Source organism: Neisseria perflava (assembly GCF_024170405.1).
GTDB lineage: Bacteria > Pseudomonadota > Gammaproteobacteria > Burkholderiales > Neisseriaceae > Neisseria > Neisseria perflava_B.
In genome coordinates, this window is the sequence record NZ_JALJYC010000008.1 from 1 (window position 1) to 56,467 (window position 56,467).

53 protein-coding genes and 5 tRNA genes are annotated in these 56,467 nt (G+C 51.3%); 20 read left to right on the forward strand and 38 right to left on the reverse strand.

The genetic code is table 11. The annotated features are described in order from the left end of the window. The first annotated feature begins 151 nt into the window (after positions 1 to 151). On the forward strand, positions 152 to 442 hold the full coding sequence (locus J2T37_RS04090; RefSeq protein WP_253353945.1) for a ComEA family DNA-binding protein: 291 nt from the start codon (positions 152 to 154) through the stop codon (positions 440 to 442). Positions 443 to 549: 107 nt separating this feature from the next. On the opposite strand, the gene J2T37_RS04095 is transcribed toward J2T37_RS04090, so the two are convergent. Continuing rightward, positions 550 to 1,425, reverse strand: coding sequence for an RnfABCDGE type electron transport complex subunit B (locus J2T37_RS04095; RefSeq protein WP_253353947.1), 876 nt, complete (start codon positions 1,423 to 1,425; stop codon positions 550 to 552). Positions 1,426 to 1,515: 90 nt separating this feature from the next. On the opposite strand from J2T37_RS04095, the gene J2T37_RS04100 reads away from it, so the two are divergent. Beyond that, positions 1,516 to 2,007, forward strand: a complete 492-nt coding sequence (locus J2T37_RS04100) for a YchJ family protein (RefSeq protein ID WP_253353949.1) — start codon at positions 1,516 to 1,518, stop codon at positions 2,005 to 2,007. Positions 2,008 to 2,284: 277 nt separating this feature from the next. Here the strand turns inward: J2T37_RS04100 and J2T37_RS04105 are convergent, their stop codons facing one another. Beyond that, on the reverse strand, positions 2,285 to 3,073 hold the full coding sequence (locus J2T37_RS04105) for an inositol monophosphatase family protein (protein WP_253353951.1): 789 nt from the start codon (positions 3,071 to 3,073) through the stop codon (positions 2,285 to 2,287). A 76-nt stretch (positions 3,074 to 3,149) separates the two neighbouring features. On the opposite strand from J2T37_RS04105, the gene J2T37_RS04110 reads away from it, so the two are divergent. Next, a complete protein-coding gene (locus tag J2T37_RS04110; protein WP_253353952.1) occupies positions 3,150 to 3,875 on the forward strand; it encodes a 16S rRNA (uracil(1498)-N(3))-methyltransferase in 726 nt (241 codons plus the stop codon). Between the two features lie 107 nt (positions 3,876 to 3,982). Here J2T37_RS04110 and glyS read toward each other — a convergent pair whose 3' ends face one another. From glyS to glyQ, 6 genes are all read right to left on the reverse strand, one after another. Then, entirely contained in the window at positions 3,983 to 6,043 is a 2,061-nt protein-coding gene (glyS, locus tag J2T37_RS04115; RefSeq protein ID WP_253353954.1) for a glycine--tRNA ligase subunit beta, read from the reverse strand. 57 nt (positions 6,044 to 6,100) lie between these two features. Continuing rightward, on the reverse strand, positions 6,101 to 6,487 hold the full coding sequence (locus tag J2T37_RS04120) for a type II toxin-antitoxin system VapC family toxin (protein WP_253353956.1): 387 nt from the start codon (positions 6,485 to 6,487) through the stop codon (positions 6,101 to 6,103). Beyond that, positions 6,484 to 6,726, reverse strand: coding sequence for a type II toxin-antitoxin system Phd/YefM family antitoxin (locus tag J2T37_RS04125; RefSeq protein ID WP_253353958.1), 243 nt, complete (start codon positions 6,724 to 6,726; stop codon positions 6,484 to 6,486). The genes J2T37_RS04120 and J2T37_RS04125 overlap by 4 nt, the downstream gene beginning before the upstream one ends. Positions 6,727 to 6,838: 112 nt before the next feature. Beyond that, entirely contained in the window at positions 6,839 to 10,006 is a 3,168-nt protein-coding gene (locus J2T37_RS04130; RefSeq protein ID WP_253353960.1) for a glycosyltransferase, read from the reverse strand. 52 nt (positions 10,007 to 10,058) lie between these two features. Further along, the gene (gene msbA / locus J2T37_RS04135) at positions 10,059 to 11,909 is read right to left on the reverse strand and encodes a lipid A export permease/ATP-binding protein MsbA (RefSeq protein WP_253353962.1); all 1,851 of its coding nucleotides are present in this window, start codon (positions 11,907 to 11,909) and stop codon (positions 10,059 to 10,061) included. Between the two features lie 115 nt (positions 11,910 to 12,024). Beyond that, complete coding sequence (gene glyQ / locus J2T37_RS04140) at positions 12,025 to 12,930, reverse strand: glycine--tRNA ligase subunit alpha (RefSeq protein ID WP_253353964.1); 906 nt, start codon at positions 12,928 to 12,930, stop codon at positions 12,025 to 12,027. A 144-nt stretch (positions 12,931 to 13,074) separates the two neighbouring features. Between glyQ and J2T37_RS04145 the strand changes: the two genes are divergently transcribed. Next, on the forward strand, positions 13,075 to 13,686 hold the full coding sequence (locus J2T37_RS04145; protein ID WP_253353966.1) for an OmpA family protein: 612 nt from the start codon (positions 13,075 to 13,077) through the stop codon (positions 13,684 to 13,686). Between the two features lie 182 nt (positions 13,687 to 13,868). On the opposite strand, the gene J2T37_RS04150 is transcribed toward J2T37_RS04145, so the two are convergent. From J2T37_RS04150 to J2T37_RS04230, 17 genes are all read right to left on the reverse strand, one after another. Beyond that, positions 13,869 to 13,944: transfer RNA gene (locus J2T37_RS04150), tRNA-Val, on the reverse strand. A 50-nt stretch (positions 13,945 to 13,994) separates the two neighbouring features. After that, a tRNA-Asp gene (locus tag J2T37_RS04155) sits at positions 13,995 to 14,071 on the reverse strand. 37 nt (positions 14,072 to 14,108) lie between these two features. Then, positions 14,109 to 14,184 (reverse strand) — tRNA-Val (locus J2T37_RS04160). Between the two features lie 146 nt (positions 14,185 to 14,330). Next, positions 14,331 to 14,407: transfer RNA gene (locus tag J2T37_RS04165), tRNA-Asp, on the reverse strand. A 36-nt stretch (positions 14,408 to 14,443) separates the two neighbouring features. Then, positions 14,444 to 14,519 (reverse strand) — tRNA-Val (locus J2T37_RS04170). 70 nt (positions 14,520 to 14,589) lie between these two features. Beyond that, entirely contained in the window at positions 14,590 to 16,569 is a 1,980-nt protein-coding gene (locus J2T37_RS04175) for a monovalent cation:proton antiporter family protein (RefSeq protein WP_253353967.1), read from the reverse strand. Between the two features lie 190 nt (positions 16,570 to 16,759). After that, positions 16,760 to 17,506: a 3-oxoacyl-ACP reductase FabG gene (fabG, locus tag J2T37_RS04180; protein WP_253353968.1), complete on the reverse strand. Its 747-nt coding sequence runs from the start codon at positions 17,504 to 17,506 to the stop codon at positions 16,760 to 16,762. Between the two features lie 62 nt (positions 17,507 to 17,568). Continuing rightward, the gene (locus J2T37_RS04185; RefSeq protein ID WP_253353969.1) at positions 17,569 to 18,615 is read right to left on the reverse strand and encodes a hypothetical protein; all 1,047 of its coding nucleotides are present in this window, start codon (positions 18,613 to 18,615) and stop codon (positions 17,569 to 17,571) included. 12 nt (positions 18,616 to 18,627) lie between these two features. Beyond that, a complete protein-coding gene (locus tag J2T37_RS04190) occupies positions 18,628 to 19,674 on the reverse strand; it encodes a hypothetical protein (protein ID WP_253353970.1) in 1,047 nt (348 codons plus the stop codon). A gap of 38 nt (positions 19,675 to 19,712) precedes the next feature. Then, positions 19,713 to 20,720, reverse strand: coding sequence for a hypothetical protein (locus tag J2T37_RS04195; protein ID WP_253353971.1), 1,008 nt, complete (start codon positions 20,718 to 20,720; stop codon positions 19,713 to 19,715). Between the two features lie 100 nt (positions 20,721 to 20,820). Further along, on the reverse strand, positions 20,821 to 21,747 hold the full coding sequence (gene fabD / locus J2T37_RS04200) for an ACP S-malonyltransferase (protein WP_253353972.1): 927 nt from the start codon (positions 21,745 to 21,747) through the stop codon (positions 20,821 to 20,823). A 9-nt stretch (positions 21,748 to 21,756) separates the two neighbouring features. Further along, complete coding sequence (locus J2T37_RS04205; RefSeq protein ID WP_253353974.1) at positions 21,757 to 22,965, reverse strand: DUF1294 domain-containing protein; 1,209 nt, start codon at positions 22,963 to 22,965, stop codon at positions 21,757 to 21,759. Between the two features lie 181 nt (positions 22,966 to 23,146). Beyond that, a complete protein-coding gene (locus tag J2T37_RS04210) occupies positions 23,147 to 24,109 on the reverse strand; it encodes a beta-ketoacyl-ACP synthase III (RefSeq protein WP_253353976.1) in 963 nt (320 codons plus the stop codon). A 157-nt stretch (positions 24,110 to 24,266) separates the two neighbouring features. Beyond that, positions 24,267 to 25,340 (reverse strand): phosphate acyltransferase PlsX, encoded by a 1,074-nt coding sequence (gene plsX / locus J2T37_RS04215; protein ID WP_253353978.1) that lies wholly within the window; start codon positions 25,338 to 25,340, stop codon positions 24,267 to 24,269. A 75-nt stretch (positions 25,341 to 25,415) separates the two neighbouring features. Then, positions 25,416 to 25,940: a phosphoribosyltransferase gene (locus J2T37_RS04220; protein WP_253353980.1), complete on the reverse strand. Its 525-nt coding sequence runs from the start codon at positions 25,938 to 25,940 to the stop codon at positions 25,416 to 25,418. A 146-nt stretch (positions 25,941 to 26,086) separates the two neighbouring features. Next, a complete protein-coding gene (gene rpmF, locus J2T37_RS04225; RefSeq protein ID WP_253353982.1) occupies positions 26,087 to 26,266 on the reverse strand; it encodes a 50S ribosomal protein L32 in 180 nt (59 codons plus the stop codon). Positions 26,267 to 26,309: 43 nt separating this feature from the next. Then, positions 26,310 to 26,813, reverse strand: a complete 504-nt coding sequence (locus tag J2T37_RS04230) for a YceD family protein (RefSeq protein WP_253353984.1) — start codon at positions 26,811 to 26,813, stop codon at positions 26,310 to 26,312. Between the two features lie 53 nt (positions 26,814 to 26,866). On the opposite strand from J2T37_RS04230, the gene J2T37_RS04235 reads away from it, so the two are divergent. The 3 genes from J2T37_RS04235 (at position 26,867) to J2T37_RS04245 (ending at position 29,056) form a co-directional block, all read left to right on the forward strand. Then, positions 26,867 to 27,457 carry a Maf family protein gene (locus J2T37_RS04235; RefSeq protein ID WP_253353986.1) on the forward strand — a complete coding sequence of 197 codons (591 nt, stop codon included), beginning with the start codon at positions 26,867 to 26,869 and terminating at the stop codon, positions 27,455 to 27,457. An 80-nt stretch (positions 27,458 to 27,537) separates the two neighbouring features. After that, entirely contained in the window at positions 27,538 to 28,248 is a 711-nt protein-coding gene (locus J2T37_RS04240) for an SAM-dependent methyltransferase (protein ID WP_253353988.1), read from the forward strand. A gap of 40 nt (positions 28,249 to 28,288) precedes the next feature. After that, positions 28,289 to 29,056, forward strand: coding sequence for a glutamine amidotransferase-related protein (locus J2T37_RS04245; RefSeq protein WP_253353991.1), 768 nt, complete (start codon positions 28,289 to 28,291; stop codon positions 29,054 to 29,056). A gap of 75 nt (positions 29,057 to 29,131) precedes the next feature. Here J2T37_RS04245 and yidC read toward each other — a convergent pair whose 3' ends face one another. From yidC to rpmH, 4 genes are all read right to left on the reverse strand, one after another. Further along, positions 29,132 to 30,775, reverse strand: a complete 1,644-nt coding sequence (gene yidC, locus J2T37_RS04250) for a membrane protein insertase YidC (RefSeq protein WP_253353993.1) — start codon at positions 30,773 to 30,775, stop codon at positions 29,132 to 29,134. A gap of 121 nt (positions 30,776 to 30,896) precedes the next feature. Continuing rightward, on the reverse strand, positions 30,897 to 31,118 hold the full coding sequence (gene yidD / locus J2T37_RS04255; protein WP_253353995.1) for a membrane protein insertion efficiency factor YidD: 222 nt from the start codon (positions 31,116 to 31,118) through the stop codon (positions 30,897 to 30,899). After that, the gene (gene rnpA, locus J2T37_RS04260) at positions 31,118 to 31,465 is read right to left on the reverse strand and encodes a ribonuclease P protein component (protein WP_253354089.1); all 348 of its coding nucleotides are present in this window, start codon (positions 31,463 to 31,465) and stop codon (positions 31,118 to 31,120) included. Before rnpA ends, yidD begins: the two co-directional genes overlap by 1 nt. A 1-nt stretch (position 31,466) precedes the next feature. Next, positions 31,467 to 31,601 carry a 50S ribosomal protein L34 gene (gene rpmH, locus J2T37_RS04265; protein WP_002214728.1) on the reverse strand — a complete coding sequence of 45 codons (135 nt, stop codon included), beginning with the start codon at positions 31,599 to 31,601 and terminating at the stop codon, positions 31,467 to 31,469. Between the two features lie 316 nt (positions 31,602 to 31,917). Here rpmH and dnaA point away from each other — a divergent pair, with 316 nt between their 5' ends. Both dnaA and dnaN read left to right on the forward strand, forming a co-directional pair. Then, positions 31,918 to 33,504 (forward strand): chromosomal replication initiator protein DnaA, encoded by a 1,587-nt coding sequence (gene dnaA / locus J2T37_RS04270; RefSeq protein ID WP_253353997.1) that lies wholly within the window; start codon positions 31,918 to 31,920, stop codon positions 33,502 to 33,504. A gap of 181 nt (positions 33,505 to 33,685) precedes the next feature. Further along, the gene (gene dnaN, locus J2T37_RS04275; protein WP_253353999.1) at positions 33,686 to 34,789 is read left to right on the forward strand and encodes a DNA polymerase III subunit beta; all 1,104 of its coding nucleotides are present in this window, start codon (positions 33,686 to 33,688) and stop codon (positions 34,787 to 34,789) included. Between the two features lie 86 nt (positions 34,790 to 34,875). Here dnaN and dtd read toward each other — a convergent pair whose 3' ends face one another. The 6 genes from dtd to J2T37_RS04305 form a co-directional block, all read right to left on the reverse strand. Beyond that, a complete protein-coding gene (gene dtd / locus J2T37_RS04280; RefSeq protein WP_253354001.1) occupies positions 34,876 to 35,337 on the reverse strand; it encodes a D-aminoacyl-tRNA deacylase in 462 nt (153 codons plus the stop codon). A gap of 95 nt (positions 35,338 to 35,432) precedes the next feature. After that, complete coding sequence (locus J2T37_RS04285) at positions 35,433 to 36,203, reverse strand: peptidyl-prolyl cis-trans isomerase (protein ID WP_253354003.1); 771 nt, start codon at positions 36,201 to 36,203, stop codon at positions 35,433 to 35,435. Between the two features lie 15 nt (positions 36,204 to 36,218). Further along, on the reverse strand, positions 36,219 to 37,091 hold the full coding sequence (locus tag J2T37_RS04290; RefSeq protein ID WP_253354005.1) for a peptidylprolyl isomerase: 873 nt from the start codon (positions 37,089 to 37,091) through the stop codon (positions 36,219 to 36,221). Positions 37,092 to 37,131: 40 nt separating this feature from the next. Then, a complete protein-coding gene (locus tag J2T37_RS04295) occupies positions 37,132 to 37,401 on the reverse strand; it encodes a BolA family protein (RefSeq protein WP_253354008.1) in 270 nt (89 codons plus the stop codon). Positions 37,402 to 37,404: 3 nt separating this feature from the next. Then, on the reverse strand, positions 37,405 to 37,692 hold the full coding sequence (locus tag J2T37_RS04300) for a YciI family protein (protein WP_253354010.1): 288 nt from the start codon (positions 37,690 to 37,692) through the stop codon (positions 37,405 to 37,407). Positions 37,693 to 37,695: 3 nt separating this feature from the next. Next, positions 37,696 to 38,229, reverse strand: a complete 534-nt coding sequence (locus J2T37_RS04305) for a septation protein A (protein ID WP_253354090.1) — start codon at positions 38,227 to 38,229, stop codon at positions 37,696 to 37,698. Between the two features lie 384 nt (positions 38,230 to 38,613). Between J2T37_RS04305 and J2T37_RS04310 the strand changes: the two genes are divergently transcribed. The 4 genes from J2T37_RS04310 to porB (J2T37_RS04325) all read left to right on the forward strand — a co-directional run bounded on the left by J2T37_RS04310 (position 38,614) and on the right by porB (J2T37_RS04325) (position 44,826). Next, a complete protein-coding gene (locus J2T37_RS04310) occupies positions 38,614 to 40,791 on the forward strand; it encodes a FimV/HubP family polar landmark protein (RefSeq protein ID WP_253354012.1) in 2,178 nt (725 codons plus the stop codon). Between the two features lie 175 nt (positions 40,792 to 40,966). Further along, positions 40,967 to 41,782, forward strand: coding sequence for a tRNA pseudouridine(38-40) synthase TruA (gene truA, locus J2T37_RS04315; protein WP_253354014.1), 816 nt, complete (start codon positions 40,967 to 40,969; stop codon positions 41,780 to 41,782). Positions 41,783 to 42,145: 363 nt separating this feature from the next. After that, positions 42,146 to 43,243, forward strand: coding sequence for a trimeric porin PorB (gene porB / locus J2T37_RS04320; RefSeq protein WP_253354016.1), 1,098 nt, complete (start codon positions 42,146 to 42,148; stop codon positions 43,241 to 43,243). A 425-nt stretch (positions 43,244 to 43,668) separates the two neighbouring features. Continuing rightward, on the forward strand, positions 43,669 to 44,826 hold the full coding sequence (gene porB, locus J2T37_RS04325; protein WP_253354018.1) for a trimeric porin PorB: 1,158 nt from the start codon (positions 43,669 to 43,671) through the stop codon (positions 44,824 to 44,826). Between the two features lie 435 nt (positions 44,827 to 45,261). Here the strand turns inward: porB (J2T37_RS04325) and dusA are convergent, their stop codons facing one another. Then, complete coding sequence (gene dusA, locus J2T37_RS04330; RefSeq protein WP_253354020.1) at positions 45,262 to 46,281, reverse strand: tRNA dihydrouridine(20/20a) synthase DusA; 1,020 nt, start codon at positions 46,279 to 46,281, stop codon at positions 45,262 to 45,264. A 315-nt stretch (positions 46,282 to 46,596) separates the two neighbouring features. Between dusA and J2T37_RS04335 the strand changes: the two genes are divergently transcribed. The 4 genes from J2T37_RS04335 to J2T37_RS04350 all read left to right on the forward strand — a co-directional run bounded on the left by J2T37_RS04335 (position 46,597) and on the right by J2T37_RS04350 (position 51,502). Then, a complete protein-coding gene (locus J2T37_RS04335; RefSeq protein WP_253354023.1) occupies positions 46,597 to 48,675 on the forward strand; it encodes a carbon starvation CstA family protein in 2,079 nt (692 codons plus the stop codon). After that, complete coding sequence (locus J2T37_RS04340; RefSeq protein ID WP_253354025.1) at positions 48,659 to 48,871, forward strand: CstA-like transporter-associated (seleno)protein; 213 nt, start codon at positions 48,659 to 48,661, stop codon at positions 48,869 to 48,871. The genes J2T37_RS04335 and J2T37_RS04340 overlap by 17 nt, the downstream gene beginning before the upstream one ends. A gap of 365 nt (positions 48,872 to 49,236) precedes the next feature. After that, a complete protein-coding gene (locus tag J2T37_RS04345; RefSeq protein ID WP_253354027.1) occupies positions 49,237 to 51,312 on the forward strand; it encodes a carbon starvation CstA family protein in 2,076 nt (691 codons plus the stop codon). After that, positions 51,299 to 51,502, forward strand: coding sequence for a YbdD/YjiX family protein (locus J2T37_RS04350; protein ID WP_253354029.1), 204 nt, complete (start codon positions 51,299 to 51,301; stop codon positions 51,500 to 51,502). The genes J2T37_RS04345 and J2T37_RS04350 overlap by 14 nt, the downstream gene beginning before the upstream one ends. Positions 51,503 to 51,666: 164 nt before the next feature. Here the strand turns inward: J2T37_RS04350 and J2T37_RS04355 are convergent, their stop codons facing one another. Both J2T37_RS04355 and glnA read right to left on the reverse strand, forming a co-directional pair. Beyond that, positions 51,667 to 52,335, reverse strand: a complete 669-nt coding sequence (locus J2T37_RS04355) for a hypothetical protein (RefSeq protein WP_253354031.1) — start codon at positions 52,333 to 52,335, stop codon at positions 51,667 to 51,669. A 189-nt stretch (positions 52,336 to 52,524) separates the two neighbouring features. After that, complete coding sequence (glnA, locus tag J2T37_RS04360) at positions 52,525 to 53,943, reverse strand: type I glutamate--ammonia ligase (protein WP_253354033.1); 1,419 nt, start codon at positions 53,941 to 53,943, stop codon at positions 52,525 to 52,527. A gap of 252 nt (positions 53,944 to 54,195) precedes the next feature. Between glnA and aroE the strand changes: the two genes are divergently transcribed. From aroE to J2T37_RS04375, 3 genes are all read left to right on the forward strand, one after another. Next, a complete protein-coding gene (gene aroE, locus J2T37_RS04365) occupies positions 54,196 to 55,008 on the forward strand; it encodes a shikimate dehydrogenase (protein WP_253354034.1) in 813 nt (270 codons plus the stop codon). Between the two features lie 2 nt (positions 55,009 to 55,010). After that, a complete protein-coding gene (mtgA, locus tag J2T37_RS04370; RefSeq protein ID WP_253354036.1) occupies positions 55,011 to 55,712 on the forward strand; it encodes a monofunctional biosynthetic peptidoglycan transglycosylase in 702 nt (233 codons plus the stop codon). A 111-nt stretch (positions 55,713 to 55,823) separates the two neighbouring features. Beyond that, entirely contained in the window at positions 55,824 to 56,237 is a 414-nt protein-coding gene (locus J2T37_RS04375; protein ID WP_253354038.1) for a GlcG/HbpS family heme-binding protein, read from the forward strand. The last annotated feature ends 230 nt before the right edge of the window (positions 56,238 to 56,467 follow it).

Genomic DNA, 56,467 nt, shown 5'->3' on the forward strand with positions numbered 1-56,467 from the left:
TAGAGTGTGTGCAGTAGGAAGGGGTGTTGCGGATAGGATACGGTTAGTGATGGTAAATAAGGAAACTGTCAGGATTATGATGAAAACCGTTGTGCCTCTCCAATACGCTGCGGTATGATGATAGCTGGGTCAAACACATTACGGAGACAATATGAAAAAAATCCTGTTAGGCGCATTAGCGGTGCTGTGCTCGGCGTTCAGTTTGGCGGCGGTGAACATCAATACCGCCAGTCAGAGCGAATTGGAAGCGCTGCCGGGCATCGGCCCGGCCAAAGCGAAGGCGATTGTGGCATACCGTCAGCAGCACGGTCAGTTCAAGAGTGTGGACGAGCTGAAAAACGTGAAGGGAATTGGCGAGGGTATTTACGGCAAGCTCAAAGGTGAGGCGACCGTATCGGGTCAGCCGGTGAAGAAGGCGGCCGTTCCTGCCGTGAAAAAATAGGGGGCGAATCCTGCCGAATGCTAAACCCGAAGGCCGTCTGAAACTCAGACGGCCTTCGGGTTTTTATTTTGCATTAATTTATCGCACTTTAGAACTTACTGTTCGTTTTAAGTATGCTTACGTTTGATTTTTATTGCTTCCTGTTCAGCTTTGTATTGGCGAAGATAGACTAGTGCAGCTTCTTTTTCTTCTTCGTTTCCATATTTTGCATCTCGCTGTGCTCGGCGGTGAATGGCTCGTTGCTTAGCTTCTTCTATTTGTTTATTACGGAAGTTCTCCCGATTAGCTGCTGTTACAAGGTTAGTCTGTTGAGATTGTGCTTTAGCCATGGCTTTGGAAATCAAATCCATTGGGTTAAAGGGTGTACTGCTTTCTGTTGGTTGTGACGAGATGGCTTTTTGCGTGGCTGATAGTTTATTCTTAGTGGCGTTTTCCCGTTTGGCTAATTCCTCTTTTTTTTCTTTTACATCTCGAATATTGCGATAATTATGCCACTCGTAACGTTGCTTTGCGTGTGTTGCGGCAGCGAAGCGCGGATGATTTTTTTTGTTTTCATCAGAAATAGAATAGGTTAGGGGTAAAAATTCTGCCTGAATTGGTTGCATATGGATGCAGTCTATTGGACAAGGGGCTACGCATAAACCGCAGCCAGTACATTCAGAGCGAATGACTGTGTGCATGAGTTTATGGGCACCAAAAATGGCATCGACTGGGCAGGCACGTATGCAAGCTGTACAGCCGATACAAACGCTTTCATCTATCCATGCCAACGCTTTTTCTATTATTTTTGCGGGAGGAACGGGCACTTTGCCTAGTATGCTTGCGATGTCCTTAATGACTGTTTCTCCTCCCGGTGCGCAGAGATTGATATCCGCTTCGCCCCCAGACAAAGCTTCAGCATATGGGAGACAGCCTTCATATCCGCACTCACGGCATTGTGTTTGCGGCAGTAAATCATTCAGGCATTCGGCGGTAATCGGCATGATAAAAACTCAGAGTCAGCAAAATCGAAAGCCGCTATTTTAACAGATTTTCTCTACCTATTGATTTGGTTATATAATCTGCCATAAATCATGATTTTCGAGAATATGATGTCTGATACTGTGCTTTGTCCTTGTGGCTCTACAAAATTGTATGCTGAATGTTGCGAATTATTTCACCTTAGCCGGAGAAAGCCTCAAACCGCAGAAGAGTTGATGAGGTCGCGTTATTCGGCGTATGCCTTGCAACGAATTCATTATATTGTTTCGACTACGGTACCGGCTCAACAAGGGCTATTAAATGTCGAAGACATAGCTGCATGGAGCCGTGAAACTGAATGGTTGGGATTGGAAATTTTAAAGAATATTCCTAAAATCGGTCGAAATCACGCACAAGTAGCATTTATTGCGCGTTTTAAAGAAAATGGCTCTGCGCAGGAACATCAGGAATTATCGGCTTTTGTGAAGATTGAGGAATGCTGGTATTTCATTGATCCCACAGTACCGTTACCGACCATGAAACAACCGTGTATTTGCGGTTCTGGCAAAAAATTTAAAGCATGCTGCGGACAGTTTTTCGTCTGACCGGATCGCCTTGTTTGGATGCAAAAAAACCATTCATACCAAGGGAGAAGTATGAATGGCCAATACATTGCGGGAAAACGTCTTACTTGCTGAACCGCCCAAAAGGGATAAAAGAGCGGTGTGTTTCAGCACTACATATTCTAATAGCTTTAGTATTAAATGACGTTAAGAAGTGAAATTGTTTGAGTAAATTGCGCGATAATACGGCTGTATTGCCAGATAAACGGTATTTTTCAACATTATCTGCAAATATTATGTAAGACACTTTCGCGGGGAACTACTGATTTTCCCGTATCCAAGCTACCCATCGTTCAAATAAAGCAGGCTCCAGAGCCGCGATAACCGAGCGCTTGAAGACGTGTTCTCCGCTCCAAAAATCATCTCCTTCTAATGTTGTTAGGCAACCGCCAGCTTCCTCAAAAATCAAAGCACCTGCTGCGTAATCCCATAATTTCTGACCGCCGTGAACATAAACATCATAGCGACCGCTGGCCAGATAGCACCAGTCTAATGTGCTGCACCCCATGCTGCGTATAGTGCCAAACGGCGCTAGCGTATTCAGACGGCTGGAGAGCTTGCCGGATCGGAGGTATTTGATTTCCACACCGGCGATGGCTTCTTTAAGTTTTTTACTGACTAAGCGTAAAGGTAATTTTGTCCCATTGAGAAACGCGCCTTTGCCGCGCTCCGCGTAAAAACATTCGCCGCTGACAGGATTGTAAATCACGCCGAATTGCGAGCGGCCGTTTTGAACATAAGCCACGGAAATAGCAAAATGTGGCAAGCCGTTGACAAAATTATTGGTGCCGTCAATCGGATCGACGACCCACAGGCCGTCTGAATGTTGCAGCCATAAAGCCTGTTGCTCTTGGGCTGTCATCTCTTCGCCGAGCATGGGGCTGTCGGCCAGTAGCGGCAGTGCGGCGGCAAATGCAGTTTGCGCGGCCAAATCCGCATCGCTGAGCATGCTGCCATCGTCTTTGCGGTAAGAGGGCGTATTTAAAAAGCGCGGCATCACTTCGGTTTGTGCGATATGGCGCACGACGTTTTGCAGTTGGTGTAACACTTTTATCCTTAAAGCTTGCTATTTCGGCGTAAATATACTGATAATGTGCGCATTATACGCTAATCAACCTGTTTTTATGCCCCGTTTTTATCTGAATACTCCCCTGAATGCCGGACAGCGGATTGAGTTGCCCGATAATGTCGTCCGCCATTTGAATGTACTGCGTGTCAGAGCGGAGAAAGAAATCGTTTTGTTTAATGGTGACGGTAAGGCTTATCCGGCTCGTCTGACTACCTTGGAAAAGCGCCGTGCCGAGGCTGAAATTTTGCGGGCAGACATTGCCAATAACGAATCGCCGTTAAACATTACCCTGATACAATCCGTTTCCAGCGGCGAGCGCATGGATTTTACGTTACAAAAGAGCGTAGAACTGGGTGTGACCGCGATTCAGCCGGTGATCAGTGAACGCTGCGTGGTGCGCTTAAACGGAGAGCGCGCGGATAAGCGGGTGGTACGCTGGCAGGAAATTGTGATTGCTGCCTGCGAGCAGAGCGGGCGCAATATTGTGCCGCAGGTGTTGCCGTTGATTTCGTATCAGCAGGCTTTGCAGCAAATGCCGTCTGAAAAAACAAAATTACTGATGAACCTGAATCGGGCGCAGAAGCTGAATCAAATTACCCCCTCTTCAGACGGCCTGATTTTTATGGTCGGGCCGGAAGGCGGTTGGACGGCTCAGGAAGAGCAGCAGGCTTTCGCTGCCGGATTCCAAGCGGTAACGCTGGGTAAACGGGTTTTACGCACGGAAACAGCCGCTTTAGCAGCAATCGCCGCCATGCAGACTTTATGGGGTGATTTTGTCTGACGGGATTCTTGCAAGTATCTTGAAACCAAAGGCCGTCTGAAACATCAGCAATCATTCAAGCTGATGTTTCAGACGGCCTTTCATGTTTAGCGATTCAAATATAAAGTTTATTCACTTAACAAGGAAATATCCGCCACCGCATTCATCTGTTGCGCCAGTTGGTTCAGCAGATTCAGGCGGTTTTGTTTTACCGCCGGATCTTCTGCCATCACCATCACGCCGTCGAAGAAAGCGTCTACCTGCGGTTTGATGGCTGCCAGCTCGGTCAAGGCCGTCTGAAAATCGTTGTTTGCCACGGCTGCGGCGATTTTCGGTTGCAGCGCTTGCGCAGCGGCATAGAGGGCTTTTTCTTCATCTTGTTGCAACAGGCTTTCGTCAACCTTGCCCAAATCCGCGTCGGCTTTTTTCAGCAGGTTTTGCACGCGTTTGTTGGCGGCGGCAAGGGCGGCGGCTTCGGGCAGCTGTTTGAACGCGGCCACGGCATCGAGCTTGGCGGTCAGGTCGTTCAAACGGTCGGGGCGTTGCGCCAATACCGCTGCAACGATGTCGTGCGGATAATCATTTTGCAGCAACACAGCCAAACGTGCCTGCATAAAGTCGGCGACTTCGGCGACGGTATTGTCCGCCAATTTACTGGCAGGGAAAGTCGCATAAGCGGTTTGCAACACATCGCTGATACTCAAATCGCTATTCATCAGCATACGCAGAATGCCCAAAGCCGAGCGGCGCAGCGCGTAAGGGTCTTTGTCGCCGGTCGGAATCAGGCCTATGCCCCAAATGCCGACCAGCGTTTCCAATTTATCGGCCAGCGCCGCAGCGGTAGCGATTTTGCCTTCGGGCAAATCATCACCGGCAAAGCGCGGGCGGTAATGCTGCTCGATGGCGTTGGCGACTTCTTCGCTTTCGCCGTCCAGACGCGCATAATATTTGCCCATCGTGCCTTGCAGCTCGGGGAACTCGCCCACCATTTCGGTCACTAAGTCGGCCTTAGAGAGGCGGGTAGCACGTTCGGCAACGGCAGCGTCTGCACCTAATGCGCGGGCAATGTGGCCGCTAATGCTCATCAGGCGGTCGAGACGTTCGGCCTGACTGCCCAGTTTGTTGTGGTACACCACCTGCGCCAATTTCGGTAAACGGCTCTCCAATGTGGCTTTTTGGTCTTGCTTGTAGAAAAACTCCGCGTCAGACAGGCGCGCGCGCAACACGCGCTCGTTGCCGCGAATGATATGCGACGGGTCGTCCGCTTCCAAGTTGGAAACCAGCAAAAAACGGTTCATCAGCTTGCCGGTGCCATCGAGCAGCGGGAAATATTTTTGGTTTTGCTGCATGGTCAGAATCAGACACTCCTGCGGCACCGCCAAGAAATGCGCTTCAAAGCCGCCTTCCAATACCACCGGCCATTCCACCAGCGCGGTCACTTCGTCCAGCAGCGCTTCGTCGGCGGCAACGGTCGCATTCAGACGGCCTGCCTGCGCGTTTAAGGCCGTCTGAATCGCAATTTTGCGCTCGGCAAACGAAGCAATGACTTTGCCTTCGTTTTTCAGTTGTTCGGCATAGCTGTCGGCGTTGCGGATGGTAATTTCGCCTTCGGAAAGGAAGCGGTGTCCCAAAGTGGTGTTGCCGCTTTGCAGACCCAATACGTTGGCATTGACGATTTTATCGCCGTGCAACACGGTCAGCGCGTGCACCGGACGCACAAAGGTAAAACTACTGCTGCCCCAGCGCATTACTTTCGGAATCGGCAGTTTTTTCACCGCCTGATTGATGATGTCTTCCAGTAATTCGTCCAGCGGCTTGCCGGTTTGGGTGTATGCGTAGGCATATACGTCTTGTTTGCCGTCGTGAATCATGGTCAAATCTTCGATTTTCGCACCCGCGCCACGGGCAAAACCTTCCAAAGCCTTGGTCGGCACGCCATCCTTCATGGCATTGGCAACGGCCGGGCCTTTTTTCACAATCTGCTGGTCGGCCTGCACCGCTTTAACATTTTTCACCTGTACGGCCAAACGGCGCGGCGAGGCATAAGCGGTGTATTCGGCTGCGCCGTCAAGCAGCTGCGCTTTTTCCAAGCCTTCGGCAATGGCGGCGGCAAAGGCATTGCCCAAGTTGTTGAGGGCTTTTGGGGGTAGTTCTTCGGTTAGGAGTTCGATTAACAGGGTTTGGGTCATGTTTTACTTTCGGTTTTCAAAATGCGGCAAGCCGCTGTTTTCATGTATGTTTTAAATTCAGACGGCCAATACTGTCTGCCCGTAAGCAGCTACTTTGCTGTTAGCGCTGAGTAAGATAATCCCTTCCGTTTGGGATTGCGCAACCAACATGCGGTCAAAAGGGTCTTTATGGATATCCGGCAGATTGGCGGTTGCTGCTGCGTGTTGGCCTGTAATGGGTAGCTCCAAATAACCGTTATCCGCTAAAGCGCGGCGGAATTGTCCGGCATTGACCGAAAAGTCGGCACGCCTCTGCGCTGATTTAATGGAAATTTCCCAAATACTGGCTGCGCTAAACATCAACTCGTTGTCGGGATTACTGATGATGTCGCGTGCGGTCCGGCTTAGTTTCGGATGGTCGGCTGCCGCCCACAACAGAATATGCGTATCCAGCAGATATTTCATTCGTCAGCCCCGGTAAACAGCGCCTCAACGTCGGTAGCGCTCAAATCGTCAAAATCATCGGGAATTTGCAATGCAGGCATAAACCCAATTCGTTTGATTTGCGGCTTTTGCGCTAGATACGGTACCACACGCACCATCGGCTTACCCGCCTTGGCAATAATAAACGGCTCGCCGTGCACCGCGCCATCCAGCAGGCGGGACAGGTTGGTTTTGGCTTCATGGATATTGACGGTTTGCATAAGAGATATCAGCCTTGTTTTATCGGACTAAGTTTTGTTAGTTTAGTTTTTATTAACGTAGCGTGCAATAGCTGTTTTCAGACGGCCTTGGGCTATCTTAGGCCGTCTGAAATTAGCGCTTTACCCGTGATATTACTGGAATAGAAAAGTCTTCATGCCTGATGGTTAAGTTTGGATTGTAATACGGGTCTTGTAAGTTGTCGGTATGCCAAGTACGGATCATGTAGTCAATTTCCCGTTTAAAGCGGGCTTGCTTCTCTGGATTATCTTCATGGCCGCGACTGATAGATTCGTGGTGGTACAGCTCTGCATATGGTGTCCATAAGTTGCGGTAGCCAGCAGCATGGACTTTCAAGCAGAAATCGACATCATTGAAAGCAACAGTTAAATCTTGTTCGTTTAAGCCACCGACTTCGTCGAAAACTTCTTTGCGTACCAGCAGGCAAGCAGCGGTTACGGCCAGCAAATCTTGAGCGACATACAAACGGGAGAAATAACCTGGATGTTTTTTAATATAGTGTTTATGTGAATGAGCTGCAACGCCGTTGATACCGATAAATACACCTGCATGCTGGATTGTATCGTTTGGATAATACAGCATAGCGCCGACGCAGCCGATAGACGGTCGTTGCACCTGTGATACCATCTCTGTTAGCCATTCAGGATTAATCACTTCGATGTCATTGTTAATCAAGCCAATAATGCTGCCATTGGCATGTTTAGCGGCAAAATTGTTAATGGCGGAGTAGTTAAACGGTTGCGGATAGCGTAGCAGCGTTACTTTCGGATGTTTGGCAATTTCATCGAAATAGGCCAGCGTTTGAGGGTCGTCTGAATTATTGTCTACCAGCAGGATTTCGTAATTCTGATATTCTGTTTTATCCAAAATCGAATCGATGGCTTGCTTGGTAATGGCATAACCGTTGCGGGTCGGGATAATCAGGCTAACCAACGGTTGCTCCGACCAATGCCATTGCACGCGGTAGAGGTTGTCAGCCTTGCCGCGTGTAACGGTAACATCTTGCTCAAGTTGAGAAAAATAATGTTGCAGCGCTTTGATACCCGCTTCGGTCGTATAGGATTTCTCACCTGAGGCTAATGCAGTCGAGCCTTCAATCGCGCGCCAATGGTAAAGGATTTTCGGAATATGTACCACATTGTTGCCACCCATTTCCAACAGATAGCGCAATAGAAAATCATAGTCTTGGCTGCCTTCCAAGCCTTTGCGGAAACCGCCGATTGCTTTGGCAACATCTGTTTTATACACACCCAAATGGGAAATATAGTTTTGCCCATAGAGCAAATCAAGGTTGAAATCGGATTTGAAGTGCGGCATAAAACGCACGCCGTTTTCGTCGATTTTGTCTTCGTCTGTATAAATCATTGAAGCGTCTGGATGGCTTTGCAGAGCTTTGACGATTTCAAACAAGGCATGTGCGGGCAATACGTCGTCGTGATCCATTAATGCCAGCCATTCACCCTCTGCCAGCGCTAGTGCGCTGTTGGAATTTTCTGAGATGTGACCGTTTTTTTCGCGAAAGACGACTTTAATCCGTGCGTCGATTTTCATATATTGTTCAAGCAGCGGGCGGATGTCGGCATTAGGAGACGCATCATCGGCAATACATAATTCCCAGTTTTCATAAACTTGTTCGCGTACTGAATCAATGGCTAATTTAAGCCATTTAGTGTCAACATTATAGACTGGCATCAGGACGGAAATCTTAGGACGGTAAGCAAAACTGCTGACTTGCTTATCCATCTGAGCCAAATCATCTGCGGTATAGACATCATTATGGGCAATCCAAGTTTGATAGGCTGCTTTATTGCCAATGTCAAAGTGGTCGGACGAATGCTGCGGTATGCCAGTTAAATGACTGTATGCGTTAGAGCGCAGGAACTGCTTGACGGTGCGCAAGTCGTTATCCAAGTACATATGGCGGATATGCTGGTAGGCCTTGCCGATACTGCCTTTTTCACGTACCAGCTGGCGGAAACCTTTGCGGCAGCGGTTGGCGGATCTGAGGCCTTGTTCGATTTTAACAAACGGTTTGAAGGTTTTAACAGTCATCAGGGATTTATAGTCAGTCAGGCGTTGTTGCAACGCATTATGGTTTAGATATAGATTGTGCGCGGTATGCGCATGGTGTTCTTTTTCTTGGGTCAGCACTTGGATTTGCGCTTGCAATGCTTGGATGGTTTGCTGCGCTTCGGCAAGCTGGTGTTGGGCATTGTTGTTTTGCGTTATCCGTTGATTAATGGCGTCAATTTGCTGTTGGAGTGATTCGGTCTGCTTGGCTGAATGTTCCGATTGTTGCAGCAGCTTAGACAATACGTCTTGCAATGCTTGATTCTGTTGTTCAAACGACATGATGTTTTCTCGTAGTAAGTGAATTTTAGAAGTTAATTCTTGGTTTTGTTGTTGTAATGAGCTGTTATCTTGCAGGATATTATTGTGGTTTTGGGTCAAATTCAGGTTGATTTGCTCAAGGTTATTGGCATGTTGTTGTAGTAAATCCATGTGCAGCAGGGCAGTAACGCAATCTAGATACCCCAAGTTGTGTTGCAGGAAAATGGTACGATTTTTCTCATAGACACGCTGCCAGTCGCGTTGAGCAATTTGGCGGTTCTGGGTAAATTGGTCGCTCAAGGAGGATTGGTCTTCACGCTTACGGTAGCGGAACAATACTTCTGGAATCTGGTAGGCTTCACCACCGTTTTGCAGCATCCGAATCCAATAATCCCAATCTTCGTGAGTATTTAGGTTTTCATCAAATCCACCGATTGCCTGATAAGAAGCAGCACGGTGCATAGAAATAGAGGAAGGAAATTTATTGCCCATTAGCAGGCTTTTAAAGCCTTCATAAGGGGGAATTTCCCAAAGGCCGCTTTGTGCGCCGAATAATTCCGCCTGCGGGTAGGTTAATACGTAGTTTGGATTAGCTTCTAAAACGGCCACTCCTTTGGCAACATAATCGGGCAGAATAATATCGTCAGCGTCTAAAAACAGAAAATAGCTGCCTTGCGCTAGCCGTGCGGCATGGTTGCGGGCGGCTGATACGCCCTGATTATTTTGCACGGCATAACGGATATGCGGTTTATTGGCTAGATATTGGCGCAGGTAATCAGCATGTTCTGGCGCAGAACCGTCGTCCACGATGATGATTTCGATGGGGGCATAGGTTTGCTGCTCAACCGATTCAACGGCTTCGGCGATGTAGTCCTTACAGTTGTAGTAAGGAATCATGACGGAAACAAGTGGGTTGGCGGTAGTATTCATTGTCTGTTTCAGGCTTGGTTTTCAGACGGCCTTAATGCCGTCTGAAAATGAATTATTCGGCCAGCTTCGGCATATTTTGCAAGGCAGCATAGTAGCCGTTTTTGGCTAGAAGTTCGGCGTGCGTGCCTTCTTCGATGATTTTGCCGCCGTCCATCACGATAATGCGGTCGGCTTCTTCGATGGTGCTTAAGCGGTGGGCGACGATGATGCTGGTGCGGCCGTGCATTAGGCGCTCAAGGGCTTGTTGTACAAGGCGTTCGGATTCGTTGTCGAGTGCGCTGGTGGCTTCGTCAAGGAGCAGAATAGGCGCGTCTTTGAGGATGGCTCGGGCGATGGATACGCGTTGGCGCTGGCCGCCGGAGAGGTGGCTGCCGTTGGCACCGATGGGCATATCCCAGCCTTGCGGTTGTTCTTGCACAAAATCCCAAAGATTGGCGGCGCGCAAGGCGTTTTCGATTTCTTCGGGTGTAGCTTCGGGGCGGCTGTATAAGACGTTGTTGTACAGGCTGTCGTCAAACAGGAAAACGTCTTGGGAAACGAGGGCAAACTGTTGGCGCAGGCTTTTCAGGGTTAAGTCGTTGATGTCGGTGTCGTCCAGATAGATGTGGCCGGAAGTAGCGGTTACGAAGCGTGGCAACAGGTTGACGGCGGTGGTTTTACCGCTGCCGGAGCGTCCGACCAGGGCGATTTTTTCGCCAGGACGGATAGACAAATTAAAATCATCCAGGGCTTTGTGGCTTTGGCCTTCATACAAAACGTCGATGTATTCAAATTTCAGACGGCCTTGGGCTCGGTCTATGGTTTGTGTGCCGGTATCGGCCTCTTTGGGCAGATCAAGGAAATAGCAGATATCGTCAGACGCCAAAAACATACCCTGCATGGGAATGCTGATGTTGGAGAGGTTTTTAATCGGGCTGACAATTTGCAACATGGCAACGATAAAAGCCATAAATTCGCCGATGGTGGTGACTCCGCTTTGGCTTTGCCAGAGGGCAACGAAAATCACCACCGCCAGCGCGATGGAGGCAATCAACTCGCTGATGGGGGAGCGGGCGGATGTGGCTTGGGTGATTTTTTTGCTGACGCGCACCAGTTGGTTGTCGATAAAGCGGTATTTTTTATCGGCAGCTTTGTAACCGCCGAACATTTGCACCACGCGGTGACCGGCGTGGGTTTCGTTAACCATGTTGTTGATTTCGGCAATACCGGCTTGAGAGCTGCGCAAGACTTCTTTCAGACGGTCTCGGTAATAGCGGGACAGCCAGGAAAGGGCGGGGAACATCAGCAAAACCACCAGGCACAGCTGCCAGTTAAGATACAGCAAAACGCATACCAAACCGATAACGGTCAGGGTGTCGCGGGTCAGGGTAATAAATACATTGGCCGCGTTGCTGATGGCGGCGTTGGCTTGGGTAATGAAACGGTTGGTAATCGCGCCGGCGGTTTCGTGTTGCAGCGTTTGCGATGAGAGCGACAGCATTTTGTTGAAGAGGTCGATACGCAAATGGCTGGTGGCGACCACGCTGGCCCAAGTCATCAGGTAGGTGCTGGCAAAACGGCAGAGCCCGCGGAAGATAATCAGCGAAATGAAAAACAGGGGAACCGCCCAGATTTTGTTTTCTGTACCCCAGATAAGGTAGTTCATCTGCTCTTTCAGGTGCAGCAGGGGTTCATACCAAGCGCCGGTATTGGATAACACGGGTGCGGCAACAGGCGCGGCAAAGCCTTGGTTGACCAGCGGGGCGATAAAGGCGGCCAGATAGCTTTCGGTAGCGGCAACGCCGGCGGTGGCCACCAATGCCCAGATAATGCGGGCTTTGTAGGGCTTAACGTAATTCATCAGCCGCATAAAGCTGCGGGTGTCGTCTTTGGTAAATAGGCCGAACGTGAGTTTTTCTATCATGGTGTCGCTATCTTGGTGGTGGGCGGTTTTCAGACGGCCTTATGACGCGGCTAGGAATAAGATGGTTACAGATATATCTTAAATCCATGAAATTGCGTTTAGGCCGTCTGAAATATCAGGCGTTGGTTTCTTTAATCAGCGGGAAGCCTAATTTCTCGCGGCTTTCCACAAATCTTTGCGCCACTACGCGGCTGAGGGTGCGGATACGGCCGATGTAGGCGGCACGTTCGGTTACGGAAATCGCACCGCGCGCGTCCAACAGGTTGAACATATGGCCGGCTTTCAATACCAGTTCATAAGCGGGCAAGGCGAGGCTGGTGTCTTCTACCGCCAACAGGCGTTTCGCTTGCGCTTCGTAGCCGTTGAACTGATCCAGCAACCAAGCGGCGTCGCTGTATTCAAAGTTGTAGGTAGATTGCTCCACTTCGTTTTGATGGTACACATCGCCATAGGTCACTACCTGGCCGTCGGGACGGCGCGACCACACCAAATCGTAAACGTTTTCCACGCCTTGCAGATACATGGCCAGGCGCTCGATACCGTAGGTAATTTCGCCGAGTACGGGCGAGCAGTCGATGCCGCCGACCTGTTGGAAATAGGTAAATTGGGTGACTTCCATGCCGTTGAGCCAGACTTCCCAGCCCAAGCCCCATGCGCCGAGGGTGGGGTTTTCCCAGTCGTCTTCGACAAAGCGGATGTCGTGCACTTTCGGATCGATACCCAATTCGCGCAAGGAACCCAGATACAAATCCTGAATATCGGCAGGAGCGGGTTTGAGCGCGACTTGGAATTGGTAGTAGTGTTGCAGGCGGTTGGGGTTGTCACCGTAGCGGCCGTCTTTCGGGCGGCGGCTGGGTTGCACATAAGCGGCAAACCACGGCTCCGGGCCGAGCGTACGCAGGCAGGTGGCGGGGTGGGATGTACCCGCGCCGACTTCCATATCGAAAGGTTGGAGGATAGTGCAGCCTTTGTCGGCCCAGAAGGTTTGCAGTTTGAAAATAATTTGTTGGAAAGTCAGCATGGCTTGGTTCGGAATCGGAAATAAAATAAAGGCTTCATTTTACTGTTTTGGTCGTGGTTTGAATAGTTTTGTTGTGGGGTATTCGGCGATTTCGGTATAATGGCGGCAGTTTGTTACCTTTAATCCGATGGAGAGGAATGGAAGATGTCTGATAACGATGATAACAAAGAGCAACGCGCCGGTTTATGGTTGGCCGGTGGTGCGGCGGGTCTGGCTGCGGCTGCGGTTTTGTTCTTTTCAATCTGGGGCTGGGAAACCGGTAAAATCGAGGGTTCGCCTGCATACGGTCAAGCGGCTTCTGCCGAAGTGAGTGAAACGGCTGCGGAAGAGGCGGCGGTTTCGGCTGTTGAAGGCAATGGTTTGGAAACAGCTGCGCCTGCCGATGTAGCGCCGTCGGAAGCGGTTGTCGCTGACGCGCCCGCAGATGACGCGGCAGCCGTGGTAGTGGAAAACGGCATTGTGAAATTCTATTTTGCCAGCGGTAAGGCTGATTTGGCCGAAGGTGCGCAAGAAGCTTTGCAGGATGTGCTGGCCGGTGTGAAAGAAGGCAAAAAAGCCATCGTTTCCGGTTATCATGATGAAACCGGCAATCAGGCGCAAAATGAAGAGTTGTCCAAACAGCGTGCGCTGGCGGTAAAAAATGCGCTGATGGGGTTTGGTGTGGCTGAAGAGCAAATCGAGCTGCGCAAACCTGCCGACAGCGAAGGCAGCGGCGATAATGCCGAAGCCCGCCGCGTGGAAGTGGTGCTGGAATAGTATTGAGCCATTAAAAAAGCCCGAAGATGTTTCGGGCTTTTTTAATGGGACAGTTATCTCTGTTAGTGTGAGACGGTGTTGCTGCCTCCAATTGTCTATTAGCATGGCTTTCAGACGGCCTATGCCGTCTGAAAGCCAATGAAAAAACAGCCTGATGTATCCAAACATCAGGCTGTTGTATGTGGTGGGTGATGACGGAGTCGAACCGCCGACATTCTGCTTGTAAGGCAGACGCTCTACCAACTGAGCTAATCACCCGTTTACTTTAGCTTATTGAAAAAGCACCGCCAAACGGTGCTTTTAAACTTTGGCGCGGCGGACGGGGCTCGAACCCGCGACCCCCGGCGTGACAGGCCGGTACTCTAACCAACTGAGCTACCACCGCGCATTGCCGTCTGAAAAAAATCAAACTGCAAAAAACTTGGTGGGTGATGACGGAGTCGAACCGCCGACATTCTGCTTGTAAGGCAGACGCTCTACCAACTGAGCTAATCACCCTTTATTGCTTGTTCAAAAAACAACCTAACTGCGTTGGCTCGTCTTGTCGTACTTGATGTACGATCCGCGACTTGCCGCCTTGTTATCTTGCTTTTTTGAACAAGCAATTGAAAATCAAATATCGTGTCAAAGATATTTTTAAATTTTGGCGCGGCGGACGGGGCTCGAACCCGCGACCCCCGGCGTGACAGGCCGGTACTCTAACCAACTGAGCTACCACCGCGCATTGCCGCCTGAAAAAATCAGACTGCAAAAAACTTGGTGGGTGATGACGGAGTCGAACCGCCGACATTCTGCTTGTAAGGCAGACGCTCTACCAACTGAGCTAATCACCCGTGTCGCAAAACTGCGAAGACGTAATTAAATCAAAAAAACGGAGGTGCTGCAAGTGATATTTGCATTTAATCAGATATTTCCTTGCAAACTCCAGTTTTCAAAAGAAATAATTTCTTCTTTTTTGCCGGCGACGACCAAGATGTCGCCGGATGCCAAAGTGAAATCGGGCGGCAGGTTTTCCAAACGGCTGGTGTTACGTCGGATAAACAGTAGCTTGATGTGGTCGCGCTCCAGCGGTAGTTCCGCCACGGTTTTGCCGATGGCGTAGGCTTCTGCAGCCAAGGGGAAGGCGTGGCGGCAGAAATTGCTTTCCGAATCAAAAGTGGTTTCGTCATCGCTGCCGACAAACAAGCCTTCCAGCGAAACATAACGGCTGCGGCGGATGCCCATCAGGGTTTGCGATACGGTGCTGTAAGGCTGGCCGTTGGCCAACATCGCGTAACCGGCCAACGCCAGGCTGGTTTCTTTGGTGTCGGAAACGGCTTCTTCCGCGCCCATTTCGGTAAAGATTTTTACATAATCATCGTTGGTGGCGCGTGCATACACCGGCATGGAAGGGTGTAGGGTCATGATGTTGTTCAATACATGTTGGGTTTCGTGCATATTATTGAGCGTAATCACAACGGTTTTGGCGCGGTTCAAGCCGGCGGCTTCCAGAATTTCTTTGCGCTTAGCATCGCCGAATGAGACCGGTTCGCCTGCATTGCGGGCGATTTGCACGCGCTCGACGTCCAAGTCCAGCGCGTAGTAGGGGATGTTTTCCTGTGCCAGAATGCGGCCGATGCTTTGGCCGCCGCGCCCGAAACCGATAATCAAGACGTGGTCGGATTTGTTCATGGTTTCCACCAGCATGGTATGCAAATCAACGGCTTTCATGTCCCAGCTGGATTTGACAAAGCGGCTGACGATTTTATCGCTGGCTTCCAAAATAAACGGTGCGGCAATCATGGAGAGCAAAATAGCGGCGGTGGCGGCCTGCTCCAATTCGGGCGATACCATATTGATTTTGCTGGAAATGGCCAGCATAACAAAGCCGAATTCGCCGCCTTGCGCCAGATACAGCGCGGCTTTCAGGCTGTCGGCTACGGGGTGTTTCATGCGGAAGGCAATCAGGAATACCACTAGGGCTTTCAGGAATAACAGCAGGACGAGCAGCACCAAAATCATCTGCCAGTTGCTGATTAAGGATTGGATGTCCAGCTTCATGCCGACGGTGATGAAGAAAAAGCCCAGTAGAATATCGCGGAACGGGCGAATGTCGTCTTCCACTTGAAAGCGGTATTCGGTTTCCGACAGCAGCATACCGGCAACAAATGCGCCCAGCGCCATCGACAAGCCTTCCAGCTCGGTCAGGTAGGCGACGCCCAGCGTGACCAGCAGCACGTTAATCATAAACAGTTCGGACGATTTGCGCTTGGCGACTTTGCGGAACCACGGCGAAATCACTTTGCTGCCGATAAAAAACAGCAGCCCCAGCGTAACCAACAGTTTGACGCCCGCCCAACCGAGTTCCGCCCACAGGTTGCCGCTGCTGCCGCCGGCCAGCGCCGGAATCAAAATCATCAGCGGCACCACGGCGATGTCTTGCATGAGCAATACGCCCATCGCCATCATGCCGTGCGGTTGGTTGAGTTCGGTTTTTTCCGCCAGAATGCGGCTGACGATGGCGGTGGACGACATGGCCAACGCGCCCGCCATCGCAAATGCCCAGTTAAACGGCGTGCCCATTACCATCAAAATGCCCATCACCGCCAGCATGGTGATGACGACCTGTAAGCCGCCCAAGCCGAATACCAAGCGGCGCAGGGCTTTGAGCTTGGGTAGGGAAAATTCCAAACCGATACTGAACATCAGAAAGACAATGCCGATTTCGCCCAAATAATCGGTGGCGTCGCTTTTCGGAATCAGGCTGAACATGCCCGGCCCGGCCAAAAAGCCGACCAGCAGATAACCGAGCATGGAGGGAATATTGAATTTGCGGCAATAGATAACGGTAATAACCGAAACAAGCAGAACGACAACGATGGGGGCAAGGGAAAATTCGTGCATGGGCGGGTTGGGCGTGGTGTGTGGATGGGTGGGTAGGCGTGCTGTTGATTACCTTTGAAGAGTATTGGCCGTGCGTTACCCGAATATGATTTGCATTATAGCAAACTCGGCAAGTGTTTCATATTTATAACAATGCCGTCTGAAAAGAAATATTTTCAGACGGCATTGGGAAGCAATACAAACAACAGGCTTACGGCATCAACATACCGCCGTTGACATGCAGCGTTTGGCCGGTAATGTATTTGGCCTGCTCCGAGGCGAGGAACAACACTGCGTCGGCGATGTCTTGCGCTTCACCGAATTTGCCCAGCGCGGTTTGCGCTTCAAAGGTTTTGCGCGTTTCTTCCGGCAGGGCGCGGGTCATGTCGGTGTCGATAAAGCCCGGTGCCACGCAGTTGACGGTAATACCCCGGCTGCCGACCTCGCGCGCCATGGATTTGGAGAAACCGATTAAGCCGGCTTTGGCGGCTGCGTAGTTGGTCTGACCCGCATTGCCCATTACGCCGACAACCGATGTGATGTTGATGATACGGCCGCTGCGTTGCTTCATCATGCCGCGCAATACGGCTTTAGAGGCGCGGAACACGGATTTGAGGTTGACCTGCATGATGTCGTCCCACTCTTCCTCTTTCATGCGCATCAACAGGTTATCGCGGGTAATGCCGGCATTGTTGACCAAAATATCCAGTTTGCCGAAGGTTTTTTCCACTTCGGCAATCAGGTTTTCGATGGTTTCCGGCTCGGCCGAATTCAAAGCGCGGCCTTCGCCGCCCCATTGCGCCAAACGCTCGCTGATGGCGGCCGCACCGCTTTCGCTGGTGGCCGTGCCGATGACTTTTGCACCCGCCGCCGCCAAAGTATCGGCGATTGCCGCGCCGATACCGCGTGAAGCGCCGGTAACGAGGGCGACTTTGCCGGTCAAATCTTGGTTGCTCATGCTTTTTCCTTTTCGGTTGGTTTTTCAGACGGCTTCTTTATAGCATAAATAGGGTATTTAATCTAATTATGCGATATGTCGGGCAAGCTAATGGCCTGATACGGCGGCATATCGAAAACGTAGCGTATCCAGTTGCCGAAGCTGTATTTCTGGTGCACGTTTTCGGGCAGTGCGCGACATGGTGTGTTTAGGAAATCGGCCAGTTTATCGGAAGCGGTTTCGTTCCAAACCAGGATGTTTTCCGGTCGGTAAAAATCGTAATATTGCACGGCGGTATTGCTGGTAATCAGTTTTTTGCCAAACCGTAAGGCATCGAAAATGCGGAACGACAGCCCTTGATGATCGCCGCTGACAAAATCAACCACGGCTGAGGCCGTCTGAATTTTTTGCAGATTTTGATCGAATGTCAGCACGCTGCTGCGGTCTAGATAGCTTATGCCGTCGCTGCCGAAGGCTTGGCAGGCGCGGTCGTCTTTGCTGTAAATGTGAAAGTCCAACGGCAGTTTCAGACGGCGTGCGCTGTCGAGAAAGCGGCGGGTGTCGGCTTCGCGGGTCGGGTCGTAACCGCCGAGAAAATAGATACCTCCTTTTGTAGCGGATGACGGTTTGGGCAAGGGGAAGTCGAAATAAAAATTGGTGGCCGTCTGAAAAGCGTATTGCGGGTATTGGTCGATGTCTTGTTTGTCGAACACGAAAAAGCGGTCGAAATACGGCAGATATTCGAGAATATCGGGGAAGCGGTCAATGCCGTCCCATTGGTAATTAACGCAGATTTTGCTGTGTGCACGAATCGCGGCGATGATTTCTTTTGGATAGATATTGGCGCGGATACACAGGGCGTAATCGGCTTTTTTACCGTTTAGTTGCGCCAGTTTGAGCGAAATGTCGGCCAGATGGGGCGCAAAACGCAGGGATTTTTTGTAATTGCCGTCGCGGGTAATGTGTTTGTGATACAGATTTTTCAGACGGCTGCGCAGGTTCGGATAAGGCGTGTCGCGGTCGTCATAGCAAAGATTGATGACATCGAAGCCGTGAAAACGCAGATTTTTTTCGATACAGCGGTCAAGGCCGTAGAGGTAGGGGACGGCAAGGATAACAGTAGGGCGCATATTCAGACGGCCTCAGGCGGGGCGGGATGGTTCGGGCAAACTGATGGCCTGATACGGCGGTATATCCAGCATATAGCGTATCCAGTTACCAAACGCATATTTTGTATAAATTTCAGACGGCATTTCGTGATAAGGGCGGGCGGCGAAGGCGGCAAGGCCGTCTGAATTTTGGCCGTTCCACACGAAAATATTGTCGGTATGGTAAAAATCGTAGCGGGTAATGTCGGCATTGTCGGTAATCAGCTTTTTGCGGTAGCCGAGTGCTTCGAAGACGCGGAACGACAGGCCGTGGTGAATCGGGTTACGGAAATCCACCAGTATGGTAGCTTGCTGCGCGGCTCGGAGGTTGTCTGCAAACGGGCGCACGCCGTGGAAAATGTTAATGGTATCGGCGTATTGGCGGCGTAAATCTGCGCTGTCGGTATCGGTGCTGCCAATATGAAAACCGAGGGTCAGCTCGGCTTGTCCGGCTGTGGCGGCGAAGAGGTTGATGGTGTCGGTGCGCCCGGGCATATGCAGGCCGACAAAATACAGGCCGTTGCTGCTTGTGGCAGACGGTGGCAGATGGTCGAAATAGAAGTTGGTCGCCGGTAGGAAGCGGCGGTCGGCGCTCAAGTCGGCGGGGTCAAAAACGTAGCATTTGTCAAATAGACCGACAGAATCAAGGATTTCAGAGTGACGCGCCAAGCCGTCCCATTGGTAATTCACCATTTGGTGGCGCACTTGGCTTTTGATGGTGCGCAGAAATTCGTTTGAATAAATGTCGCCACGGATAAACAGGGCGTAGTCGGCGCCACCTGCTTCGGCGATTTGGCGCCGGACATCGGCCAGTAGCAGCTTGGATTTGAGCTTGCGCTTGGCATCGCGGTCGCGCAATACGGTTTGGGCGAATTTGACTTTCAGACGGCTGAACGCGGAGGGATAACGAAAAGCCTGATTGTCCATAACCGCGCTAATCACCTGAAAACCGTGGTGGCGCAGGCCGTCTGAAATGAGGCGGTAAATACCGTTGTCGGCGGGCATGCCGAGAATCACAGTAGGGCGGGCGGTATCGGACATGGTTTCACGCAATGGCGGTAAAGTGGGCGGCAAAGGGCTTATGATTCGACATCCAGCAGGCGGGTCAGCCAGTTTTTAAAGGCGTAACGCTGCTTGATGTGTGGCGGCAGAGGATGGAAAGGCCGTCTGAAAAAATCCGCCAAGTCATTCAAATTATTGCTGTCCCATACAAAAATATTGTCAGGATGGTAAAAATCGGTATCTTCGATACTTTGGTTGGTGGTAATCAGTTTTTTATCAAAACGCAGCGCATCGAAAACGCGGAACGACAGTCCATAGTGGTCGAATTGGGCGAAATCCACCAAGGCTTTGCAGCTTTGCGCGTTGCGCATATTCTCTTCAAAACTCAATACCGTATCCCGATTCAGATAGGTCACGCTGTTGTTGCCGAAGGCTTTACGGGCGCGGTCATCTTTGCAGTAGATGTAAAAATCCAGCGGTAGATCCAAGCGTTTGGCCTCTTCGATAAACAGCTTGGTACGCTCTTCGCGGCGCGATTCGTAGCCGCCGAGAAAATACAGGTTGGCATTGGCGGTGCAGGGCGCTACTGGCAGATCGAAATAAAAATTGGTGGTGGCTTTCAGACGGTATTGCGGATAGCGCTTGACGTCTTCCGGGTCGAATACCCAACAGCGGTCGAAATAAGGCAGGTATTGCAGAATGTCGGGGAAACGGCCGATACCGTCCCATTGGTAATTCACGCAAATTTCGCTGTGTTCGCGGATGGTGGCGATGATTTCTTTGGGGTAGATGTTTGCTCTAATGCAAATGGCATAATCAGCCTTGCATTTACCCAAGGCTGCCAATTTTGCACGCATATCGTCTTGGTAGCGGGAAAATTTCAGCTTTTTCTTGTAGTTTAAATCTTTGGTCACCAGCTTGTGATAGGCGCTGATGAGGTGGCTGCCAAGGTTGGGGTAAAAAGAGTCCCTGTCGTCATAGCACAGGTTGATGACGTCAAAACCATGAAAACGGAGGTTTTTTTCAATATATTGATCAAACCCGTACATGTAAGGCACGGCCAGAATGACGGTTTTTTTAATCATAACGGTATTGGCGGCGTGTTTTTATCTCGTTATTGTTATTCAGACGGCCTTGAGCGTCAAGGCCGTCTGAATATTGCCGGGTAGTGGTGTCGGCGCAGGTTTAATGTTCAGCAACAAACGCGGCAACTTGCCCGGCATCGGTCAGCGGGCTGCATACGGCTGCTTTGTTAATGCGTTTGGCCAAGCCTGCTAAGACTTTGCCCGGGCCGCATTCGGCTGACTCGGTAATGCCGTCTGCAACCAAAGCATTGACGGTTTCAGTCCAGCGCACGGGGCTGTAAAGCTGGCGCACCAGCGCGTCTTTGATTTTGTCGGCATCATCGTAAGAAGCAACGTCGGCATTGTGAATCACGCGGATTTGCGGCTGCTTAATGTTAACGCTTTGCAGCGCCTCGGCCAATTTGTCGGCGGCGGGTTTCATCAGGCTGCAATGTGAAGGCACGGATACCGGCAGCGGCAGAGCGCGTTTGGCACCAGCTTCTTTGGCGGCAGCCATGGCGCGTTCGACGGCGGCGGTGTTACCCGCAATCACCACTTGGCCGGGCGAGTTGAAGTTGACGGCTTCCACCACTTCGCCTTCTTGGGCAGCTGCGCAGATGTCTTTGATTTGTTGGTCTTCCAAGCCCAAAATCGCTGCCATCGCGCCCACGCCTTGCGGCACGGCCGATTGCATGAGTTCGGCACGCAGGCGCACCAGTTTCACCGCATCGGCAAAATCCAGCGCACCGGCGGCAACGAGGGCGGTGTATTCGCCCAAGCTGTGTCCGGCAACCACGGTCGGGGTTTTGCCGCCCGCTTCCAGATAGGCGCGGCAGGTGGCGATACCGGCAGCCAGCATAATCGGCTGGGTATTAACGGTTTGGCCGATAATGCCGGCGTCGTCGCCGTTAATCATCGCCCACAGGTCTTGACCGAGTGCGGCGGAAGCTTCGTCAAAAGTGGCTTTGACCACAGGGGTATCAGCAAAACCGTTCATCATGCCCAGGCTTTGCGAGCCTTGGCCGGGGAAGAAAAATGCAAAAGACATGATATTCCTTTAGTTTTTCAATAAAGAGAGAAGAGGATTATCGGTGTAATGTATCAGCAGGCCATAGGTTATGGCAATATTTATCGCCACGCTCAGCCAAAAAATACGGATAAAGCGGGTTTTGCTGGTCTTGTGGTTGTAAGCGGCACGTGCGATGAGTGCGCCCGGCCAGCCGCCGATGATATCGGCCAAATGCAGGTTTTTTTCCGGAACGCGGCCGATATAGCCGCTGTTTTTGCTGCTTTTTTGGGCGATTTGCTTATCGTTGCGGTAGAGAATGAAAGAAATCAGGCTGAACAGTAGATACAGCACGGCCAGTTTAACGGAAAAATAGGCAACGGCAGCCAAAAAGACGACAGCAATCAGGATGTTGGTCAGAAATTTGGGCATGTCGATGTTTAAGCGGTCGTAGTCTGGCGGCAGGGCATTAAACAGGGCGCATTCATCGCCTTGCAAGACGACTTTAACGGCTTTCTGGCTGTCTTGACTGGTGGCATGGTTACAGTAGAAGCTGACTTTTTGGCCGGTTTTCGGTCGGCGGGTGGCGTAATGGAAGGCGCTGATGTGGAAAAAGACGGTTTGAAATTGGTCGCCGAAACGGATAAAACCGTAGCCTTTTTCATCGTTCCAATTTACGACGGTGCCGCTCATGACTTGGTGGGGCGGCAGCAGGTTATGGGGTTCGGCCGGTTCGACAGGCATTTCAACCGGAGCGGGGGCTTGAGCCGTCTGAACGGTTTCTTCCTCCGGCTCGGGTTTTAGGGTAACAGGCGCTTGGGCGCGGATAACGGCGTCCACCAGCAGCCATTGGCCGTTGTCATGCTGGCGCAGGTTGCCTTCGAGACAGTCGCCCGGAGCGGGTGCGCGGCCTTGGTCGGCTAAAAATTGCCCCAGCACAAATACATTGCGTTCGGGATTGTGGTTGTCGGTGCCGAAGCCACCGTTTTGCATGAAATCCCATTCGGTTAAGGTAATGGTGGTGTGGTAATGGGCGGGCGGCTCTTCGGTAATGGGTGCGATGTTATAGGCCACCAGACGGTCGGCGTGGTTTTCGATGAAAAAGCAGACGCGGTCACCGGCTTGCGGAGACGGATAATCGGGCGATAGGTTTTGCCCGTCGGCAAACAGCCGTTTGCCTAAATTGTCTGGGCGGATTGAACAGCGTTTCATGTCGTCAAACCAGTTGACAACGGTACCGTAATATTTGTGCTGGGTCATTGTTATTATGCGGGAGGCGAATCCCAAAATTATAGTAATTCAGTTGATAATAGATAAAATCAGATTATATAAGCTTATTATTTATATTGGGTAGAAAAATTAAAACAGCATAGCAAAGGCCGTCTGAAAAGCATGCGCCGGTAAGGGTATGCGCTTTCAGATGGCCTTGCAGATAACATCATCAGTATTTCACCAATACCGCGCCCCATGCGAAACCGCCGCCGATGCCTTCGAGCAGCAGGTTTTGGCCGCGCTTGATTTGGCCGTTTTTAATGCCGGTATCCAGCGCCAGCGGGATGGAGGCGGCGGAGGTATTGCCTTGCTCCTGCACGGTCAGAATCACTTTGTCCATGCTCAAGCCCAAATGTTTGGCGGTGGATTCGATAATGCGCTTGTTGGCCTGGTGCGGCACAATCCAGTCGATTTGCTCGGCGGTGTAACCGGCTTCGGCAATCACTTCGTCGGCGACTTTGGCCAGCATTTTGACGGCGAATTTGAATACGCCCGGGCCGTCCATTTTCACATAAGGTGTGCCGCAGATTTGACCGTCGGCGATTTGCGCGGGCACGTTGAGCAGATTCAGATAATTGCCGTCGGCCTGTAATTTGCTATGGATGATACCGGGTTCGTCAGACGCGCCCAAGACCACTGCGCCGGCGCCGTCGCCAAATAAAACGCAGGTGGTACGGTCGTTCCAATCGACAATACGGCTGAAGGTTTCCGCGCCGATGACGAGGGCTTTTTTGCTCATGCCGCTTTTAATGTAGGCATTGGCGGTATTCAGCGCATACATGAAACCGGCGCACACGGCCTGCACGTCAAAGGCGGGGCAGCCGTTGGTGATGCCGAGTTTTTGCTGTACGATGGTGGCTGTGGAGGGGAACTGCATGTCGGGGGTGGCGGTGGCGACGATAATCAAATCAATGTCGGCTGCCTCCACGCCCGCGTCTTCCAGCGCACGGCGAGCCGATTGCGCGGCCAGGTCGCTGGTTTTTTCGCTTTCGTCTGCAATATGGCGGAATTTGATACCGGTGCGGGTGGTGATCCATTCGTCGGAAGTATCGACTTTTTTCGCCAGTTCGTCGTTGCTGACGCGGTTGGCGGGAAGATAGCTGCCGGTGCCGAGGATTTTGGCATATTGCATAGGAAAGCCTTTTCTTTGGGAAATGTTGGTACGAAAAGATTATTGTAAGCGAAAATGTAGGGGTTTTGGAATAAAAACGCAAGGCCGTCTGAAAACAAAAGAGATGTTTTCAGACGGCCTTGCACTTGAATACCGCCATCAGGTTGTGTTGTAAAGTTTACAGCGAGCTGCTGATGTGGCTGGCGGCGCTGGTGTCGGCTTCCTGCTGCTTGACTTCGGCAAGGGCGGCCAGTTGGACGGCGACGCCTTGTTCGATTTTTTCCAAAATATCAGATTTAGCTTCGTGGTAAGCCTCTTTCAAGGCATACATGAAGCCGACTTCGTCAGTACCGCCGTGGCTTTTAATCACCACGCCGCGCAAGCCGAGGAAAATCGCGCCGTTGAACTTGCGCGGGTCGAGCTTTTGTTTGAAACCGCGCAGGGCGGGCAAGGCGACGGCGGCGGCCAGTTTGTTGAACAGGCTGCGGGTAAATTCCTGCTTGATGGCTTTACCCATGAATTTAACCGTGCCTTCGATGGTTTTGAGCATGATGTTGCCGACAAAACCGTCTGCCACCACCACGTCGGCTTTGTTGCCGAAAATATCGTCGCCTTCGACATTGCCGATAAAATTCAGCTTACTGCTTTGCAGCAGCTTGAAGGTTTGCTTGACGGTGTCCGTACCTTTGATGTCTTCGCTGCCGACGTTTAAGAGGCCGACGCGAGGTTGGCCGTTTTCAGGATGCAAGGCCTGCACCAATTCGCTGCCGATGACGGCAAATTGGGTGAGTAAATCGGCATTGCAATCGACATTGGCGCCCAAGTCCAACACCAAAGTCATGTGGCCGTCTTTGCCGGGCAGGAATTTGGCGATGGCGGGGCGTTCGATACCGGGGATGGTTTTCAAGACGAAACGTGCCGTCGCCATCAGCGCACCGGTATTGCCGGCGGAGACGGCGGCTTGGGCGTTGTCCTCTTTGACTTGGTTAATTGCCACGCGCATGGACGAATCTTTTTTGTTTTTCAAAGCCAGCTGCGGCGCTTCGTCCATGCCGACCACTTGAGTGGCGTGGACGACGCTGATTCTGTCCATCGGCGCATGGGCTTTGGCCAAGGCTTCGTTGAGGGCGGTTTCGTCACCGACCATCAGCAGGCGCACATCGGGCTGTTGTTTTAAAAAGGCAACCGCGCCGGGAACGGTCACGTTCAAACCGGCATCGCCGCCCATGGCATCTACGGCTAATGTAATCATGGTGGTTCTCTATGGTACTTTTCAGACGGCCTGATACGGCTATGCCGTCTGAAAACGGAAAGGCGGCAGTCGGCCTTAGCGGTTGGCTGCGGCCAAGCGGTTGTGTTCGTCGATGTCTTCGGCGTCCCAAGGGTAGTTAATCCACCAGTCTTCTACGGTGATGCCGCTGAAGTAGGGAATGCCTTCGGGCAGTTTGCCGGTTTTCGGTTTGATTTTTTCGTGCAAAACGGCCACGCCGATGGTGCCGAAATCTTCTTTTTGCAGTTCGCTCAGACAAAATTCCATGGTAACGCGGCTGTCGTCCACTTCATCGACCACCAATACGTTTTTGCCTCGGATGGCTTCGGGAATGGGATCGAGCCATTGCACTTTTTTAACTTCTTCGGTGACTTGGCCTTCGTTGTCGCTGTCGTAATAAGCGGTGGTAACGGCGTAAATCGGGATGTCTAAAAAGCAGCGCAGGATACGGGCAGGGATAAAGCCGCCGCCGCCGATGGCAATCATGGCATCGTATTTGACGCCGGATTGTTGGATTTTTTCCGCCAGCTGCTTAATCACGCGGTGGATGTCGTCGTAGGTGTACCAGATTTTCTGTTTCATACTGCGTTCCGTAATTCGGATGAAATAGCCGTGTCGCAACCGGCCGTATTGTTATGCGGGTGAGGGTCTGAAAATAATAGGGATAATACAAAAAAGCCAGTCATTGCGTGAAGGCAATATGCTGGCTTTTTCGTCAGACGGATAAATTATTCGTCTTTGGCTTTAACCACTTTACGGCCGCGGTACATACCGTTCGGCGAAATGTGGTGCGGGCGGTGTACTTCGCCGGTGGTGCTGTCAACAGACAGAGACGGCGCAGTCAGCGCATCGTGTGAACGGTGCATACCGCGTTTAGAAGGGGATTTTTTGTTTTGTTGAACGGCCATTTCAAGCTCCTAGATAAATAAAACTGTGTCCTAATTCCACTGCTTAGGAGCTTTTTAAGCCCGCTAAAACAGCAAAGGGGTTGGGTTTGTCCTGATTGACCTGCTTCAAATCGGCATTGCCGCAGTCTTCGTGGCGCGGTGAAAACGGCAAAGCCATCAGGATTTGGTCTTCAACCAAGGTGCGCACATCCAGCTCTTTTTCCAACAGCATGCCTTCCAATTCTTCATCGGCAAGCATGGCCTCGTCAAGGGCGGCTTCGTCGGCAAACAGCACGATACGGCTTTGTTCGTCCAAATCAAACGGTACGGGGTGGATACAGCGCTGGCACAGCAGCGGCATATCATCGGCCTTGACCGTCAAATCTAAAAACAAACGCTGCCAGCGGTCGCGCCCGCCTTGCAGGGTAAACGCGATTTCGCTGTGTTTGTCGGCAAAATATTCGTGCGACCAAACGCGCTCGTCCAATTCCTCCAAGCGGAAACTGCCTTGCAGATTCTGCTTTTCGGCGGCGAATACTTCGGGGTCAATCAAATTAGGGTCTGACATAAACGGGGTATGATATAATTTCGGCAGTCTAACGTCAATATTTTTAAGCAAAAATGAGTGAAAAACTGCCTTTGGTATTAGGATCGAGCTCGGTCTTCCGCCACGCCCAGCTTGAGCGTTTGGGCGTGGCCTTTCAGACGGCCTCGCCGGATTTCGACGAAACCCCCGTTGCGGGCGAAAGTGCCGAGCAGACGGCTTTACGCCTGGCAAGCGGTAAGGCGCAGTCGCTGGCGGCGCAGTTTCCGCGCGCGCTCATTATCGGCGCGGATCAAGTGGCTTGGTGCAACAATCAGCAGTTGGGCAAACCGATGAGCGTGGCGAAGGCGCAACAAATGCTGGCCGAATTGTCGGGACAGCGCATTGAATTTTGCAGCGCAATCGTGCTTTTGAACACCGTTAGCGGACATTTGCAGCAGCATGTCGATAAAACCGTCGTTACCATGCGCACTTTGTCTGCCGAACAAATCCGCCGCTACCTTGAACGCGAGCCGGACGCGGTGTATTGCGCGGGTGCGGCCAAGAGCGAAGGCTTGGGCGCGGCGCTGTTGGAAAAAATCGACAGCAGCGATCCGAATGCCCTTATCGGCCTGCCTGTGTTCCGCCTGATTGATTTTTTAAAGAATGAAGGTGTGGCAGTGTTGTAGGGTGGGTCTTGACCCGCCAATGAACCGAATATCTGTGCAAATGGTGGGTTAAAACCTACCCTACATTAACGAAAGCAAATATGACCCCGATTTTATATTTAATCCCTACCCCTTTGGGTGCGCCCGATACCCCCTGCCTGCTGCCGCACGAGCAGGCGCAGATTGTCGGTTTGACCGATTTTGTGGTGGAGGCGGAAAAAACCGCCCGCGCCCATTTGAAACATTTGGGTGTGACCACGCCGATACGCGAATTAAACCTGCAAACGCTGAACGAGCATACCGATTTGAAAACCCTGCCCGCCTTGCTCAAACCTTTGCAGGAAGGGCGCAGCATGGGTATTGTCAGCGAAGCGGGCTGTCCGGCGGTGGCCGATCCCGGCGCCAATCTGGTGGCGCTGGCGCATGCGCACGGTTTTGAAGTGCGCCCGCTGGTCGGCCCTTCCAGCCTGCTGCTGGCGCTGATGGCTTCGGGTGCTAACGGCCAAAGTTTTGCCTTTAAAGGCTATCTGCCGTCTGAAAAAGGCGAGCGTATCCAAGCCTTGAAAGCCTTGGAGCAGCGTTCGCGCCAACACAACGAAACGCAATTATTCATTGAAACGCCGTACCGCAATGACGCAATGTTGGCCGATGCGTTGGCGCAACTGTACCCCGCCACCCGCTTGTGCGTCGCTTGTGATTTAACCTTGCCGAGCCAAATGATTGTCAGCCAAACTGTGGCCGATTGGCGTAAGATGGAGATCTTGCCGGATTTGAAAAAACGTCCGACGATTTTTGTGTTGTACGCGGCATAACCTCTGCCGGTTTCACGGTGTAAAAACGAAAGGAATTGCAATGGCTACAGTGGCTGCTGTCCGTCATGTGGCATTTGAGGATTTGGGCATTTTGGAAACGCTGTTTGCCAAGCGTGGCGATACGGTGGTGTATTTTGACGCGCCGGTTGCTAATTTTACTGATAGCGCTTTGCAGGAGGCGGATTTACTGGTGGTGTTGGGGGCGCCGATAGGGGCGTTTGATGATGCGCTGTATCCGTTTTTAAGCGCTGAAGCCGAATGTATCCGCCGCCGTGTGGCTTCGGATAAGGCCGTGTTGGGTATTTGCCTGGGCGCACAGCTTATCGCGCGGGTATTGGGGGCGCAGGTGAATCCAATGGGCGTGAAGGAAATTGGTTTTAAACCGCTGGAGCTGACCAACGAGGGTAAACAGTCGCCGCTGCGCCATTTGGCGGGTGTGCCGGTATTGCATTGGCACGGTGACTGTTTTGGTTTGCCGCAGGGGGCGACTTCATTGGCTTATACCAATGTCAGCCATGAGCGGGGATTTTCTCTTGGTGGCAAATTATTGAGTTTGGAGCTTTCTATGGAATCGGAGATTTACTGCGAACAGGCTTTTTCGGTCGGCAACAAGGTCTTGGGCTTGCAATTTCATTTGGAAGCAGATACCGACAAAATCGAATATTGGCTAGTCGGTCATGCCTGCGAGTTGGTACAGGCTGAGGTAGACTTACAGCAAATCCGTAATAACGCCAAGCGTGAAGGTCAACGTTTGCAGGCTGCGGCATGGCAGACCATGACCGAATGGCTGGACGCTGCGTTGACATAAAACGGGCATAACAAAAATTCAAAAAGGCCGTCTGAAAAATCGAATTTTCAGACGGCCTTTATTATTTAAAGCGGCTTAAGAAACCACTTCGCCTTGCGTGCGCTGTTTCTCAATGCTCTTATTGATAAACCACTGTTGGGCGATGGTCAGCAGGTTGTTGACCACCCAGTACAGCACCAAACCGGCAGGGAAGAAGAAGAACATAATGGAGAAAATCAAAGGCATGATTTTCATCATTTTTGCCTGCATCGGATCGGTCGGCGGCGGGTTTAAATAAGTTTGGATAAACATCGTCGCAGCCATAATCAGCGGCAGGATAAAGTAGGGGTCGGGGCGGCTCAAATCGTGAATCCAGCCTAACCACGGCGCCTGGCGCAGTTCTACCGAAGCGAAAATCGCCCAGTACAGACCGATGAATACCGGAATCTGCAACAACATCGGCAGACAGCCGCCGAGCGGGTTGATTTTCTCGTCTTTGTACATCTGCATCATGGCCTGTTGTTGCGCCATGCGGTCATCGCCGTATTTGTCTTTAATGGCTTGCAGCTTCGGCGCGACGGCGCGCATTTTCGCCATGGAGCGGTAAGAAGCGTTGGTCAGCGGGAACAAAATCGCTTTCACGATAATGGTCAGGCCGATAATCGCCCAGCCCCAGTTGCCGATTAAATCGTGCAGCTTGTTCAAGAGCCAAAACAGCGGAGAGGCAAACCAATGCACTTTGCCGTAGTCTTTGGCCAGTTGCAGCTTGTCGGCCACTTTCACCAAGGTGCTGGTGGTTTGCGGGCCGGCGTAGAGGTTGACGGCGATGTCGGTTTTGCCGTTGCTCGGAATGGCAGCTAAAGGCACGCTCACGCCGGCGCTGTATAAATTGTCGCCACGGCGTTTGACGCTGATTTGGCAATCACCGGCGGCGCAAACGCTTTTACCGTCTTTAGGTTGCAAAATCCAAGTGGACATAAAGTGGTGCTGGATCATGCCCAGCCAGCCGGTCGGGGTTTTGCGCACGTATTCGGCTTCGTCTTTGCCGGATTTGGCGTCATCATCCAAGTCAGAGAAGGAGACTTTCTGGAATTTTCCTTCCGGTGTGTACACCACCGGGCCGACATAGGATTTAGTGAAATAACCTTGGCCTTCGGGTTCGCTGTGGTCACGCACGATTTGGTAACCAGCGGTCAAATTAACCGGATGGCCGCTGGCGTTGGTTACGTCAAAACGGACGTTGATTTCGTAGCTGCCTTTGTCGAACGTATAAACTTTGTCGATTTTCAGGCCGTTGGTTTCCGGTGCACTCAGGCGCACTTCCACTTTATCGCCGTTTAGCGTGTAGTTTTGCTGCGGCGCGGTAAAGCTGACGCCCTTCAAGACATTATTGCCTTGCGCGTCAAGCAATTCGGATTGGGCGACGTAGGTGTAGGTTTTGCTGTCGTTAAACAAGACAAACGGTTTGCTTTCGTCGCCTGTGGCTTCGTATTTCAACAAAGTCAGTTGGCGCAAATCGCCGCTGTTTTCATCAATGACGGCTTTAACCGTGTCGGTGGTGACCGTAATCGGTTTGGCCAGGGTCAGCGCGGCTTCGGTGTTGGTGGTCGCGGCTTTTTGCTGCTGTTGCGCGGCCTGTTGTTGCGCCTGTGTCGGTTTTGGGGAGGGGAATAATTTTTCCCAGCCCATCAAAATCACAAGGGCAATGGCGAAAAACGCCAAAAGTCTTTTAAAATCCATAACAAATTCCTGGTACGGAGGGATGGGTGAACAGTGTTTCAGACGGCATTATATAGAAAATGCAGCGAAAATACAGGGAAAATGCGCGGTATGGCTGCGAAAAGGCCGTCTGAAAACGGCCTTAAGGTACAGGGTCATGCCCGTGTCCGCCCCACGGATGGCAACGCGCAATGCGTTTGAGCGCCAGCAGGCCGCCTTTGGCCGCGCCGTACTTGCGCACAGCTTCCAGCGCATATTGCGAACAGGTCGGCGTGTAGCGGCAGCGCGGCGGAATCAGCGGGCTGATACAATATTGGTAAAATTTTACCAAGCCTATCAGTAGTTTGGCAGCTAATTTTGACATCAGCGTTTTTGTTTTTTCAGCATTAATTGCGCCAGCTGTGCACGCGCCTGCGCACCGTCTGTACGGGTAAAGGCGCGGCTGACCCGTACCACATAATCATGCGGCGGCAGCTCGGCCTTGTGGCAGCGGAACCAGTCGCGAATCACACGTTTAATGTAATTGCGGCGGTTGGCGCGTTTGGCGGTTTTTTTGCCCACCACCAAGCCTAAGCGCGGATGGCCGAGGCCGTTGTCGCCCGATTGGGAAACTTGCAGCAAATCGCGGCTTTTGCGGTTTCTATACGCAAAAACGGATGAAAATTCATCCGTTTTTAATAAGCGATACTGCTTGCCGAAGCGGTTGTCCAACTTACACGGCCAAGCGTTTGCGGCCTTTGGCACGGCGTGCAGCCAATACTGCGCGACCGCCACGGGTTTTGGAGCGAACCAGGAAGCCGTGGGTGCGTTTGCGTTTGGTAACAGAAGGTTGATAAGTGCGTTTCATGTCTTTTCCTAAAAAAGCGGTAGAATTAAACCGTGAATTACACCCCAATTTGCCGCTTTTGTCAATCAATATAAAAACTTTGCGCCAAAATCGACCGGATGGGGTGCGGCAGGTGTTGGATTTTTTACCTTACCGGAAGATGAGGATGCAGCAGACGGTGTGGAAAAATCTGCACCGGTGGCTGTAACTGTGGATAAAATCGGTTATAATCGGCAGCTGTTAAAGATTTATTTTTATTTAGGCCGTCTGAAAACCGCAATCTTCCTTTTTCAGACGGCCTGTCTGCCCTTTGTGTTTGATTTTCCGAGCCTTACCCATGACGCTAGCTGAATTTTGGCCGCAGTGCCTCCGCCGACTCCATGATACTTTACCCGCGCAGCAGTTCCAGCAATGGATTGCGCCGCTGACCGTGGGCGAAGAGGGCGGCGCGTGGGTGGTGTATGGGAAAAACCAGTTTGCCTGCAATATGCTCAAAAGCCAGTTTGCCACCAAAATCGAAGCCGTGCGCGCGGAATTGGCGCCGCAGCAGGCGGCGTTTGCTTTTAAGCCGGGTGTTGGACAGAGCTACGCGATGGCGCAGGGTGTAGCGGCGGAAGCGGAGAAAAGCACAGCGACGCCGGTAGCCATTGAGGATGATGAAGCGGCTGTTTCCGCGAATGCAGATAATGGACAGGCTGCCGAACCGCAGCAGGCAGCATTGCCCGTGGATATGCCGTCTGAAAACGAATACCACGCGCCGAAAAAAAGTGCGCAGGAGATTTTGGCCGAGCGTCTGAAAAACCTGCCGCACGAGCCGCAGCTGCAAGCCGCAGCGGAAACCAAGTCCGCAAGCAAGGCCAAAAGCGAAGCGCAGCGCGAAGCGGCGGAACAGCGTTACAACCAGACCAATCTGTCGCCCGACTATACGTTTGAAACGCTGGTGGAAGGTAAGGGCAACCGCATTGCGGCCGCCGCCGCGCAAGCGATTGCTGACAAACCGGGTCATCAGAGCTACAACCCGTTTTTCCTCTATGGCAGCACCGGTTTGGGTAAAACCCACTTGGTGCAGGCCATCGGCAATGAATTGTTGAAACACAAGCCCGACGCCAAAGTGCGCTATATGCATTCCGACGACTATGTGCGCAGCCTGATGGTGGCGGCGCGTAATAACGGTTTCGAGGCGTTTAAGCAGCAATACAAGCAATACGATTTGCTGATTATCGACGACATTCAGTTTATCAAAGGCAAAGAACGTACGATGGAAGAATTTTTCTATCTGTACGAGCATTTTTATAATGAGAAAAAACAACTGATTATGACCTGCGACGTGTTGCCGGTGAAAATCGAAGACATGGACGACCGACTCAAATCGCGTTTTTCATGGGGCTTGACGCTGGAGCTGGAACCACCCGAACTGGAAATGCGCGTGGCGATTTTGCAGAAAAAAGCCGAGCTGTCGGGCGTGAACCTGACCGAAGAAGCGGCGTTTTTCATTGCCAACCTTATCCGTTCGAATGTGCGCGAACTAGAAGGCGCGTTCAACCGCGTCAGCGCCAGCAGCCGCTTTATGAACAAGCCGATTGACATCGACTTGGCGCGCGAGGCCTTGCAGGATATCATCGCGGTAAAACACAAAGTCATCACCGCCGAGATGATTATCGACGAAACCGCCAAATACTACCGCATTAAGAGCAGCGAAATCTGGGGTAAAAAGCGTACCCGCAACATCGCCCGCCCGCGCCAAACCGCCATGAGCCTGACCAAAGAGCTAACCAACCTCAGCCTGCCTGCCATCGGCGCGGCATTTGGCAACCGCGACCATACCACGGTCATGCACGCCATCAAAACCATCGCCGCGCTGCGCGAGGAAGACCCGCAGCTGAATCAGGATTATGAAAAACTGCTGATGATGTTACAAAATTGATGGCGGGGTAGGTTGGGATGAAATCCCAACATTTATCTCTATAACTGTTACCGAATTTTTTGTTGGGTTTGCAACCCAACTTACAAAATGACCGATTTTCAGACGGCCTTTTCAATCATGACAACACAGGCCGTCTGAAAATAAAAGAATTCCCGATTAACCCAATCCCAAGGAATACACCATGTTGATTTTGCAAGCCGATCGCGACAGCCTGCTCAAACCGCTCCAAGCCGTGACCGGTATTGTTGAGCGCCGCCACACCCTGCCGATTTTGTCCAACGTATTGCTGGAAAGCAAAGACGGGCAGACCAATGTCTTGGCTACCGACTTGGAAATCCAAATCAACACCGCCGGCCCGGAAAGCGCGGCCGGAGATTTCCGCATTACCACCAATGCCAAAAAATTCCAAGACATCCTGCGTGCGCTGCCGGAAGGCGCGATTGTGTCGCTGGATTGGGCGGACAACCGCCTGACCCTGAAAGCAGGCAAATCCCGCTTTGCCCTGCAAACCCTGCCTGCCGAAGATTTCCCGCTGATGAGCGTGGGCGAAGACGTGGGTACGGCGTTTTCGCTGACTCAAGAAGCGTTTAAAAACATGCTCTCGCAAGTGCAATACAGCATGGCGGTGCAGGACATCCGCTACTACCTCAACGGCTTATTAATGCAAGTAGAAGGCAGTCAGCTGCGCTTAGTCGCCACTGACGGCCACCGCTTGGCCTACGCCGCCTGCCAAATCGAAGCCGATTTGCCCAAAGCCGAAGTGATTCTGCCGCGCAAAACCGTATTGGAACTCTTCAAGCTGCTGAACCATCCGAGTGAAGAAATCAGCGTTGAGCTGCTCAACAACCAAGTGCGTTTCCGCTGCAACAATACCGTGATTGTGAGCAAAGTTATCGACGGCAAATTCCCCGATTTCAACCGCGTGATTCCGCTGGACAACGACAAAATTTTCTTGGTGTCGCGCAGCGAACTGTTGGGCGCATTGGAACGCGCTTCGATTTTGGCCAACGAAAAATTCCGTGGCGCGAGATTGTTTTTGCAGCCGGGTTTGTTGAGCGTGGTGTGCAGCAACAACGAGCAGGAAGAAGCGCGCGAAGAGTTGGAAATCGCCTATCAGGGCGGCGAACTGGAAGTCGGTTTCAACATCGGCTACCTGATGGACGTGTTGCGCAATATCCATTCCGACGATATGCAGCTGGCTTTCGGCGACGCCAACCGCTCCACCTTGTTTACCATGCCGAATAATCCGAATTTCAAATATATTGTGATGCCGATGCGGATTTGATGAATCGTAAATAAACGGAGGCCGTCTGAAAATACTGGATTTTCAGACGGCCTTTTCGCATTAATCGCAAGACAGAAGTTGATGGGTTAAAACAATTTCTGCGAATCTAATAGCAGCGTAACCGGTCCGTCGTTACACAACGATACCTGCATATGGGTTTGGAATTTGCCGGTTTCCACCTGCAGACCGTGGCCGCGCAGTAGGTCGGCAGTCAGGCGGTAGAGGGCGTCGGCTTGGTCGGCAGGGGCGGCGTGGGAAAATGACGGACGTCGTCCGTTGCGGGCGTCGGCATACAGGGTAAACTGGGAAACCAGCAAAACGCTGCCGCCAACGTCTTTCAAAGAAAAATTGAGTTTGCCGGCCTCATCTTCAAAAATGCGCAGATTGGCGGTTTTGTCGGCGATGTAGCGGGCGTCTGCTTCGGTATCTTCGTGGGTCACGCCCAATAAAACCATAAAGCCATGCCCGATTTTGCCGCTGGTGTCACGGCTGTCGTTTTCGAGTACATCGACTTGCGCGTGGGTAACTTTTTGGATAACGGCACGCATGATTGCTCCTTGAAATCAGATAAAACGTGATAAAGGCCGTCTGAAACGGAAAGTGGTTTTCCCCTTTTCAGACGGCCTGATTAAGCAAATAACGCTTATTGCGCTTGCGGCGTAATACCGTTGGCTTTCAGCAGCTGTTCGATTTGCTGGCGCACTTTCTGCTGCTTGGCCTGTTGCAACACCTGATTGCGCACCAGCTCAAACGGTTGCGCTTCGGGATTGCGCTCGACGGCGCTGAGTTTGAACAGGTAATAGCGGTTTTGCACCTTAACCGGCTCAACGGTCACATCGCCCCGGTTCATCGGATTGATGACCTCAGCCAAAGTTGGCGGGAGCTGTTGCGGCATGATGAAATTGTCGAATTTCTGTTCCGGATTCGGATAACGCTTCATCAGTTCGTCAAACGACAAACCTTTGAGCAGCAGCTCTTGAGCCGCGTGCGCGTCCGCTTCGCTGGCAAAGCTGACTTGTTGCAGCTTAATCATGCGCGTTTGCAAGTCATACAGGCGGCGCACTTGCGCATCGTCCACTTCGGTATTGCGCTCCAAATACTGAACGTATTGGTTGGCATAAAACTGGGCGATGACGGTTTTCAACTGGGTTTGAACCGCAGGGTCTTTATCCAGATTGGCTTTCAGCGCTTCGTTTTTCAATACTTCCAGCGTTTGCAAACGGGTAATCACATCGCGGCGGATGGCCTTGCCGTCGGGCTTTTGCGTTTGGTTCGGATTCAAATCCGCTTGGCGCAAGACTTCGGCCACCATGCTGTCGATACGGGCAGACTCGATTTCAGGCGCTTTGGCAAAGGCAAAACCCGCCAATGCCGCCGCCGTGATGCCGGCGGCAATCGCAGTTTGGTACTTCATGAATCAGGCTTTCGGTTATTTGGCCGGTTTGATATTGGCTTTTTCCAGCAGGGACTGAATGGCAGCGTCCACGCGGGCAGCCTGCAAATCGTTGCCGATTTGGTTTTTCACGTCATCATATGCCGGTACTTTAACATCGCGGCGGTCGTTGACATAGAACACGCCGTAGTAGTCGCCGTTTTGCAGCGGCGTGGCGGTGAAGCCGCCTTTTTTCAGGTCTTTAACCGCCGGATACAGCGGAGAGTTGGCTTGTTGCAGGTCTTTCAGGGGTACATATGAAGAAGGAATACCGCCGGCTTGTTTGGCCTGCTCGTCAATCGAGTATTGTTTCAACACGCTGGCAAAGCTTTTTTTCGCGCGCAAATCGGCAATGGCTTTATCTGCGTCGGCTTTGCTGCGGGTAACGATTTCGCCCAGCTGCACTTCTTGCGTGCCTTTGTAGAATTTGCTGAAGTTGTCGTAGGCGGTTTTAACGTCTTTTTCCTGCACCGGATTTTGTTGGGCGATATGGATGGCATAAGCTTGGGCTAACAGGTCGCCCTCAAAGGCCGCCCAAGTGGTTTTGAAATCCGGTTTTTTATCCGCGCCGCTTTTTTTGGCCTGCTCGCGGTTTTGCGCCAAGGCTTGTTTGTAAGCGTCGCTCTGATCCAGTTTCAGGCGTTTGGCTTCTTGGCCGACAACGGTGGTGACCACTTGGCGTTCGGTCAGGCTTTGACGCAGCGCTGGGCTGTCTTTGACTTGGCTGTTGGCATCGCGCACGGCTTTGACTTGGGCGTCGATGACGCTGCTGTCGATGGCTTGGCCGTTAACGGTCACCAATGTTTGCGCAAACAGGCTGCCGGAGAGGGCGGCCAACATCAATGCTGAGGCAATATGGGTTTTTTTCATGATTTTCTCACTTGGGAAATAATACAAATAACAAAAAATCTTAATGGAAATACTCTTCCGGCGTTTGCGCTTTAATGCTTAAAGCGTGAATCAGGCCGTCTGAAAATAAATCCTGCAACAGGTTTTTCACCATGCGCTGGCGCTCAATACGGCTGACATCGGCAAATGCAGAGCTAACCACCACAATGGCGTAGTGGCCGCCGCCGGTATTACCGGCATGTCCGGCATGCAGGTGGCTGTCGTCGCGAAACTCAAAATGCTGCATATCCAGCGTTTTCAGACGGCCTTCAATGGTTTGGCGCATGTCCATTGTTTAAAATACGACTTTAAAGGGTTTGATTAACACTTCTTCATAGACACCGGCATCGACATAAGGGTCTTGCTCCGCCCATTCCTGAGCTGCGTCTAAAGATTCGAATTTCGCCACAATCAGGCTGCCCGATACGCGCTCAGGGTTGTCCGGCAGGGGATTTGGGCCGGCGGTAATCAGGCGGCCTTCGTTTTTCAGCGTTTCCAAGCGTTTCAAGTGGTCGGGGCGGGCGGCTTGGCGCGCTTCGTGTACATCATCGCGGTCGGTAGCCAACAGCATATAGTATTCCATTAATCAATCCTCCTGAGGTAAATGTCGGCTCAAGTAAAAACCTTGTCCGATAAAGAAAAGAACCATCAGTCCGGTCGAGCCGAACAGCTTGTAGTTGACCCATTGGGCTTCGCTGAAATTTTGGAAAACCAAGATATTGGTAATGCCCATAAACACCAAAAATCCAATCCAAGCATACGTCAGGTTGCGCCAAACGCCGTCAGGCAACGTGATTTCTTTGCCCATCATTGCTTTGAGCCCGTTTTTTCCGGCCAGATGGCTGATGAGCAAAGCCAGCGCACCGACCCAAAACAAAACAGTCGGTTTCCACATGATAAAGCGGTTGTCTTTCAAGACAATGGTGGCGCCGCCCAAGACAACAATCAGCAAGAGAGACACCCACTGCATGGTATCGAGTTTTTTGTGTTTCCAATAGGTAAAAGCAGCTTGCAAAACACCAATGACCACCGCCACCGCCGTCGCGGTAATGATATTGTGGGTCAGGGTGTAGGTGGCGAAAAACAAAATAACCGCCAACAAGTCACTTAAAATTTTCATATTCAAACGATAAAACAAATCGGACAATTCGCCATCATACAGGCTGAAGCCGACTTTTGCACCTGTTAATCGGTATGCAAATACCGACTTTTGCACTTTCCATGCATTCATTAAAACAGCCGTTACCGGACAAAGCGTTTTACCGGAAAACCGGTTTGGAACACAGAGGCCGTCTGAAAAAATTCAGACGGCCTCGTTCAAAAAATGCCTTTTGCAAGCGGATGGTAAAAAACAGAAGGGTAATGTTGCATTTTATCCGACGTTTTTAACTTAATTTATCAAACTTACTTGGCAGACAGGGGCTTTAGAATATATCATGACGTACATATACCGAATTATGTCGCAGTGTCATTGTCCGGCTGCGTTTCATGTAGGGGATAAGTTTTGAAAAACGACCATAAAATCAAATTAATTGCCGCTTCTCTGATGTTGGCCGCTTCATTTGGCGCAACGGCCGGTTTGGGCGGCTTGAATGTCCAATCGCATTTGGGCGAACCTTTCTCAGGTACCATTACCGTTACCGGCGACGAAGCCAAAACCTTGTTAAACGGCGGCAAGGCCTCCGTTTCCAACAGTAATTTGCGCGTCGGCGTGCGCAAATCCGGCGATAAAGCGGTGGTGACCGTCCGTTCGTCCAAGCCGGTTCAAGACCCTATTTTGATTTTCCAAGTCGGCGTCGGTTCGCAATCGCGCGAATATACCGCCATTATCGACCCCGCAGGCTATAACGGCAAAACAGACGGAGCAACCCGAGTTGCCGCAGAGCGTCATGCTGCCGATTCTGCCGGACAAGATAATGACCGTCGCGCCGCCCGAGGTCGGATTAACCGCGCATTACGCGCCGAGCGTGAAGAGCAGTCGGCGCGCCGTACTGGTCAAGTGCGCAAATCAGATGTGCGCAGTGATAAAAAAGCAAGCAAACCGGTTGTCAAAAATGCAATCCAGCCCAAACGTCCCGCCGCCAATACAGGCCGTCATTTGGTACGCTCCGGCGAAACCGTCAGCGGTATTGCCCGCCATATCCGTCCGCAAGGCTTGACGGTAGAGCAGACCATCCAAGCGCTGGTAAATGCCAACCCGACTGTATTTATCGACAATGATGCCGACCGCATGTTGGCCGGTAAAGTATTGAATATCCCTTCTGCCGCCGAGCTGAAACGCTTGGCCGGTCAGCCGTTGCCCGAACGCTCTGCGGAAGAGGCCGGAGAATCTACCGTAGCGACACCGCCGGTTGTCGCTTCTGATGTCCAACCGGCTCCGGCCGCAACCGTTGAAACTGAAAATACGGCGGCGCAAACCGTTCCTGCCCAACAAGAGCAGGCCTCTGCTGCGGCAAGCTCGGCTGCGGCTGGTGTAGCGGCAGAAACGGCTGCGTCTGCTGCAGAAGCCCCTGCTTCTGAAACCGCTGTGGCAGCAAGCGAACCGGATACTGCGGTGTCTTCCGCTGCGGCAACCGCGCAACCCGAGCCGCAACCTGCCCAAGAAGAGGGCGGCTTGTGGAAATGGCTGCTGCTGGGCGGTGCTGCGCTGCTGGCTCTGTATTTGATTTCAAAACTGCTGGGCAAACGCTCGGGCGGTACACCGGATGATGCTGCTGTTGCTGCGGAATCTGTTGACGTTGCAAAAGCTGCTCCGGTTGCTACCGAAACCGATAGGGCAAAAGCCGCTGCTTCTGATGAAGAATTGGCGGTGGAAGATGATTTCAGCGACGATATTTTCTTTACCGAAGTTGATTCAACTCCCGCAGCGAAAAAAGACAGCGTCAACTTAGATTTAAGTACGCTGGATAACCAGCAAAGCGGTATTCTTTCCGGTGCGGTTACTCGGGATGAGGAAACCGAAAAACGTCGGGATATTGATTGGGATACTGTCGAATCTACTGAAAGCGTTTACGAACCTGATCCTGAAACACCTTTTGCAGCTGCTACGGTTGCTCAAGGGGCTAAGCAGGATGTCGTAACCGCCGAGCCTGTGGTTGAGACCTTCTCTGCTGCCGAACCTGTTACCAAAACAGCTACTAAAGCGCAAGAGCAAGAGGCATGGGATTTCTTTGCAGATACTGCCGAGACAGCGGCGAATACGACCGATAAACCTGCGGATCAAACTACCTCATCCCGACCAGTAGCAGACGACAAGCCTTTGGAGTTTACCGCTCCGCAGAGTGATAATCTGGCTGAGGCTGATAAAAAAGTCATCTTGGAAAGCGATGAGGCGGTAGCAAATCCGTTTGATATCCAGCCGGATGAAACGCTGGTTGTTCAAGATAATGAGGATTTGGCTGCGTCGGCTAATCAGGTGGAAACCGCAACGGCTGATGAGTTTATCAAATGGGAGGAAATCTCCGTAGCGGATGATGCAGAAAAAAGCCGCCGCGAATCCGGCTTCATTTCCGAATCCGTCGGCATGACGGCACCGCTGGAAGCCAAATACGAATTGGCTAAAATGTATGTCGAAATCGGCGATCCGGAAGCAGCCCGCGAAACGCTCCAAGAGTTGCTGGAAGAAGCGCATGGCAGCATTTTGACAAAAGCCAAAGCCATGTTGAAAGAATTAGATGCCTGATGGTTGAATGAAGGCTTTAAACTAAAGAGATGCCGTCTGAAGACGGTATCTCTTTTTTTATTTGCCAACAGCGTAAAATACTCATGTTCTTAATCAGTAACGTCGAGTAGGACAGCTTTTCTCCATACTAACATAATCGTATATCTTTTAATTTAATCAATCCTTTATTATCTCTATGACTGAATATCACAATCCCAAACACCACACCTTACAGCGTTGGGCGCTGATTGTTTCTTACGATGGCAGCCGATTTTACGGTTGGCAAAAGCAGGCCGGTGGCGTTCCTACCGTTCAGACGGCCTTGGAACATGCGCTCAGCGAAATGGCAGGTGAATCCGTATCGGTTACCGTAGCAGGTCGTACCGATACGGGTGTCCACGCGACGGCGCAAGTGCTCCATTTTGATACATCGGCAGTGCGCCCGGAGCAAGCATGGATAAGGGGAGTCAATGCGAAATTACCGCCCGGGATTGCCGTGCTTCATGCGCAAAAAGTCGCTGCGCATTTTCATGCCCGGTTTGATGCTTACGGGCGGCGTTACCGATATCTTTTGCAAACTGCGCCGGTACGCTCGCCTTTGCTGATAGGCAAAGTAGGGTGGACACATTTGGCTCTGAATTTGGAAAACATGCAGCAGGCGGCAGCTTTATTGGAAGGAATACACGATTTTTCCAGCTTTAGAGCCTCGCAATGCCAAGCAAAATCTCCGGTTAAAACCATTTACCAAGCCAAAATCAGTGAATCTGAGGGTTTGATAAAATTAGATTTGCACGGTAATGCCTTTTTGCACCATATGGTGCGCAATATCATGGGGGCATTGGTGTATGTGGGTTGCGGTAAGTTATCCGTAGCAGATTTTTCTGCTTTAATGGAGGAAAAAAGCCGTCTGAAAGCGCCGCCCACTTTTATGCCGGATGGATTGTATCTGACCGGAGTGGATTATCTGGAAGAATTTGGGATACAAAAATGTCCTGTTCCGGAATGGCTATAAAGCGGAATAATGCTTAAATATTTGGCAATTTTTAAACCTCTTTTATGATGTGCGTGTAAGAAACGGCTGTTTGGTTGTAGAACGAAAAAAGAGCAGATTTGTAGAGTGTTGTAAAAATGCAAATAAGAGCGTATAATTGCTAATGTATGATTTAAAAGAAAAAAATAATAAAAAAAATACTATTTTTAGGAAAGGTGTTAAGCCTGTCTTGGTGATGGGGATGGGATAAAGTTTGTTTTTTTAGGAAGGTAAGATTATAGTAGGAGTCATGGAATCGCTGAGTTTAGCGGTAAACGTGAAGCCCAAGCGGATTCGTCTAATCTGCTTAAATTATTTCTTCATAATAGAAAAAGGAATACAGCAATGAAAAAATCTCTGATTGCTCTGACTTTGGCAGCTTTGCCTGTTGCAGCTATGGCTGATGTGACTTTGTACGGCCAAATCAAAGCCGGTGTTGAAGTTTCTAAAGTGAAACTGGGTAGCGATATTGCTGCTGCAACTGGTAATAGCACTAAATCTGCTACTGCTACCGAAATCGCTGACTTCGGTTCTCGTATCGGTTTCAAAGGTCACGAGCATTTGGGTGACCACTTCAACGCCATTTGGCAAATTGAACAAAACACTTCCGTAGCCGGTACTGATTCCGGTTGGGGTAATCGTGAATCCTTCATCGGTTTGGAAGGCGACTGGGGTAAAATCCGCGCAGGTAAATTGGATACCACAGTGAAAAACACTGATGCTGCCATCGACCCATGGGAATACAGTAATACTGCTTTGGGTATGGGCGTGTTGACTCGTAGTTCTGTATCAGAGCGTGCCGTATCTGTACGTTACGATACTCCGGTATTTGCCGGTTTCAGCGCCAGCGTACAATACGCACCGCGTGACAACGTAAACTCAAGCGATAAATACACTCATGAAGTGGCTACTGGCGAAACTTACTACGCTGGTTTAAACTATGAAAACTCTGGCTTCTTCGGTCAATATGCCGGTGGCTACCGTAAGCATACCCTGAATAGCGACAACACTGCTGCTATTGCTAAAGATGGTCAATTACATCGTTTGACTTTGGGTTATGATGCCAATAACCTGTTGGTAGCAGTTACTGGTCAATACGGTAAAAACTGGGAAACTGAAGGTCAGTACGTAGCAGCTCTGTCTAACGGTGTAATTGATGATAGCACTTTGACTGATGCAGTAGAAACTACTGAGGTTGCCGGTACTCTCGCTTACCGTTTTGGTAATGTGACTCCGCGTGTTTCTTATGCTCACGGCTTTGAATACAAAGTTGATGGCTCTAAAGTACACGATTCTGATTACAACCAAGTTGTTGTCGGTGCCGATTACGACTTCTCTAAACGCACTACTGCTTTGGTATCTGCCGGTTGGTTGAAAGCTGGTTCTGGTGCAAGCAAAATCGAAAACTACGCCGGTATGGTTGGTTTGCGTCACAAATTCTAATCTAATATAGATTGGTATAAAAAAAGACCTGCTCTTTGGGCAGGTCTTTTTTGCGTAGTTGTTGTAGCTGGAGGAAGAGTGGTACTAGGCAGGCTTGAGGCTTATCTTATGTTCGGGTTCAGAATATTTTGTCATTAATAGGTATTGATGTCTGTAATAGTTGCATTTGTAGCTATCTTTGAGATATTACATCAGATTTTTAATGAAACAGGAAAAGACGTCAGATTAAATAATCAAAGTTGTCTGTAAAAAACAACTCTTTTAGGCGAATGACGATAGAAAATATGCAGAAAATTTGTTTTTTAAGAGTTAAACCGCTATATTAATGACATGGAATCGCTGATTAGGGCGATAGATGCAATAATGGCTAAACGAATTCCATATCCGTTTAAATGACTTTAGCGAATAAGTAAAGGAATACAGCAATGAAAAAATCTCTGATTGCTCTGACTTTGGCAGCCTTGCCTGTTGCGGCTATGGCTGATGTGACTCTGTACGGTCAAATTAAAGCCGGTGTTGAAGTGTCTCATGTTAAATTGGGTAGCGGTACTGCTGAGGCAGTAAATGGCAGCACCAGCTCTGCAACTGCTACTGAAATCGCTGACTTCGGTTCACGTATCGGTTTCAAAGGCCATGAGCATTTGGGTAACCACTTCAACGCCATTTGGCAAATCGAGCAAAATACTTCCGTAGCCGGTACTGATTCCGGCTGGGGTACTCGTGAGTCCTTCATCGGTTTGGAAGGCGACTGGGGTAAAATCCGTGCCGGTAAATTGGACACTACCGTGAAAAACATGGATGACGCGATTGACCCGTGGGAATACAGCAACTCTGCTTTGGGTTTGGGCGTTTATACTCGTGATACTGTCTCAGAACGCAAAGTATCTGTACGCTACGATACTCCGGTATTTGCCGGTTTCAGCGCCAGCGTACAATACGCACCGCGTGACAACGTCAATGCAAGCGACAAATACACTCACGAAATCGGTGACGAAGGTACTTACTACCTGGGCTTGAACTATGAAAACTCTGGTTTCTTTGGTCAATATGCCGGTGGTTACAAGAAAAACTTGGTTGTAAACAGCCAATCTGTTGCTAAAGACGGTCAATTGCACCGCCTGACTGCTGGTTACGATGCCAACAACTTGCTGGTAGCCGTTTCTGGTCAATACGCGAAAAACTGGGAAACCTATGGCCAATATGCCGAAGCTTTGGCTAATGGCGCGGTATCTTATGATAACACTACCAGCATTTCTAACGCTGTAATTGGTAGCAGTGCTACTGACGCGAACGGCAATGCAATGGATGATAAAGGTGTGGAAACTACTGAAGTTGCTGCTACTGCTGCTTATCGCTTCGGTAACATCACTCCACGCGTATCTTACGTTCACGGCTTTAAAGCTAAAGTAGCTGGCGATAAAATCAAAGGTTCTCAATACGACCAAGTCGTTTTGGGTGCTGACTATGATTTCTCTAAACGCACTACTGCTATGATTTCTGCCGGTTGGTTGAAATCTGCTGAAGATGGCCCGCACAAAGTGGAAACCGTTGCCGGTTTGGTTGGCTTGCGCCACAAATTCTAATCTGAACGGTTAGTATTGCTTAAGAAAAAGACCTGCTTCGGTGGGTCTTTTTTGTTGGGTAATGTGGGTTTGGGATAAGGATTTGAGGTATTTGTATTGTTTCCAGTATGGTATTGGGTTTAAGCAGACAGAAAATTGCCAGATTTTCGTCATTAGCTTCGCAAGTCCGCTACGCTCCCCCCGCGCAGGCGGGAATCCAGACATTTGGGGTTCTGGCGTTTTGAAAACATTGCAGAGATGTCAGGCTTCTGGATTCCCGCCTGCGCGGGGGGAGCGTAGCGGACTTGCGAAGCTAATGACGAATCCTTGAGGATTCTGTCTGAAGAAATACATTTCTGAAATTTAAAAAGATATTTTATTGTCTTATCTTGAACTCACGTTAGGTAAAATAAACCAATGCCGTCTGAAAATCATAGGTTTTCAGACGGCATTGGTTTATTTCTCTGCGTTTTCCTGCCAACGATTGGCCTGCTCCACTTCCTGCCATGCTTCTAAAATCAAGCTGCCGTCGTTGTCTTTTAATAAAGTAGCGTCGGAAAGCATGCGTCGCCATACGCGGGCTTTGCTTAGGCCGTGCATTAATCCTAAACTGTGGCGCACGATGTGGCGTAAGGTCGTGCCGCGTCTGGCTTGTATCTGCGCTAGGCTGTAAGCATATAAGCGCTGCACCAATTCGGCGTATTCAATCGGATTGGCGGCATCGCCGTAAAACAGTCCGTCCCAATCGCGCATAAGCATCGGGTTGTGATACGCTTCGCGCCCGACCATCACACCATCCACATGCTGTAAGTGGGCAGCAATTTCGTCATTAGTGGTGATACCGCCGTTGATGATGATTTCCAAATCAGGAAATTCCTGTTTCAAGCGGTACACGTAATCGTATTTCAGCGGTGGTACTTCGCGGTTTTCTTTCGGTGAAAGACCGTCCAACCAGGCATTGCGGGCGTGGACGATAAAGGTACGGCAGGCGGTTTTTTTATGCAATGTACCGACAAAATCAGCCACGACTTGATAATCGGTTTGTCTGTCCACGCCGATACGGTGTTTGACGGTAATGGGAATTTGCACCGCGTCTTGCATGGCATTCAAACAATCGGCCACTAAATCTACTTCATTCATCAGGCAGGCGCCAAACGCGCCTTTTTGCACGCGCGGGCTGGGGCAGCCGCAGTTTAAATTGACTTCATTGTAACCGTACTGCACCGCTGCACGCGCCGCCTGCGCCAAATCGCCCGGCTCGCTGCCGCCCAGTTGTAGGGCAACGGGCTGTTCACCATCGTTAAACATCAAAAAGCGGTCTTTGTCGCCGTGGATAATTGCGCCGGCATTTATCATTTCGCTGTACAGCCAAGTATGATGGGTAATCTGTCGCGCCATGTAACGGTAATGACGGTCTGTCCAATCGAGCATAGGGGCAACGGATAAACGGCGGGCGGGAAGGTTGGGGGTAGTCATTGCAGTTTCGGTAAAATTTTTTCAGACGGCATTATAGCAGAGCTACTGGGGCAGGCTGGGAGTGTATGTGTTTTGAACCTCAGTATCTGATGGCTTTTTTCTTGCCACAATATGTGTATTAATTCAAGGGGAAATACGTATTTTTAGATAGAGTTTGATTTAAGGCATAAAAATTTTGCCAGCTGCTGCCGGTTATATATAAATATGTTAATATTTGCCAAAATATAAAAATTTTCTTTTAAATATAATTGTTGATTTGTCATTTTTTTGGGATTTATTTGTTTATATTTATTTATTAATATTTAAGGACCTGTTATGAAAGCGATAAAATCGTTTCTGATATGGGGCATTGTGGTGCTGGCGGGGGTTGCCGCCTTCGCTACGCTTGCCCTTAATCGCGGCGAACACATCAGCGCGGTTTGGTTGGTGGTGGCGGCGGTATCGGTGTATTGCATTGCCTACCGTTTTTACAGCCTGTATATCTGTAAAAACATTTTGCAGCTGGATGAGCGCCGGATGACACCGGCGGAGCGCCACAATAACGGTGTGGACTATGTGCCGACTGATAAAAAAGTCTTGTTCGGCCACCACTTTGCCGCCATCGCGGGCGCGGGTCCGCTGGTAGGGCCGGTGTTGGCTTCGCAGATGGGCTATTTGCCGGGTACGCTGTGGATTATTTTCGGCGTGGTGCTGGCCGGTGCAGTGCAGGACATGATGGTGCTGTTTGTGTCTATGCGGCGTGACGGTAAGTCTTTGGGTGAAATCATCAAACAGGAATTGGGTACGACTGCGGGCGTGATTGCCTCCATCGGTATCCTGATGATTATGGTCATCATCACTTCGGTCTTGGCGCTGATTGTGGTCAAAGCGCTGACCCACAGCCCGTGGGGTACGTTTACCATTGCCATGACCGTGCCGATTGCCCTGATTATGGGTTTCTATGCCCGCTTTATCCGTCCGGGCAAACTGGGTGAAATTTCTATTGTCGGCTTTATCGCACTGATGAGCGCGGTGATTTTCGGCGACCGCGTGGCGGCCAGTAGTATCGGCCCGTGGTTTAACCTTGACGGTGTGCAACTGGCGGTCGGTATCATGCTTTACGGCGGTATTTCTTCGCTGCTGCCGGTATGGTTTATGATGACCCCGCGCGATTATCTGGCAACATTCTTGAAAATCGGCACGATTGTGGCTTTGGCCATCGGTATCATCATTGTCGGCCCTGAATTGAAAATGCCGGCAGTGACCCTCTTTATCGACGGTACCGGCCCGGTGTTCTCCGGCAAACTATTCCCGTTCTTGTTTATTACCATTGCCTGCGGCGCGGTATCCGGCTTCCATGCGCTGATTTCTTCCGGTACGACTCCGAAAATGATTGCCAATGAAACCCATGTGCGTGCCATCGGTTACGGCGGTATGCTGATGGAAAGTTTTGTGGCGATGATGGCATTGGCGGCTGCCTGCTCGCTGGATCCGGGCGTGTATTTTGCCATGAACAGCCCGGCTGCCTTGATTGGTACGGATGTCCACACTGCGGCGCAAGCCATTACCACTCATCTGCATATCGCGGCAGACGCGGATGTCTTGGCGCAAACTGCAAAAGAAGTGGGCGAGCATTCGATTCTGTCCCGCGCCGGCGGTGCACCGACTTTGGCTGTGGGCATGGCGCATATCATGAGCCGCCTGATTCCGGGCGAAGCAATGATGGCTTTCTGGTATCACTTCGCGCTGCTGTTTGAAGCCATGTTTATTCTGACAGCGGTGGACGCCGGTACCCGTACTTCGCGCTTTATGTTCCAAGATTTGCTGGGTACGTTTATCAAACCTTTGGGTACAGGCCGAGGCATGTTCTCCAACGTGGTGGCCACTTTCTTGGCCGTTGGCTCTTGGGGCTATTTCCTCTATACTGGCGTTACCGACCCGCTGGGCGGCATTAACTCGCTGTGGCCGCTCTTCGGTATCGGTAACCAAATGCTGGCGGGTATCGCGCTGGTAATGGTATCGGTGGTATTGGTGAAAATGAAACGCGAATGCTATGTTTGGGTGCCCATGATTCCGGCCATCGGCCTGCTGATTGTCACTTCCGTGGCTTCCCTGCAAAAACTGTTCGACCCCGATCCGCATGTCAGCTTTATGGCGCACGCTGCGCAATACCGTGAAGCCGCTGCCGCCGGACAAATTTTGGCTCCGGCTAAAGACGTGGCGCAAATGGGTCAGATTGTGTTGAACGACTACGTTAACTCGACTTTGTGTGCCGCCTTTATGCTGGTGGTGGTATTTGTAACCATCTATGGTGTAATTGTGGCGCTCAAAGCCCGCAAAATCGGTTGGCCGACTGCCAAAGAAGTGCCTGCCGTTTATCGTGACGAGGTGGCGCGCAATGAAACCGCTGCTTAAAGCGGCGTGGTTAGGCTGTCTGAAAAAGGCGTATAAAAACGCCTGTATCTCGGCCAACTACATGGCCGGGATTCCCGACTATGACCGCTATGTGGCGCAGCAGCGCAAACACAACCCGAATGCGCCGGTGATGAGCAAAGTGGATTTTGTGAATTACTGCTATTCGAAAAACAACGGCAGCGGCCGCTGCTGCTGATTTGGATACGGCAAGGCCGTCTGAAATATTCCGATTTTATGCGGATGTTTCAGACGGCCTTTTTGGTGCCAGATGGTTTGAAAATCTGATGTATGTTAACTTTTGTTTAAGTAATTTGGGTTTGTTTTAATTTTTATAATGGCTTATTTTAACTGGAGAAAATTTGATTCAAACAATATATTCTATTTTAATATCTTGTTTTTCATTGGCAAAAAAATAAAGGCTAAGGCCGTCTGAAAAATCTTAATATGTTAATAATATATCAAAAACCGTATAATTATGTTAATCTTCGAGTCGCTTATCTATGCATTTGAGAATTGTTTACAACTTTTATTCCCATCTTACATCCCCATAAAGGATCAATCATGAAAGCACTCAAGACATTTATCGTCTGGGGCATCGTGGTGCTGGCGGGTTTGGCCGCCTTTACCACGCTTGCCATCCATCGCGGCGAGCAGGTCAGCGCAGTGTGGATGGTGGTGGCCGCCATCTCCGTTTACTGCATTGCCTACCGCTTTTACAGTTTGTTTATCGCCAACAAGGTGATGGAACTCGACCCCAACCGCCTTACCCCTGCCGAACGCCACAATGACGGCTTGGACTATGTGCCGACGCACAAAGGCGTGTTGTTCGGCCACCATTTTGCCGCGATTGCCGGCGCCGGCCCGTTGGTCGGCCCCGTATTGGCGGCGCAGATGGGCTATCTGCCGGGTACGCTGTGGATTATCTTCGGCGTGGTATTCGCCGGAGCGGTGCAGGATATGATGGTGTTGTTTGTGTCCATGCGCCGCGACGGTAAGTCACTGGGCGATATTGTCAAACAAGAGTTGGGCACGGTTGCGGGCGTGATTGCCTCTATCGGCATTCTGATGATTATGGTCATCATTATGGCGGTGCTGGCGCTGATTGTGGTCAAAGCCTTGGTACACAGCCCGTGGGGGACGTTCACCATCGCCGCCACCATGCCGATAGCCTTGTTTATGGGTATTTACACCCGCTATATCCGTCCGGGCAAAATCGGCGAGATTTCCATTGTCGGCTTTATCCTGCTGATGTTGGCGATTATCTACGGCGAAGATGTGGCGCAAAGCGCCTACGGCCATTGGTTTGACCTGACCGGTATCCAGCTCACTTGGGCGATTATGATTTACGGCTTTGTCGCCGCCGTGTTGCCGGTGTGGTTGCTGCTGACCCCGCGTGACTACCTTTCCACCTTCCTGAAAATCGGTACGATTGTGGCGCTGGCCATCGGCATTATTATTGTCGGCCCCGAGCTGAAAATGCCTGCCGTTACCCGCTTTATCGACGGCACCGGCCCGGTGTTCTCCGGCAATCTGTTCCCCTTCCTGTTTATTACCATCGCCTGCGGCGCGGTATCCGGTTTCCACGCGCTGATTTCTTCGGGCACAACCCCGAAAATGGTGGAAAACGAAACCCATGTGCGCATGATTGGTTACGGCGGCATGATTATGGAGAGCTTTGTGGCGATTATGGCCTTGGCGGCTGCCTGCTCGCTGGATCCGGGCGTGTATTTCGCCATGAACAGCCCCACCGCCTTAATCAGCGCCGATGCCGTACAAGCGGCCGGTGTGATTACCAACCAGCTGGGCTTCCCGGTTGAAGCCTCTGCCTTGCTGCAAACCGCCAAAGACGTGGGCGAAAACACCATTCTGTCGCGTGCCGGCGGTGCGCCGACGCTGGCGGTGGGTATGGCCAACATCATGAGCCAGCTGATTGCCGGTGAAAACATGATGGCCTTCTGGTATCACTTCGCGCTGCTGTTTGAAGCCCTGTTTATTCTGACCGCCGTGGATGCGGGTACCCGCGTGGCACGCTTTATGATTCAGGACTTGGGCGGTATTTTCATCAAACCTTTCGGCAACACCGACTCGCTGCCCGCCAACCTGCTGGCTACCCTGATGGCCGTGGCATTGTGGGGTTACTTCCTCTACACCGGCGTGACCGATCCGCTGGGCGGTATCAACTCGCTGTGGCCGCTTTTCGGTATCGGCAACCAAATGCTGGCGGGTGTCGCGCTGATTATGGTCAGCGTGGTGCTGGTGAAAATGAAAAAAGAGCGTTATGTGTGGGTATCATTGATTCCGGCCTTGGCGATTTTGTTTGTGACCGTATATGCCAGTTTGCAAAAACTGTTCCACAGCGATGCCAAAATCAGCTTCTTGGCGCATGCGGCCAAATTCAAAGACGCAGCCGCACGCGGCGAAATCCTTGCTCCGGCTAAAGACGTGGCGCAAATGCACCAAATCGCCTTTAACGACTATGTCAACTCCGGCCTGACCGTGTTGTTCCTGTCGGTGGTGGTATTTGTCGGCCTGTACGGTTTGAAAGTCGCCTTCAAAGCGCGCAAAGTCGGCTGGCCGACTGCCAAAGAAGTGCCCGCCGTTTACCGCAATGAAGCCGTTAAAAATGAACAGGCTTAAACAGCGCCTAAAACGCATTTGGCAAACGGCACGCCTGAGCGCCAACCTGATGGCGGGCGTGCCGGACTATGACAATTATGTCGCGCAGCAGCGCAAACATAATCCCAATGCGCCGGTAATGAGCAAGCTGCAATTTTTAGACTATTGCAGCAAGCGCAGAAGCGGCAGCGGCGGAGGGAAATGCTGCTGAATGTGCAGGCGTGAAGGCCGTCTGAAAAATCCCGTATCGGTCATCGGTACGGGATTTGTTTATTGGAGGAGGGCATACGGATAAATCGGATACAGCAAGGCCGTCTGAAAATCGAAATAGATTTTCAGACGGCCTTTGCAAAGTGTCGCGGATAAATGGTCGGCTTAATGCTTGCTGTCCGGCAGGGTTTGGCGCTCATACAGAATGACGGCGATACACAAAATAACCGGCAGAATCATCTCGGTCGATTCTTCAAACGCCTGCACCAACACAACGCTGCGGGGCGGGAGCGTGATGTTGAAGATTTCCTGCAAATCCGAGTTCAGGCGGTCGGCAAATTTGCTGATAACCAGCAAAACAAAACCCAAAGCCGTATAACCGTAGGCGGGGTTGCGCGGTTTGCGGCTGCGTTTGAACGAGATAACAAAGGTTTTAATCAGGTAAAACGCCAAGGCCAAAATCGCTAGGGCGAATATGCCGCCGATGATTTTGTGCGACAAAGGCTCGATGTCGGTGAAATAGAAATTACTGCGCAAAAAATGCGTGCTTTGGCCTTCGACTTGGAAAAACGATTTGTGCATGTCCATCTCGCGCAGACCGAACAAAACGGCCATGACCGCCGAAGCCAAGCGTGTGGGCAGAGCCATGCGCCCGAACAGGTAGAACAGCGCCAGCAGAAACCACAGCAGCGGGCTTAAAATTTCAATCGTGCCTTCTTCGCTGAATGCGAATACAGCCAAATCCAGCGGGGCGAAGATGGCGATGTGGTAGATAAACGCCCAATAAACCAGCAACAGCAGCAGGGTTATCAGGATATGGCGGGAGGGTTTCATGATTTTTCCGCTGGTCAGAAGAGTCAGCTATTTTACGCCGTTTGGCGGCTAAACGTCAGTTTTCTTTTGCGGGCGGTGCGCTTGCGTTATCTGCGGCTTGTTGCTGCTAGCAAAATAAAGGCCGTCTGAAACAAGGAAACCGAAGTTTCAGCGTTTCAGACGGCCTTGGGTTGATTGCGGATTCAGGTATTACAGGCTGTAATACATTTCAAATTCCAGCGGGTGCGGCGCCATTTGGATACGGCGCACGTCTTCTTCTTTGAAGGCGATATAGCTTTCCACCCAGTCTTTGCTGAACACGCCGCCGCGCAGCAGGAATTCGTGGTCGGCTTTCAGCGCAGCCAAGGCTTCGCCCAAAGAGGCGCACACGGTCGGTACCAAAGCGTCTTCTTCCGGCGGCAGGTCATACAGGTTTTTGGTGGCCGGATCGCCCGGATGGATTTTGTTTTGAATGCCGTCGAGACCGGCCATCAGCAGTGCGGCAAAGGCCAGATACGGGTTGGCGGTCGGATCGGGGAAACGCGCTTCGATACGGCGGGCTTTGACGCTGTTGACCGACGGAATGCGGATAGACGCAGAACGGTTTTTGGCAGAATAGGCCAATTTGACCGGCGCTTCAAAGTGCGGCACGAGGCGTTTGTAGGAGTTGGTCGAAGGGTTGGTAATCGCATTCAGGGCTTTGGCGTGTTTGATGATACCGCCGATGTAGTAGAGGGCGGTGTCGCTCAAACCGGCATAGCCGTCGCCGGCAAACAGGTTTTGGCCGTCTTTCCAAATGGATTGGTGCACGTGCATGCCGCTGCCGTTGTCGCCCATAATCGGTTTGGGCATAAAGGTGGCGGTTTTACCGAAATTGTGCGCAACATTGAGGATGACGTATTTCATGTCTTGGGTTTGGTCGGCGCGTTTGACCAAAGTGCCGAATTTGGTGCCGATTTCCATCTGGCTGCCGGTACCCACTTCGCCGTGGTGTACTTCTACTTCAATGCCGATTTCTTCCAAGATGTTGACCATGGCCGAACGCAAGTCTTGGCCGCCGTCAACCGGCGCAACCGGTGCGTAGCCGCCTTTGACCATCGGGCGGTGGCCTGTATTTTGGCCATCGTAGTGTTTGCCGCTGGACCAGGCGCCGCTTTCGGAAGTGATTTCGTAACGGGTTTTGTGCATAGAGGTTTCAAATTCTACGCCGTCAAACACGAAAAATTCAGGCTCGGGGCCGAAGAACGCAGTATCGCCGATACCGGAAGATTTCAGGTAGGCTTCGGCACGGCGGGCGATGGAGCGCGGGTCGCGGTCGTAGCCTTGGCCATCGGCCGGGTCAATCACATCGCAGGTAATGACCACGGTGGTGTCGTCGTAAAACGGGTCGATAAAGGCGGTAGAAGCGTCAGGACGCAGCTGCATGTCGGAAGCCTGCACGCCTTTCCAGCCGCCCATAGAAGAGCCGTCGAACGCCTGACCGTTTTCAAACCAGTCTTCAGGGTCGTCCAGCACAATGCGGGCGGGAATGGTAAAGTGGTGTTGCTTTCCCTTGGTGTCGGTAAAGCGCAAATCGACAAAGCGGGCTTCGCTCTCTTCAATCAGTTTTACAACGTCTTTGATGGACATGGTGTCAGCTCCTGGTGGGATGGGGAATCACGAATGCATTATTCTAGCACGGTTTGACAAGGCTATCATAGGCAGAGGCCGTCTGAAAAACGCGGGCTGCGGATTCGGATAATCGAACCGCCCGAATATAGTTTCAGACGGCCAAATTGTCAACAATTTCATGCCCGACGGTATTTGGCGCAAAGCAATGCCGTTTGTCGAAAACGCCGTTATAATACGGTTTTCATATTGACATCATTAAGAGCAGAAACCATGAGCCAGAAACCGCGTTATGCCGTCTTCGGCAATCCCGTCGCCCACAGCAAATCGCCGCAAATCCATCAGGAGTTTGCCAAGCAGGAGCAGGTGGCGATTGACTATGACCGTATTTACGCGGATATCGGCGGTTTTGCCGAGGCTGTCCGTCAATTTTTTGCCGAAGGCGGCTTGGGTGCGAATGTGACCGTGCCGTTTAAATTGGATGCCTTTAATTTTGTGGACGAACACTCCGAGCGCGCGCTGGCGGCGGGCGCGGTCAACACCATTATCCCGCTGGGCAACGGCCGCTTCCGTGGCGACAACAGCGACGGCGTCGGCTTGGTCAACGACATTATCCAAGCGCAGGGCGTGGCGGTGGAAGGCAAGCATGTGCTGCTGATTGGCGCGGGCGGCGCGGTGCGCGGCGTGATTCCCGTGTTGCAGACCAAAAATCCCGCTTCCATTACCATCACCAACCGCACGCATGAAAAAGCGCAGCAGGTGGCCGAACGCTTCGGCATTCAGGCTGTGCCGATGGACGAATTGCCCGCCGCGCATTTCGACATCATCATCAACGGCTCGTCCGGCGGCTTGAGTGGCGAACTGCCTGCCGTTGCGCCGGCCGTGTTTGCCCGCTGCGAGTTGGCCTACGACATGGTGTACGGCAAGGAATTCGAGCCTTTTCTGCATTTTGCGCATACATCCGGCGCGGCCAAAACCGCCGATGGGCTGGGTATGCTGGTCGGTCAGGCTGCCTTTTCCTATTGGCTGTGGCGCGGTTTCGATCCCGACATCAAATCCGTATTTGAGTATATGAAAGATTTGTAACGATGTTCCGTCTCATCAAATGGCTGATAGCCCTGCCTGTGGCGGTGTTTATTTTTTTCAACGCCTATGTTTACGGCAACATCCTGACCTACCGCGCCATTGCGCCGCACCAAACCGCGTTTATGGGCATGCGCATGAAGCAGTTTCAAGAAGAAGGGCGCGATGTGGCGCTGGATTACCGCTGGGTGCCTTACGAGCGCATTTCCACCAACCTGAAAAAAGCCCTGATTGCCTCCGAAGACGCCAAATTCGCCGAACACGCCGGTTTCGACTGGAGCGGCATTCAAAGCGCCATCAAACGCAATGAAAAAAGCGGCGAAGTGAAAGCGGGCGGTTCGACCATCAGCCAGCAGTTGGCGAAAAATTTGTTTTTGAACGACAGCCGCAGCTACATCCGCAAGGGCGAAGAGGCGGCGATTACCGCCATGATGGAAGCCGTTACCGACAAAGACCGCATTTTCGAGCTGTATTTGAACGTCATCGAATGGGATTACGGCGTGTTCGGCGCGGAAGCGGCGGCACAGAAGTTCTACAAAAAACCGGCCGACAATCTGACCAAGCAGCAGGCCGCCAAACTCGCCGCCCGCGTGCCCGCGCCGCTGTTTTACGCCGACAATCCGAAAAGCAAACGCTTACGCGCCAAAACCAATATCATTTTGCGGCGCATGGGTTCGGCGGAATTGCCGGAAACGGATACGGAATAAAGGTGTTACCGTATTGGGGAAAGGCCGTCTGAAACGGAAATCCGTTTCAGACGGCCTTTCATTTAGATTATAATGAAACCTCACCGATACCGACAAACAGGAGGAAATGATATGAAAAGCATTAAAGAACGTGCCGACGTGACTTTGGCGGCAGCGCAAAAGTTGATTGCCTTCAGCGTAGATTACGCCGAGCAACGCCAACTGAACCTCGCCATCGCCGTGGTGGACAGCAGCGGCCAGCCGGTGGCCTTCGCGCGTATGGACGGTGCGGCTTTGGTTACCAGCGAAGTGGCTTTAGGCAAGGCCAAAGCCGCCGCTTATCTGAAAGCGCCGTCCAAATTATTTGAAGATTTTGTCAACAGCGGCGCAACGTCGATGTTGAGTACGCCCAACGTCTTGCCCTTGCAAGGCGGTGAGCCGCTGCTGTGGGACGGTTTGGTGGTCGGCGCGGTCGGGGTCAGCGGTGCCGACGGCGATACCGACAACCAAACTGCGCAGGCGATTGCGGGCGTGTTTGCCGATTAATGGTTTTTTGAATACGTTAAAAAGGCCGTCTGAAACGGATATTTCGTTTCAGACGGCCTTTTTTTCATAGTGCAATTATTTATAGTGCAATTATTTAAAAACCAAATCATCGATACGGTGTAGCTTGGGTTGTAAACCCAACATTTATCTAAACTTCCGTTGGGATTTCATCCCAACCTACGCAGTTTGGTTTTTTACTTATTTCACTATACATTTTGTGTATCAACGTC

Excerpts from the sequence above, each read along its gene's own strand:
- J2T37_RS04090 (WP_253353945.1), top strand. The coding sequence starts at position 152 with ATGAAAAAAATCCTGTTAGGCGCATTAGCGGTGCTGTGCTCGGCGTTC.
- J2T37_RS04095 (WP_253353947.1), bottom strand. The coding sequence starts at position 1,425 with ATGCCGATTACCGCCGAATGCCTGAATGATTTACTGCCGCAAACACAA.
- J2T37_RS04100 (WP_253353949.1), top strand. The coding sequence starts at position 1,516 with ATGATTTTCGAGAATATGATGTCTGATACTGTGCTTTGTCCTTGTGGC.
- J2T37_RS04110 (WP_253353952.1), top strand. The coding sequence starts at position 3,150 with ATGCCCCGTTTTTATCTGAATACTCCCCTGAATGCCGGACAGCGGATT.
- glyS (WP_253353954.1), bottom strand. The coding sequence starts at position 6,043 with ATGACCCAAACCCTGTTAATCGAACTCCTAACCGAAGAACTACCCCCA.
- J2T37_RS04120 (WP_253353956.1), bottom strand. The coding sequence starts at position 6,487 with ATGAAATATCTGCTGGATACGCATATTCTGTTGTGGGCGGCAGCCGAC.
- J2T37_RS04125 (WP_253353958.1), bottom strand. The coding sequence starts at position 6,726 with ATGCAAACCGTCAATATCCATGAAGCCAAAACCAACCTGTCCCGCCTG.
- J2T37_RS04130 (WP_253353960.1), bottom strand. The coding sequence starts at position 10,006 with ATGAATACTACCGCCAACCCACTTGTTTCCGTCATGATTCCTTACTAC.
- msbA (WP_253353962.1), bottom strand. The coding sequence starts at position 11,909 with ATGATAGAAAAACTCACGTTCGGCCTATTTACCAAAGACGACACCCGC.
- glyQ (WP_253353964.1), bottom strand. The coding sequence starts at position 12,930 with ATGCTGACTTTCCAACAAATTATTTTCAAACTGCAAACCTTCTGGGCC.
- J2T37_RS04145 (WP_253353966.1), top strand. The coding sequence starts at position 13,075 with ATGTCTGATAACGATGATAACAAAGAGCAACGCGCCGGTTTATGGTTG.
- J2T37_RS04175 (WP_253353967.1), bottom strand. The coding sequence starts at position 16,569 with ATGCACGAATTTTCCCTTGCCCCCATCGTTGTCGTTCTGCTTGTTTCG.
- fabG (WP_253353968.1), bottom strand. The coding sequence starts at position 17,506 with ATGAGCAACCAAGATTTGACCGGCAAAGTCGCCCTCGTTACCGGCGCT.
- J2T37_RS04185 (WP_253353969.1), bottom strand. The coding sequence starts at position 18,615 with ATGCGCCCTACTGTTATCCTTGCCGTCCCCTACCTCTACGGCCTTGAC.
- J2T37_RS04190 (WP_253353970.1), bottom strand. The coding sequence starts at position 19,674 with ATGTCCGATACCGCCCGCCCTACTGTGATTCTCGGCATGCCCGCCGAC.
- J2T37_RS04195 (WP_253353971.1), bottom strand. The coding sequence starts at position 20,720 with ATGATTAAAAAAACCGTCATTCTGGCCGTGCCTTACATGTACGGGTTT.
- fabD (WP_253353972.1), bottom strand. The coding sequence starts at position 21,747 with ATGTCTTTTGCATTTTTCTTCCCCGGCCAAGGCTCGCAAAGCCTGGGC.
- J2T37_RS04205 (WP_253353974.1), bottom strand. The coding sequence starts at position 22,965 with ATGACCCAGCACAAATATTACGGTACCGTTGTCAACTGGTTTGACGAC.
- J2T37_RS04210 (WP_253353976.1), bottom strand. The coding sequence starts at position 24,109 with ATGCAATATGCCAAAATCCTCGGCACCGGCAGCTATCTTCCCGCCAAC.
- plsX (WP_253353978.1), bottom strand. The coding sequence starts at position 25,340 with ATGATTACATTAGCCGTAGATGCCATGGGCGGCGATGCCGGTTTGAAC.
- J2T37_RS04220 (WP_253353980.1), bottom strand. The coding sequence starts at position 25,940 with ATGAAACAGAAAATCTGGTACACCTACGACGACATCCACCGCGTGATT.
- rpmF (WP_253353982.1), bottom strand. The coding sequence starts at position 26,266 with ATGGCCGTTCAACAAAACAAAAAATCCCCTTCTAAACGCGGTATGCAC.
- J2T37_RS04230 (WP_253353984.1), bottom strand. The coding sequence starts at position 26,813 with ATGTCAGACCCTAATTTGATTGACCCCGAAGTATTCGCCGCCGAAAAG.
- J2T37_RS04235 (WP_253353986.1), top strand. The coding sequence starts at position 26,867 with ATGAGTGAAAAACTGCCTTTGGTATTAGGATCGAGCTCGGTCTTCCGC.
- J2T37_RS04240 (WP_253353988.1), top strand. The coding sequence starts at position 27,538 with ATGACCCCGATTTTATATTTAATCCCTACCCCTTTGGGTGCGCCCGAT.
- J2T37_RS04245 (WP_253353991.1), top strand. The coding sequence starts at position 28,289 with ATGGCTACAGTGGCTGCTGTCCGTCATGTGGCATTTGAGGATTTGGGC.
- yidC (WP_253353993.1), bottom strand. The coding sequence starts at position 30,775 with ATGGATTTTAAAAGACTTTTGGCGTTTTTCGCCATTGCCCTTGTGATT.
- yidD (WP_253353995.1), bottom strand. The coding sequence starts at position 31,118 with ATGTCAAAATTAGCTGCCAAACTACTGATAGGCTTGGTAAAATTTTAC.
- rpmH (WP_002214728.1), bottom strand. The coding sequence starts at position 31,601 with ATGAAACGCACTTATCAACCTTCTGTTACCAAACGCAAACGCACCCAC.
- dnaA (WP_253353997.1), top strand. The coding sequence starts at position 31,918 with ATGACGCTAGCTGAATTTTGGCCGCAGTGCCTCCGCCGACTCCATGAT.
- dnaN (WP_253353999.1), top strand. The coding sequence starts at position 33,686 with ATGTTGATTTTGCAAGCCGATCGCGACAGCCTGCTCAAACCGCTCCAA.
- dtd (WP_253354001.1), bottom strand. The coding sequence starts at position 35,337 with ATGCGTGCCGTTATCCAAAAAGTTACCCACGCGCAAGTCGATGTACTC.
- J2T37_RS04285 (WP_253354003.1), bottom strand. The coding sequence starts at position 36,203 with ATGAAGTACCAAACTGCGATTGCCGCCGGCATCACGGCGGCGGCATTG.
- J2T37_RS04290 (WP_253354005.1), bottom strand. The coding sequence starts at position 37,091 with ATGAAAAAAACCCATATTGCCTCAGCATTGATGTTGGCCGCCCTCTCC.
- J2T37_RS04295 (WP_253354008.1), bottom strand. The coding sequence starts at position 37,401 with ATGGACATGCGCCAAACCATTGAAGGCCGTCTGAAAACGCTGGATATG.
- J2T37_RS04300 (WP_253354010.1), bottom strand. The coding sequence starts at position 37,692 with ATGGAATACTATATGCTGTTGGCTACCGACCGCGATGATGTACACGAA.
- J2T37_RS04305 (WP_253354090.1), bottom strand. The coding sequence starts at position 38,229 with ATGAAAATTTTAAGTGACTTGTTGGCGGTTATTTTGTTTTTCGCCACC.
- truA (WP_253354014.1), top strand. The coding sequence starts at position 40,967 with ATGACTGAATATCACAATCCCAAACACCACACCTTACAGCGTTGGGCG.
- porB (WP_253354016.1), top strand. The coding sequence starts at position 42,146 with ATGAAAAAATCTCTGATTGCTCTGACTTTGGCAGCTTTGCCTGTTGCA.
- porB (WP_253354018.1), top strand. The coding sequence starts at position 43,669 with ATGAAAAAATCTCTGATTGCTCTGACTTTGGCAGCCTTGCCTGTTGCG.
- dusA (WP_253354020.1), bottom strand. The coding sequence starts at position 46,281 with ATGACTACCCCCAACCTTCCCGCCCGCCGTTTATCCGTTGCCCCTATG.
- J2T37_RS04335 (WP_253354023.1), top strand. The coding sequence starts at position 46,597 with ATGAAAGCGATAAAATCGTTTCTGATATGGGGCATTGTGGTGCTGGCG.
- J2T37_RS04340 (WP_253354025.1), top strand. The coding sequence starts at position 48,659 with ATGAAACCGCTGCTTAAAGCGGCGTGGTTAGGCTGTCTGAAAAAGGCG.
- J2T37_RS04345 (WP_253354027.1), top strand. The coding sequence starts at position 49,237 with ATGAAAGCACTCAAGACATTTATCGTCTGGGGCATCGTGGTGCTGGCG.
- J2T37_RS04350 (WP_253354029.1), top strand. The coding sequence starts at position 51,299 with ATGAACAGGCTTAAACAGCGCCTAAAACGCATTTGGCAAACGGCACGC.
- J2T37_RS04355 (WP_253354031.1), bottom strand. The coding sequence starts at position 52,335 with ATGAAACCCTCCCGCCATATCCTGATAACCCTGCTGCTGTTGCTGGTT.
- glnA (WP_253354033.1), bottom strand. The coding sequence starts at position 53,943 with ATGTCCATCAAAGACGTTGTAAAACTGATTGAAGAGAGCGAAGCCCGC.
- aroE (WP_253354034.1), top strand. The coding sequence starts at position 54,196 with ATGAGCCAGAAACCGCGTTATGCCGTCTTCGGCAATCCCGTCGCCCAC.
- mtgA (WP_253354036.1), top strand. The coding sequence starts at position 55,011 with ATGTTCCGTCTCATCAAATGGCTGATAGCCCTGCCTGTGGCGGTGTTT.
- J2T37_RS04375 (WP_253354038.1), top strand. The coding sequence starts at position 55,824 with ATGAAAAGCATTAAAGAACGTGCCGACGTGACTTTGGCGGCAGCGCAA.